Below are 57,671 nucleotides of genomic sequence, written 5' to 3'. Positions count from 1 at the left end.
CGAAACACGGCTGTCCAGAGGAAGCATTGGACGAGTATGATGAAGCCGCCGCTGATAATACTCATCAGGAAATCGGTCCGGTATTCCATCTCATTCTGAAGCGCAAGGATGTACGTCCTTTTATACTTTTGCAAGGCTTTCATGTCTGACCCCATCTTTCTGATATAGGCTTTCGATGCCTCGCTCGACAGGTATATCTTCAACTGTGAAATCAAGGATCGGGAACCGGTCCAGCATCATCTTGGAGAGTCGCTGAAGGTCATGCTTATCGATCTCCATAACGGCATTCAGGCCGTCATGTTGAGTAATAACGCCATAGTCGCTTAGCGCTTGTCTCGGTACTTCGTCCGTAAATTGCAGCTTGATAATCTTTTTGGCATGGAACAGCTCGTTCACCCGCCGGAGATCGCCGTCGTATACGATCTTCCCTTGATTGATGATGATCGTTCGTTTGCACAGATCCTCAATATCCGCCATATAGTGGCTTGTCAGAATGACCGTGGCCTTCGTCTGCTGGTTATAATACTTCAGGAACTCCCGAATGCGCTTCTGCGAAATCAGATCAAGTCCGATTGTAGGCTCATCCAGGAATATCACCTTGGGCCGGTGGATGAGCGACGCAATAAGCTCCATCTTCATCCGTTCCCCCAGCGAAAGCCTCCGCACCTGAATGTTGAGCAGGTCTTTAACGTCAAGCATCTCCGTAAGCTCATCCAGGACAAGGTTGTAGGGCTCATCCTCGACCTCATAGATGCATTTGTTCAGGTACAACGATTCATTCGCCGGTAAATCCCACCACAACTGCGATTTCTGCCCCATCACGATCGAGAACTGCATCTTGAATTCTTTTTTTCGCTCCCAAGGGACATAGCCTAATACCTTCGCCTGCCCGCTTGTCGGATACAAGATGCCGGACAGCATCTTAAGCGTCGTCGTTTTGCCGGAACCGTTCGGGCCTAAGAATCCGACCATCTCCCCTTGCTCGATTACAAGTGATATTTCGCTAACCGCTTCTTTGATCAATGATTTCCGTTTCACTAAATTTTTGAGCGATTTTTTGAGGCCCAATTCTTTTTCGTAATACTTGAAGCTTTTGGACAATCCTTCCATCTGGATAATGCTCACTCGCGCACCTCATTTATGTGATTTAGAAGAGTTATACACCGTGCAAATGCAAAACACTGCACTTGGAACATGCCGGTGTCAGTCGTTCGTCCATCATTTCCCTTATTCTTCTGTAGTTCATGCTATGCCATAATTCCTGTACAGACGCTTCATGTAATTTGCCGATCTCGAACTCCTTGAAGAATTTACACGCGATAATTGTTCCATCGGGCGTAATGTCCATCCGGTTCGAGAGCGCCAGGCACTTCTTGTTCATCGTGCCTTTGCCCTCCACCTCTTTGCCGAGCACGAAATCTTCGATTTGGTCATGATCCAGATTCGGCTGGTAGCGCAAACGCATTTTCCAGACCCGATTATTCACCCGGTCCAACTCGCTCATCAAAGCAGGGATACGCTCCGGATCGAGCTTGTAGTTAAAGGCGTGCCAGCTTCGTTCGCCCCTGTGCTCGCTCGCCGGAAGGAAGTCGAACTTCTCGTCAAAGTAATTGTCCATTCCCTGCGTGCATTCGTCCGAGATGTACCACGGGAAGCAGACCATGACCATATCTACACCGACGCCCTCCAGAAAGTCCAGTAGATCGTAAAGCTTGTCAGTCATACCATCGTTAACGACGGTATGGATCGTAATTTTGCCCTTGAACCGGTTTTCCTTGCGCAGCTCGACCAGCTTCCGGATCGCATCTATCGCCTTGCTGAATACCCCTTTGCCGCGAAGCGCATCATTCTCTTCTTCGAATCCATCAAGCGCAATGAGCAGCTCCAGGTTGTCGGAGATTCTCAGCAAGGCGTCCAGCTTTCGCTCGATCAGCACCGCGTTCGTACAGATCGTCGTCTCACGAGGATGGGCTTCAAGCAAATCGGCTAAACGGTCGAAATGGCTGTATACGAGCGGCTCGCCGCCCCAGATATAGAGTCTCGACTTGGCTGGTTCCGTCTCAAGGATTAGCTTCTCCAGCAGCCCGTAGTCGAGCTGTTCGCGCTGCTGCTCCGGTGTCATGAAGTGATGGTAGCCGGTGTCGTTCCATTGATAGCAATGCTTGCAGCGCAAGTTGCATTGGTTCGTCAGTTTAATCCCGACCGACTCTGGCAACGGTGTCGCGTAACCCGCTATTTTCTCCATGTTCCGCTTGGTTTCCACCGTATTCTTGATCGTACGTTTCAATATTTGCAGATCCTTAGCGGAATGCTTAATCTCAGATTTCGGATTCATATCAACACACCCTTCTTACACGTAATAGGTTATTCACATGAATCAGTAGATATAATACCTTGAACAAGCCGTACAAATCGGAAGCATATTTTTTTTCATATACGCGCGATACTCTTTGTAATTGTCACTGCGCCAGATATCCAGCAAGCTCTCTTCGTTCACGTTGCCGAAGGTCAAATCATAGAAGGCATGGCAGGGCGAAACGTCGCCCCTTGCCGTAATCTCCGCATACACCCATGGAAGGGAGCACTGATTTCGTTTATCCGCCATCTGATGGAATTGCCCCGAGAAATAGTTACGCAAATTCAGTTCATCTATCGTCTTCGGATAGGTGATCACATGGATGCGGTTTTTCAAGCAATACTCTTTAACCTTATTGAGCTGTCTCGTCAATTCCGGAATATCGATCTCGCTGAACGAACTGATGTCCCGCCACACCATCCCCTTGGCATAAGGAGCTTCATACACGCCGAATTCCCCACTAAGAACCTCCACATATTGGGCATACTGCTCTTCCGTGGCATAGAGCTGCACTTCCATGCTGATATGGTCCAACATCGACAAGTCGATATGCTTGAAGAAAAATTCCTCGACATACATATAGTTCAAGGGCGTAATGATAAAGGATACACCCATCTTCGGAAAATGCTTGCCTTTGCTTTGCCGGAGCTCATAGAGCTTCTCGATCCCCTTGATTACTTTCTTAAATACGCCTTTGCCCCTCTGCCTGTCGTTGATTGCCTCAGGGCCGTCGAGCGACACCCAGATCTTATTGGGCGCAGTCTCGACAAGCATCTCGGCATGCTGCTCGAGCAATGTGCCGTTCGTGGGGAAGTCCGCTACGCTTCCATAATGATTGATCATGGCGAGAATGTCGCTCAGCCAAGGGTACATCAGCGGCTCGCCGCCGAAGAAATCGTAATACGGCTTGCCGGGGCTGCACTGGGCGATGATCTTTTTGATCAGATCCGGGTCCAGCTGCGCTAATGTTTTTTTGCTTTTGTAGGGCCCTTCTAGTCCCCACTCATAGCACATCTTGCATCGCAAATTGCACTCCTCGAGCAGCTGCAAGACGATCCATCTCGGATAGCTTGTCGTATCTTGGGCGACACTCAATTTATTAACACTCATCGCATAACCCCTTCTGCCATTGAAATCTTACCTCTTCATTAACGCGACTCTCGAACAATAATGATCCACATAATCCATCCGTTCTCCGGGTCTGTTCTTGATCGCTTGATGCATCTCCTTAAGGACATCTACGGAAAAATCCATCTCCCGCCACTTCTCATAACGTATTCCGAACCCGAGCGACTCCCACAATTCCAAATTGCTAAGCTCATGACTGCCGAACGGCTCCAGCAGAATAAGAGGGGTTTCGGAGGCAATCGAATCGATCAATGTGCCCGCTCCCGGCTTGGCCACGATAGCCATCGCCTCCGAAGCAACGTCAAATAACCAATGATGATCAGCCTCGGCGGGGTATGATTTCGTGTCTTCTCCCGCTATTTCAATGTATGGCGGAAACTCGTGCAGGCCGTTCGCACTCTTCACCCATGCACACCATTCCGGATCGTTCATCCAATACCGGTGATCGGGATCAGGCTTCGCTTCGTTCCAATCATAAGCTACGATATCAAGCCCGTAGTTATGGCCGACAAGCTCTGGAACTTTACTCTGATAAGTGCCCATCCCCCAGCCGCCGCCATGAACAACAAGCCGCCGCTTCCTCGATTCGAAGGGCAGTGGCGTACCAAGAGGAACCGGGATTTCGTATCGAATCGCCATCTTATCGGTGTCATAGAGACAAGCATTGTAATAATGCTCGTCATACCGGGGATGATACTTCTTCAGGCTCTTCCAAGACGGGGCCAGATCTGAATCGACGTAGAGCAGGTCTACATGAATTGGATTCGGCAGCATCTTCTCCCTGTACAAATCCAGAATATAGCCCCAGTGTCCGGACAGTGATATGAATTCGTACCGTTCTTCCGCTTTCCACGCCTCCAGCAATAGCTCTACCTGGGCATAATCAATGCTGCCCCGGATATCCATCGGCATTCGGGCCGAAAAATTGGCAAGCGCGAAATCATTGTGGTAAGCCTTCCTGCTGTCTGCAATATGATCCCTTTTGTCTTGCTCCAAATAGCTTTCGAACACGAGCACTTCCGTCACGATATCCCTCTTCTTGAAACCGTTTGCAGCTAATAGGCCGGGAATATAGAACCCCAGACCGAAACCCGAGCATAGAATCGTTACTTTCCGCTTACCCATAAACTCCCGGACATCCTTACGTCTATCGTTCATACAGATGCCGTCTTCTGCAGCTCCGAGATATAATTGCAGAAGGCCGTAACCGACTCCAAAAAATCGAAGTCGAATTGTTCAAAATCGATTTCAATATCGAAGCGCTCTTCCACTTTTAATAAGAAAGTAATTAGCTGTAACGAGTCGAGTCCCCCGTCTTCCATGATGCTGGAATGCTCGTTCAAGCGGTTTGCCAGCTGGGCGTCGTCCTTGATTTCGCTTATCATCGCTATGATCTGTTCTTGCATAGGTACCTCCTGTTTAATGGATATATTGACCTTGGTAATAATGAATCGTTCTAGCGAGTGCATCATGCAAACCGATCGCCGGTTCCCAGTCCATAATCGTCCTTGATACGGTAATATCCGGCTTCCTTCTCCTGGGATCGTCTTCCGGCAGCGGGAGAAACTCGATCTCCGCGTTGGACTTCATGAGCTCCTTCAATACTTGGGCGACTTCAAGTATGGTGACTTCCTGCGGATTCCCCAAATTGACCGGCTGTTCATACGTGGTGCCCAGCAGTCTTATAATCCCTTCCAGCAAATCGTCGATATACTGAAAGCTTCTCGTCTGTCTGCCGTCGCCATAAATCGTAAGGTTGCGCTTGGACATGATTTGATTAATGAAATTGGTAATGACACGTCCGTCATATAAATCCATCTTCGGGCCGAATGTATTGAAGATTCGAATGACCCTTACCGGTATGCCGTATTTCCTGTTCATCCAGTAGGTGATCGCCTCTGCATACCGCTTCGCTTCGTTGTAGCAGCTTCTTGATCCAATCGAATTCACGTTGCCAAAGTAGCTCTCCGGCTGAGGGTGAACGGTTGGGTTGCCGTAGATCTCGCTTGTTGAAGCCAAGAAGAAGGCAGCCTGCTTTTCTTTGGCCAGCTGCAGCAGATGCATCGATCCTTCGCTGTTGACCCTCATCGTTTCGATCGGATAGGACAAATATTTGGGCGGGCTGGCAGGACTTGCGAAATGCATCACCCAATCGACAGGTTCTTCAACTGCGAGCGGATAAATGACGTCATGCTCGATAAACTTGAAATTGGGGGAACGTAAGAGATTCTCCATGTTGACAGTGGACCCGGTCAGCAAATTATCGACACCGATAACGGTATGGCCTTCCCGCAGCAGCCTCTCGGCAAGGTTGGAACCGATGAAGCCTGCAACTCCTGTTAATACAATGAAAATAAAGATCCCCCCATTGCCTAAGGTTGGTGAACGGTGCTTGAGGTGAGTGGATACGCGGTGGTTGTGCTTATTCAATACGCTGTCACAACGATTATGATCCCGGCATCACTCCCTCCATGAATATACCTGGCTGACATTATTTGCGCCTTCGGTGTTACTGAATGCCTACCTTACTAAGCCATCGTTCAAGGAATATTGATTCTTCATTTTCTATATTCGTTATCAGCCTATATAAGCTTTCTGAAATACTCATATCACTTGTCAAATTATATTTAATCGCTACATTCACAAGGATCTTTGCCTTAAGTTCAATGGCTGTGAATTCATCTATATGCTCTTGATTTAATTGAATTAAATGCCGATTATCGTACAAATACTTGAGTCTCAGCGTCATTAGCTTCTTATGATCATAAAGTAAATGAAAGGGTCTTATATCAAGCTTAGACTTATCTTCCGATGTTTCTTTCACATAATTAAATAGAGTGGTGTATATTTGCATGCCGAAGTCAAGATTATCCCTGTCGCCCCCGTAGTTGAACATCTCCCAATACTCCGGCGTTTTCTTAGTGAAATAATTTCTTATAGAATTCACTAGGGTATCCGCACTGAATTTATCCTGATATTGATCATTGAATCTATACAGATACACCATCTCTCTAAGATAATCATGATTGGTTGTTAGATGATTAGTGTTGAACGCAAGATTGAAATCGGCAAATGATATCTCAGCTTGACTATACACGCCGTTCTTAAAGAAATCGGAAACATACAATATCTCTCTGTCTAAATCATAGCCGTAAACAAATATGTCATGATGCAATTGGAGTCTATGATATCGGTCGCTTAGGGGCACGTAGAAATAATTCACCATGGTGTGGATATAATGATTAGCATTAATATTTTCTATAATAAAATGAATAACAGAGTCCCATTTAGCTGTTACAGTATCTCTATGTATCTTTTGAGTCGAAATCCATTTGCATGCATCCGAAGGCCGCAGCTCATAAGTCAGAGGGAAATAAAAATCTCCCCAATGATGTTTATAATCTTTGTTAATAAATAATTGAATATAATTGCTGAATATCCATGGGTGTGCGCACTCGTAATGGGTAAGTACGGACAAGAGATGAGCATGCTGCGTATAGGTTGTAATCATCGGATAACTTACCGGCAATATTCCCCTGCCCAAGGTGTGAGTTGTATTCTTCAACATTTCGTTCACCCCTACTCATTTAGCAATAAGCACTTCGTACTTGCCCTGTCCAGTTTTCCTGTTTTTGTTTTGGGAATGTCATCTACAATCCTCCATTGTCTAGGTACCTTATACGAAGACAAATGCAAGTTGCAATGTTGTGTCAGCGCATCTAGATCAATCAGACATTCTTCACAAACTTTCAGAAATGCGATGGGTACTTCGCCTAATAGATCATCGTGCACACCAACAACCATGACTTCCTCCACTTCTTTCAAACCATATAAGAACTCTTCGATTTCTTCCGGATAGATATTGATACCGCCGGATATAATGATATTTTTCTTTCTGCCTGTGATGATGAGACACCCTGATTCATTCCAAAATCCCAAATCTCCTGTCTTTAACCAGCCATCAACAATGGTATTGTTCGTTAACTCCGGGTTGTTGTAATACCCGAGCATCACATTTGGGCCCTTGACCCAAACTTCTCCGATAGCGGCTCCTTCAACCTCATTCTCTTCTTCGTCAACAAGCCGAATAGAAACGTCACTGATGGGTGATCCACAGGATAAGCAGCGTTCTCCACGGTCCATCATACTCACCCTAGGAGAAGCTTCTGTCAATCCGTAGGTTTGAATAATGTCCGCTTGGGGAAATACAGTCTGAAGATTGTCTACTAATTTCGCGGGAATCGGCGCACCGCTTATAACAATAAATTCAATGAAATCAAAGGCACTCCAGTTGGTTGTCTGATGATAATCCGAAACAAAGTGCATCAATTGCGTAGGCACCGCTGAGAATGCCGTGACCGCCTTATCCTGAAACAGTCTAAACGCTGTGCGCGGCAGCAAGGGCAAGCTGATAAGCCTAATTCGGGTTCCAAATAGCATACAAGAAATCAATTGCGTGACAATTGTAGAACTGAAATGAACGGGCATCGTTACAAGAAACGAATCTTGATCCGTATAGCCCACCTTTCTGCCATGTGCCAACGCATTCGTTAATACATTCTCATGGGATAACATAACGATTTTAGATTGTCCGGTTGTGCCCGATGTAGGAAGGAGAATAGCACATGAATTGGGATCGGACGGATTCGTGAGCGAGATTGATTCAAACGAAGGCACCGGTTCTTGCGAGAAATCCTGAGCGGTAACCCAATAAATATGGCGATTTAAACGCGCAGGCTGTGCATATTTGCTGATAACCAGCTTGGCGTCACTGGCTTGTAAAATATTTTCAATCTCAGTTAGGGATGCCGAGTAAGGAACCGGTATGAGTACATGACCGCTGAACTGAATGCCAAGCGCCGCAGTAATGAACAAGGGCTCATTATTTGTGTAGACTGCAAGATGGCTGCCGGCCTCAAGCTCAAAGTTCTTTTTGATATATAAAGCAATTAAGTATGCTTCTGTCATCACTTCCGCATAAGTCCACTGCTGCTTCAGATCTTGAAGGATAATTTGATCCTTGCGATCACAAGCCTCCATGAATAAACGCTGAATGATAGTCATCATATCGTTGTCTCGGTCAAATAATTAAGGATTAATCCAGTCGTGGAGAACTTCTCAAACAACAGATCCTCGTCAGGGATCGAGATGTTAAACTTCGATTCCATTGAAACAATAAGCTTGATGAAGCCCACCGAATCGATCCCTTGATCCAATAAAGGGGTATTGTGGTCATCCGGATACTTGATGTCAAGCTCAGCAAAAATTTCATCTCTCAAGATAAATTCTATTGATTTAGACATCATGTTTCCTCCGTTAGATAATCTTTAGAAAGGCTGATTAGAGAGGATAGCAGACATGGTGATATTCAGTAATGAGCAGGTAGGTGAAAGTGAGTGTGAAGGAGAATAATTTCAAAACGATGGACAATGTGCATACGCACTAAAAGAGTTGTTTGCAGAGATGCTGCAATGAATGCTGGAGGCGGAATATGACTCGGTGCAGGAATGAAAAGCAGAAAAAAGCATTTTCCCAAGCGATAAAGCCCTGCTGAAAATGCTCTACTTCACTACGGTGAATGACACCCGTAAATGGATATGTTTAGTATAAATTGCAAATATACCAATTGTCAACAATTTTAAATTTTAGGCAACACTAGTGAGGACGTCCTTTAGCTGAATAAAGAGGTATATCATTTGATATACCCCTTGATCCATCTTATTGCAATTACATCAAACCGTTTGCATTTTATTTGAACTGGAACCAGGTTAAATTTGCAACTGTGGTTGAATCTGACTTCACAAAAGTAACATATACCGTATGGGTTCCTACCGCTGTCCCGGCACTAATCGGGATATTCTTGAGGGACCATGACTGCCATCCGCCGGTGCTTTCTCCCGTCCAATAACCCAGCATCGTGCCTGTAGGGCTGTCCAAGTGGAATTCGATTCTACCGCCGGAGTTAGCAGATGCAACCTTCAGATCAATGCTTGTTTTAGCGGTACTGCCAAAGTCAACATTTTTAAAGGCGATATAGTCGCCATTGCTGCCCCCGCCAACATCCAGCCCGCCATCCGTGCTTGACTCATAGGAGATAACTCCTGAACTAAGGTTGTAGCCTTCCGCTTCAAATTTCAATGTGTTGAATTTGGGATCTGCAGCATAGCTGTTCGTATCTGTTATTTTCAAATCTGTCAAATTATTTACCGCAACTCCACCGACGCGGACATTGTTTAAAGTAACTCCCGAGACAGTAGCAGTGTCACTCCAGCCCTTCATGATGGAAACTTCACCCAAAGCGCGTAAATTGATATTATTATAGACCACATTTTTGATCGGGCCGGTTTTGGCCGACAGATCAAACCATCTGGAGTGAACACCGGATCTTGGCCAGAAGCCTTCTACATCGATATTGTCAAATACGATGTTTTGTGCTGCCGGAGTTCCATACAGATGACCTACCGCTAAAGCGCGCCAGCACCGGTATACAAAAGAGTTTTTAACAACAATGCCATCCTGAAGCTGTTTCACTCCATCTCCCACCTTGAATGCTCCACATCTGCTCCAGGCCAAAGCATCATCGACAACTACATTGGACTGGTTCTCAGGAGTTCCCGGCCAGTTGGCAGCGATATCCGTAGTGGCTACATCCCAGGTCTTAAAGGAGTAGGTGTCATCCTCCGATACTGCAACAGTGTGCTTGATGAGTACATTCTGGCTCTCTTGGATGTCTATTGCATCATTTTCATAATCAAGTTCATTGTTGTTGAAGTGCTTGGTATTCTGGAAAGTTACGTTATTAGATCTTGTAACGATTGTAGCCCAGCCGCCGCTGTCTCTGATGGTTATGCCGTCAACCGTGAAGTTGCTGCACTGCAAGGGTACAAGAATATTGTTCAGATAATTGTTTGTATTTCTCATATAATGGCCATTACCGTCAATCGTTCCCCTGCCGTATATCTTAATATTGTTGGCATTGGTTTCGGTATAAATAAACCATGTCCCATCCTTATTCAGGGAATTCTTATGGAAATGGGTAGTGTAATCGCTTGGATTTCCTGACCCCCTTATAACAGAACCACCCTCCAGATAAACCGAGACATTGCTTTTTAGAACAATGTTACCGCTCTTATACACTCCGGCTGGAACGTATACGATACCGCCGCCTGCTGCGTTAGCCGCATTGATGGCATTCTGTATGGCAGGTGTAGCCAAAGTAGCACCGGTACTGTCAGCACCGTACCCGGTTTTAACATTGTATATCCCTGTACCGGATGACGCCGGAACATTGGTTTCAAGAGCATCTGCCGCGATAACCAGATCCTTCAGGTTATTGATTTTAACGATAAGATAGGTTGGTGATGAAAGGGTAAAGGTAAGGGTATTTCCGCTCTTGGTTGCAGTGATTCCCAAAGCTTTGGGAGAAATATTATAGGTATTGATGGGCTCGCTTGCTGTTATTGTGATTGTAGTCGTACCTGAAAAAGAGAAATTACAATAATTATAGTTTACAAATACCTCCGAAGTGTCGATGACCGGTATATTGGTAGAGTCTGCTGTTACCGTGTATTGACTGGTCGTGGTATAGATTGACGGTAATGGATAGCTTACAATGGTACCCGCCGCACTTGCGGTCAAAGGAAAGACAGGTAACAGATTGGCCATACAAAAAATTAATAATGCACTTAATAACTTTAACTTCCTTAACATAAATAAACACCTCTTTCATATTTTTTAGAAAATACTATATATCCCTTCTGTATTCGCTTACAACCTGATTATAGTTTGATAGGCGTATCCGGATAAGGCGGGTAATCCCACATTAAGGGCAGATTTCTGCAGCAGCTTTACACAGAAAAGAGAGGCTGCTGAACAAAATCATCACAGAATAGCAAGCAAAAGCGCAAAAATAAAGACGCTGCGGGGAGTAATTCCCGAGCGCCTTCTTGCTTTTTTTTATGTCGAATTATCATCTACTTCAGCTCCAGCACCGCCACACTCTCCACATGCACCGTATGCGGGAACATGTCCACCGGCGTAACCTCCACCGTCCGGTAGCCCCCGTCCTCCAGCACCCGCAGGTCGCGGGCCAGGGTGGATGGGTTGCACGACACGTACACGACACGCTCCGGCTGCATCAGCAGGATGGTCTCCAGCAGGCGCGGGTCGCAGCCCTTGCGCGGGGGATCGACGACGATGACGTCCGGGGTGATGCCCTGCTCTTTCCAGGCCGGGATGACATCCTCCGAAGCGCCGACTTCGAACTTCACGTTGTTCATGCCGTTCAGCTTCGCGTTGGCGCGGGCGTCCTCGATGGCTTCGGGCACGATTTCTACACCATACACCTGATCCGCATGCTGGGCAAGGAATAGGGAGATGGTACCAATGCCGCAATACGCATCAATCACAGTCTCTTTGCCGGTGAGGGCAGCGTATTCCAGAGTTCTGCCATAAAGCACCTCGGTCTGCGCCGGGTTCACCTGGTAGAAGGACCGTGCCGAGATCGCGAACTGCACCTCGCCAATGTAGTCGTAAATGACCTCGCTGCCCCACAATACGCGGGTATCGTTGCCGAAGATGACATTGGTGCGCTGGGTGTTGATGTTCTGGCAGATGCTGACCACTGCCGGAAGCTGCTCGCGGATACTGCCGAGCCAGGCGTCCAGGTGCGGGATATCCCGGCCGTTCGTGACCAGCACCAGCATCATCTGGCCGGTGCGGAACGCCTTCTTCACCACCACGTGACGGAGCAGGCCGCGGCCGGTCTCTTCGTCATAGGCGGTGATGCCCAGCTCACGGCCGAGGCTCTTGACGGTGGCAACGACCTTGTCGTTGTCCTCATGCTGGATCAGACAAGTCTCCATGTCGATGATCCGGTGACTGCCGCGTGCGTAGAAGCCGCCGACCAGACCGCCGTCGGTTACCCCGATAGGCACCTGTGCCTTGTTGCGGTAGCGCCAGGGCTCGTCCATGCCGAGCGTAGGCAGCACGCGGATGCCTTCAGCCAGGTAACTTGCATCGCCCGCACTACCACCTTCAACCGCCGCAAGCTCTGCCCCTGCATTTGCAACATCCGTATCAACGCTACCGCCCACTACTCCTCTACTTGGCACACCAGCCACTTCCAGCTTTCCGATCCGCTGCAGGTTGTCCACCACCAGCTGCCGCTTCCATGCGAGCTGCGCGGTGTAGTCCATATGCTGCAGCTGGCAGCCGCCGCATTGATCATAGATAGGGCAGGGTGGCGCGATGCGGTCGGGGCTGGCCTGCACCAGCTCCAGCAGCTTGGCGTAGCCATACTGCTTCTTGGTCTTCAGCACTCTGGCCCGGACTCTCTCACCGGGAAGAGCGCCCTGCACAAATAGGGTAAAACCCTCTACGCGGCCTACCCCTTCCCCTTCATGGGTCATGCCGATGATATCGAGCAGGACCTCCTCATTCTTATTCACTGGCAATCCGGCCACAGCGGCCGGCCTTTGTTCCCGGCGGCTTGCGCTGCGTCCGCTACGGTGTTTACTCATGTGTATAGGTTCACTTCTTTCATGTTCTTCACTATTCATCTCATTAATCATTAGGGTACTGACAGAACACACTCCTCTTCCTTACGGACCGTACGGACGTTAATTACCATAAAACTTATATTTCAGCCGTGCTAACGGACCGTACAGCGCTTATCTCCTCTCCCATAGGCATTTTAGAGGCCAAAGTGGGCAACTAAAGGCGCTGGAGTCCGTTAGCATGCGTAAAGTGCAATTTTGGGCGAAATAAGAGCTGCCCAGTCCGTTAGCGCAAAAGCTTCGAACTTCTAGCGATTCTGCGCGTTCCATTCCCGCCACAGCAACCTAACTATTCTGCGCAAAAATCCGCAGATGCTGCGGCAGGATGCTGAAGTTGCCCGGCAAGGTGCCGCCCAGCTCGCCGTCCAGGTTCAGCTGTACGTAGCCGGGAGAGGTTACCTCCATGGCATCGGTGCGGAAATGGATAACCTTCTTGTCATTCAGGTGATCTCCGCGAATGGTTAGACGCACCAGCCGGATGAACTCGGCCAGGTTGCATTTCTTAACGGCAATAACATCGAGCAAGCCGTCATCGATGCGCGCACCCGGAGCCAGCTTCTCGAAGCCGCCGACCGAATTCGTATTGGCGATCAGGAAGAGCATGAACTCGTCATGGATCATCTCCTGGCCGTTCGCGCGGATGTACAGCTCTTGCGGAGCAAGGCTGGCCATCTTCTCGATCCCCTTCAGGTAATAGGCAAGCTGACCCATCATGGTCTTCAGCTTGCTGGGAACCTCATAGGTCAGCTCCGTCAGTTGTCCGCCGCCTGCTATATTAATGAAGTAACGGTCATTGGCTTTGCCGAGATCGATCAGGCGCGCTTCCTGACGCAGAATCAGGTCGCAGGCTTCCTCCCAATTCTTCGGAATGCCCATGGCCCGCGCGAAATCATTCGTCGTTCCCAGCGGCAATATGCCGAGCGGGGGAAGGTTCGGCTTCTCCGCCATCCCGTTAATCACTTCATTAAGCGTACCGTCGCCTCCGGCAGCTATGATCAGATCATAAGTGCCGCGTTCCACAGCTTGGGCTGCAGCCGCAGTAGCATCGCCCTCTCCCGTTGTTGCATGGCAGGTAGCTTCGATACCGCCCATATCCAGCCGGTCTAGAATATCGGCGAGTCGTCTTTTCATTTCTTCCCGACCAGAAGTGGGATTATAAATCAATCTCGCAGTTTTCATTACCGGAACGCCACCTGTTTATATAATGGATAACTTTACTGATTATACCCAATTCTGTACCCCACAAGCAATGTCAGGGGCCAGCTACATTACCCGCTTACGAATTAACGCTGACCCTCAAGACGCTGGAGCGCTGCTTCCACCTGCCGCTGAATCCAGCGCGGCAGCAGCGGATGCGGCAGCAGCGTCTGGCCGGAGTAGGCATACTGCAGCCCCTCCAGCCGCTGCGGAATAACTACCTTGGTGAAATACCCCTCACTCAAAAAAAGCGGAGCCACCAGCACATCATAGCCCTGCTCCTGCCAATGCTCCACCCGGCTTCTTACACTGTCCGGGTTCAACAGCCCGTAATCAGCTGCAGCCAGCCCGCTTATCTCCCGTACCCGCGCGGCAAGTGAAGAGATGCCCTGCTCCCAGCGCTGCCGGAAGCCGTCATGCCTGCTGCCGTGTCCGACCAGCAGCACCATCTCCCGCCCGGGATGCTGCGACAGTTCCCGGAGCTTATCCCACAGCATCTGTGCAATATCGGGATCGTCATCGACCGGATATCCGTAATGAACCTTCGCGGCAACCCTGAACGGCGCAAGGTCGGTCTCCCGCTCAGGAACCGGCTTAGCGCCCAGAGCATACTCTATCTCATCGACATGCGTACTGCCGGAAGACACAAACAAGGGGATCACAATAATATCTGTGACCCCTGCATGTTCCAGCTTATCAATTCCATCTTGTATCAATCGTCCTTCTACCAGCTCAAGGAAAGCCACTGCCACCGGCAGCTCCTCCCGGAGCGTGAGATGGCTCACTGCCTCATCTACCATCGACACCCAGGCCCGATCACGGGAGCCGTGACTGATTAACAATACACCCGGAACCATAAATTATCGGCCCAGACGTTCCAGCGTAAGCTTATAACCGTCATTGCCGTAGTTCAGGCAGCGCTTCACACGGGAAATTGTGGCCGTACTGGCCCCCGTCTCGGCTTCGATCTGATTATATGTAGACCCCTTGCCCAGCATCCGCGCAACCTCAAGGCGCTGTGAGAGCGATTGAATTTCGTTCACTGTGCACAGATCATCAAAGAATACATAACATTCTTCCATATTTTTCAATGTTAAAATAGCCTCAAATAATTGATCGATACTTTTATCGTTTAGCTTCTTTAGCTGCATCGCCCTATCATCCCCTAAACATTAACTTAATGTGACTATCTTGCCTCTACTATATTGTACTGGAGCACATTTTTCAAGCATTAACGGTTTCACGCTGTAAAGAGTGAAATCGATGGACAAACGTCCACCCCAGGCGCACACCATAACCAGGGTTAACCCGTCTCTACTTCCGGCTCCCAGGTTAGACCGCCTTACTCATAGTACTACAAAACCGTGCGAAATCAAGCATGGACACGGTTTCTTCACTTCCGCCTGCCGCTCTATAGGCATCTGCCCTTTTCCGCTGGTATCCCGGTTACCCGGGCATTCGTCTATACCGTCTGTTCGCCCATGACATACAGTATAGCAAACCACTAACGAAGGAATGTGATCCTATGCCTCAGCATTACTATAATCATTCCCGCCAGCAAGGCCGTTCACTGGCTGAACCTTACAATCCGTCACCTTACCCGGGACTATCTGCTTATACACCTGCCCCGCTTCCCGGAGAACCTGAGCTGCTGCCTGCTTACGGCGCTGAAGTCACCGATACGGCACTCGCACTCCCTGCTGCAGAAGCCTCTACCGCGAAGGCCGGAGGCCTGCTTGGCGGACTCGGCAATCTCGGAAGTCTGGCGAATATGGAACAGATCAAGGGCATCGTTGACCGGATGGGCGGAATTGACGGAATCGTCAATACCATGGGCAAGGTGCAGAAGGTGATGCAGGGCTTCTCACAGATGGCTCCGATGGTGAAGCTTATGATGGGCGGGTTCGGCAAAGGCAAGGGAAGCGGAGCGGGAGAGCTCGCCGCCGCAGAGGATGCAGCCCTCTATAGCCCCAAACGGCGCAAAAAAAGACGCCCCGCCGCGAAGCGCCGCAATACCACCTCCAAGAAGCGTAAATCCGGTGGGCCTTCCTCCGTTAAGCGCCGCCGTTCCTAAGCGGCGGCGTTTAACGCGCTTTTCTTCTACTTAAACCAGCCGCTCCGCCGGAACCAGCCGAACATCCCGATCCCCAGCACCAGCATAAGCAGCAGCACTGCGAAATAGCTGTATTTCCATTCCAGCTCCGGCATCACCCTGAAGTTCATTCCATAGATTCCGGCGATCAGCGTCAGCGGCATGAATACCGTGGTAATCACCGTGAGTGTCTTCATAATGGAGTTCATCCGGTTGGAGTTGAGCGAGATATAGCTGTCACGCAGGTCGGCGGTCATTTCCCGGTCAACTTCAATCATGTCGGTCAGCTTCAGCAGATGATCGTAGATATCGCCGAAGTATACCCGCTCCTCGCCGTTACTCTGCACATGCTGCGAATTGACGATCCGGTACATCAGATCACGCATCGGCACAATCGTCCGCCGCAGCTTCAACAATCTTCCGCGCACATTGAAGACCTGGCTCATCAGTTCTTCCACCGATTCGTTGCCGCCCTGGCTCTCCAGATCTGCGAGTTCATCCTCCAGCGTATACAGGGACGGGAAATACCTGTCGACCAGCTTGTCCATCACTGTGTAAGCAGCAGCCATCGGCCCGCCCGACCAGCCCTTGCGGCTATGAATCTCAGCTTTGACCATCTGCCACGCTTCCTCCATCTCCGGCTTGTCCTGATGATGGTAGGAGACGAGAAATTTCGGGCTGAGGAACAGGTCGATCTCTTCGGCCTCCAATGTCCGCTCATTCAGCGAATGCAGCACGAAGAACTGCACATCCTCGTAATAATCCAGCTTCGGCCGCTGCAAGACATGCATACAGTCTTCAATCGCCAGCGGGTGAAAATGAAAATACGTGTCCAGCCTCAAGGTTTCTTCCTCCGTCGGCATAGCGAAATCCGCCCAGATCCAGGCATAATCATCCAGGACAATATCCTGAAGCAGCAGATCGGTCAGTATCTCGCCCGCATGCGTAACGGCAAGTGTTCGTATCATAATATAAGTCCTCCGCCCTAAGTAGGCAATCCGCAGCAGAGCCGCGCTGTTCTAGTTGCTTCCTCCTATTGTACAGCATGTCTGCGCAAAAAAATAACCGCCAGCCCGCTGACCAGCGCTCCGGAGGTTTCTTGGTCTTGTCTTTATAGTTGACAGCGCCATTTACGGCAAACGGCCCGGTCCGATTTTCCAATATATATAGCTTATCGGCCCAAGCCCTCCAGCACCTCCAGATGCAGCACCTGCAGGAATTTCTTAATGTTCACCTTCACCTTGCCGCTATCTCTGCCCTGTTCAATCTCCTTCATCTTCAGGCGCACCTCTTCGAAGTCGAAATACAGCGGCGCATAATGCTCGAACTTCGGATTCCCGTAATCCGTCAGACCAATGGACGCGAGACTTGTCAGACCTGCCGCCAGTGCGCGGCGCAGACGCTGTTCGATGGCCTTGACCTCTTTGGCTGCTTCCGCAGGCACCGGTCTGTACTTGGCAGCGGTCCGCTCGTACAGCTCCTTGAGGGACGGAAGACTTCCGCTGTTCCCTTCGGCTACCGCCAGCTCCATGATCGTGATAATATCACGGCTGCCATTCTCCGAGATCATGCCCATATTCATCAGAATTGGCTGGACAATCTCCTTGACGGTACGCTTGCCAGGCGGCAGCTGCGGCAGTCCGAATTGCAGACCCTCCAGCTTACCCAGCGTCAGCTTGATCTCATCCAGATAACGGCCCATGGCGTAACGTTCATTCACTTTATATAGTACAGATTCCACTTCAATCTTGTTGATCGGCTTGCGGATGAAGAATTCAATTCCGCTCTTGTAGGCGCGGCTCACCATGTCCCCGTTCTCAATCTGCGAGATCATTACGAATTTGGAGCGGCAGCCCTGTGCCTGAAGAGAGAGGATGGTCTCAATCCCGTCCTGGTCCGGCATCAGCAGATCCATCAGCACAATGTCCGGGGTCTCGCTCAGGATCAGGGCTATCCCCTCCTGTCCGCTCTCAGCAGTACCCGTCACCTCACCAAGCCCGCTGTCCTCAATAATATGCTGCAGCATTCTTCTCGCCGACGCGTCGTCATCTACAATACAGAATGATAGCGGCATCCTCTATTCCTCCTTCCGCAGCTTAATGCTCGGCACTGTAATCTGGAACATGGCCCCACCGATATGCGATACCGGCTGAACCGTAATGCTTCCCTCGAACATATTCACAATATCCCGTACATGAGAGAGCCCGATCCCTGTGGCAGCGATGCCCTCTTCATCGAATTTCGTGGTGAAGCCCGGCTCGAACAGCAGGCCGAGGTCACGTTTCCCGATGCCTGTCCCGCTATCGTTCACTGTCAGAATCGTCATGCCGTCCTGCTCATAAGCGTTCAGATGGATGCTGCCTGTCCCTTGGATGACTTCCACCGCATTGGCGGTAAGATTGTTAAGCAGGGTCAATAGAGGAATGTAGCTGTCGGTTGTGTAATCGGAGGTGATGTGAATATGGAATTTGATCTCTTTACCTAGCATTTCTGCATATTTGGCATTGCTCTTAACCGCGAACCTCAGAATGTCCGATAACGGCATGTCCCCGTTCACCTCACGCTCCACCAGCTTCACCAGCCCTGCCAGAATCCGCTGCGAATCCTTCTTCACCTCATGGAGCTGCTGGGTGATATCCAGCACCTGCCGGCTATAACGCCCTGTGCCTTCCCCGTCCTTCAGCTTGCTGTACAGCTCGAAGCTGTTCAGCGTTACCTGCTCCAGGGTGCCTATAGACTTCTTCAGATAGAACACTTCCCCGTACAGGCCGGAGCCGAATCCGAGCATCTGCTGGGTCCGCTCCTGCTGCTCCCGCTCACGGATACGCAGCTGGCTGACAGAGATACTGCTATATACCCCGGTGGTGAAATACGTACGCAGGACGGCAATTGCCATTAGATACGTCCACTCGTTCAGCCGGAAGGTAGCCGAATCCAGTACGATCAGCCGGGTCAGCAGCTCCATTTCATTCGACAGGAGATCGATCAGCGCGGCAACCGCGCCCAGCACCAGCGGATGAAACGTATCGATCCGGCTCTTGATGACACGCATCAGTGCGCCGAACACCATGTAATAGATCATTGCCGAGAAGTGGCTGCTAAGGCTCTGCTCTACCGTCAGTCCGCTTCCCTCCACCATATCCATCGCAGCCCGGAACAGCAGCACAACCACCCCGGCAGCACAGCCTGTGCGGATATACGGCAGCTGCCTCATTAACAGCAGGAAGAGGAGAAAGGCGCTGCTGCCCATGGCAATCCGGAAGATATCTCCGTCAAACGGGTTGATCTTGAATTCTCCGGCTACCGCAGTAACGGCGGCCACCAGCAGAATCTGTACCGCCTTCATTCTCAGAATCGATTGTCCCATCGCCACTGCTCCTGCCTAGAGAGGTTGACAACTATAGTATCATAGCCGAACTGGATTGAATATGGCTTAATCCTCATTCCACTCCGGTTATACCGCTCTGTGCTCAAGCCTTCTGGACAGCAGCGATAGCAGGTAATTGACGACAAAATAAATCAGGGCAACCAGCGCCAGCGTAGGGATGGCATAGCTATAGCTGTGGCCGATGACAATATTGGCATTATGCATCAGCTCCGGCAAAGATATTACAACGGCGAGTGATGTATCCTTCAGCAGGGAGATGAACTGGCTCACCAGTGGCGGAACCATCCGCCGCAGCCCCTGAGGAAGCACGATATGCCATAAGGTCTGTACACTGCTGAGACCGGAGGAACGCGCCGCCTCAATCTGTCCCTTGTCGATCGACATTAAGCCGCCGCGGACAATCTCGGCAATCATCGCCGCTTCGAAGATGGTTAGGGCTGCAATGGCTGCAGTAATCAGTCCGAGCTTGATCCCGACCTCCGGCAAGGCGAAGCGGATGAAGAAGATGATCAGCAGCAGCGGCAGATTACGGATCAGCTCCACCAGGTAGAACATGACCGGAGACAGCACCGGCACCTCCGAGTAGCGGATGACACCAATAAAACAGCCGATGATAAAGCTCAGGAAGATCGATACAAAAGCAACGATCAGCGTCACATACAATCCGTCCAGCAGAAACTTCAGATTATCGGCAGAGTATGCCCCTATGAAATCCATAATATCCCTCCTTTAGCTTCAGATGTCCTTTTATGATGCTTCTTAATATTTGCGCTGCAGCCGGCGCTCCCAGATCCGCACGCCGTAGCTGAGCGGAAGCGTAAGCACCAGATAGAATACCGCTACGAAAATGTAGGTGTCGAAGGTACGGTAAGTCTCAGTAGAGATCCCGTCGGCGAAGTACATCAGATCAAGACCGGCCACCAGAGTCAATACTGAGGAGTTCTTAATCAGGTTAATGAACTGGTTACCGAGCGGTGGAATGACCAGCTTGATCGCCTGCGGCAGAATGATATGCAGCATGGTCTGTATGTAGCTGAGACCGGAGGAACGTGCCGCCTCCATCTGTCCCTTGGGCACGGCCATAATTCCGGCACGGATCGCTTCGGCGATGAAGGCCGAGGTATATACGGCGAGTCCAATGGTTCCTGCCTTGAAGCCGTCCAGTGTGAAGCCCAGGGCGGAAGGCCCGTAATAGAAAATATACACAACCAGCAGCAGCGGGATGTTGCGGATGAACTCCACATACACCGCGCCGAACCAGCGCAGACCCTTGACTGAAGTCATGCGGAAGACGGCAACGACCGCGCCGATCAGGAAGCTGCCGATCAGGGCCAGCACACTGGACAGCAGCGTACCGTAGAAGCCTTCCATATACAGTCCGAAGTATCTCGTTAATATTGAGAAATCCATCAATGTTCACCTGCCTTTACCTGTAGATGAGTTCGTTCCTGCCCGGCATGACCGCCGTTTCTACAAACAAGTAGAAACGGCGTTGCCGTCCTTGGACAAGGCGGTACCGTTTCTACGAGAATTTCGTGTGAAACCCGTTTATGCGTTCTTACCTTGAGGGAAGCAAGCTCTTGCTTGGAACAGGCTTATTTAGCCGGAGCTTTACCAATCCATTTCGTATAGATGGCATCATACTCCCCATTCGCCTTCAGTTCAGCCAGTGTATCATTAATCGCCTTAACTACATCCGCGTTGCCTTTCTGGACCGCAATGCCGTAAGGCTCATCGGTAAACGGCTTCCCTACCACCTCGAAGCCGGGGTCCTGAGAGGCCATTCCGTACAGAATCGCATCATCCGTAGTGAGCGCATCTCCCTGTCCCGCCTTAAGCGCACTGAAGGCATCCTGGTAGTTATCGAATTCTAGCACGGTTACGCCCGGCACCTTCTCTTTGATATTCTTGATTGAGGTTGCCCCCTTGGAGCCGAGGATCTTCGTATCCTTCGTAACGCTCTCAAGGCCTGTAATCGGGCTGCCCTTCTTCACCAGCAGAGACTGGCCGGCCTGGAAATAGACGTCAGAGAAATCGACTTCCTTCTTGCGGTCCTCCGTAATGGTCATGGTAGCCACCACCATATCGATCTCGCCGTTATTCAGCATCGGAATACGTGTCTTGGAGGTGACCTCCTTCAGCTCGATGGCATTCTCGTCACCGAGAATTTTCTTAGCGATGGCCTTGGAGATATCGATGTCGAAGCCTTCCACATTGCCGGAGGCCGGGTCCTTCAGGCCGAACAGGCGGGTATCGAACTTCACGCCGACGAGCAGCTTGCCGCGCTCCTTGATCTTGGCAATGGCCGCAGAGTCAGCGGCTGCTCCTCCGGCAGCGTTGCCGCCTGCCGCATTGTCGTTCTTGCCCTTGTTGTTGCCGCACCCGGCAATGACCAGCATGGCCGCAATCATCAGCACACTTAACACCTTGAAGCTCTTGGACATTTTCATTTGGTTTCCTCCCCGGATTCCTATATATTTAGTTTAGTGGCTTAATACACGGCTGAGAAAAGTACGCGTCCGCTCTTCCTTCGGGCTGGCGAAGAAGGCTTCCGGCTCCGCCTCTTCCACGATCTGCCCCTGATCCATGAAGATGACCCGGTCCGCCACCTCGCGGGCGAAGCCCATCTCATGGGTCACAACGACCATCGTCATGCCCTCGCGGGCCAGGGCGCGCATGACATCCAGCACCTCTCCGACCATCTCCGGGTCCAACGCCGAGGTCGGCTCGTCGAACAGCATAATCTTCGGCTTCATCGCCAGCCCCCGGGCAATCGCCACCCGCTGCTGCTGTCCGCCGGATAGCTGGGAAGGATAGGACTCTGCCTTGTCGGCAATGCCGACCTTCTCCAGATAATACATGGCGGTCTTCTCCGCTTCCGCTTTGCTTAAGCCCAGCACCTTGACCGGGGCCAGCGTGATATTATCTATGACTTTTTTGTGCGGGTACAGGTTGAAGTGCTGGAAGACCATTCCGATCTCTTTGCGCAGGGTATTGATATCTGTCTTGCGTTCGTTTACAGTTATACCGTCCACGGTTAATCCGCCGCTCGTGATCGTCTCCAGACGGTTAATGCAGCGCAGCATCGTGCTCTTGCCGGAGCCGGAAGGACCGACTACAACAACGACTTCCCCTTCCTGAACATGCAGATCAATGCCCTTCAGTACATGGAATTGTCCGTAATGTTTGTCTACCTGATGAAAGTCGATCAATAGCTAGGCCTCCTTTGTCTATTCGGGTGTTTGTCAGCAATGGTAACACTTAAAACAAACCTTACTTCAGAGACTACCAAATCCTACATAATACTACGCAAAATTCATTTCTCATATGTTATTTTCTTTTATTTATGTGATGTATTTCATTTTCTTTTTATGCCTATTAACATTTTTTATCAGTTTCGTGTAGCCTTTTGTGACATTCCTCTCTTGAAAAACAAATAACCTCCGCTTAGGCCGAGGTTTAGCGCTGAACACAAAAAAAGATGTCCTAAAGCCATCCATGGCTTCTGTGACATCTTGTCCAAGCAATCTATTCTGTTCAGTCCTAGAAGAAGAGCTTGAAGATTACTCCCGACAGCAAGGCACTGATCGGAATCGTAATGAACCAGGTAACCACGATCCGTCCGGCCACTCCCCATTTGACAGCGGAGAAGCGCTTGGCTGAACCTACACCCAGAATCGATGAGGTGATCGCGTGGGTTGTACTTACCGGCAGATGCAGCAGCGTAGCCGTGAAAATAACAGAGGCCGCCGAAATATCCGCCGCGAAGCCGTTGATCGGCTCGATTTTGAAAATCTTCGTGCCCATCGTCTTAATAATCTTCCAGCCGCCGATCGACGTTCCGAGTGCCATGGATGTAGCCGCTGCAATCTTAACCCAGAGCGGAACCTCCATCGTATCCAGCCGTCCCGAGGTGACGAGGGCAAAGGTAATGATCCCCATCGCCTTCTGCGCGTCATTCGTACCATGGGTGAAGGATTGCAGTGCGGCCGTCACGATCTGCATCGAACGGAAGCCCTTGTTGACCGTATGCGGACTCTTCTTCGCGAAGATCCACTTCAGAATCGTCATCACAATATACCCGATTACAAAAGCGATCAGCGGGGAGAAAATCAGCCCCTCTACGATCTCAATGAACCCGCTCCATTTGATATGCTCTGTACCTGCCCCGACATACACCGCACCGGCTAACGCACCGATAAGCGCATGGGAGGAGGACGAAGGAATACCCAGCCACCAGGTCACAAGATTCCAGATAATTGCCGCAATGAGCGTCGCTGTGACAATGTCTATCCCGTTGTCCAGCAGGGTCGGATCGGTAATGCTGCCCCCGATCTTCTTCGCCACGCCGGTGAACATCAAGGCGCCGATAAAGTTCATCGAAGCGGCCAGCATGATGGCTGTACGCGGCTTCAGCGCACGGGTTGAGACAGAGGTAGCAATCGCATTGGCGGTATCATGGAAGCCGTTGATGAAGTCGAACGCCAGCGCAAGAAAGATAACAAAAGCTAGTACATATATAGATGTATCCATATTTGAGGCCCCTTATGAGTTACGCATGATGATCGATTCCAGCATGTTGGCTACGTCTTCACATTTATCCGTGGTGGTCTCGAGCCGCTCATACAATTCTTTGCGCTTAATCAGCTCAATCGGGTCCTTCACAGTCTCGAACAGGGCCTTGGTGCAGATACGCAGGACTTCGTCGCCCTGGTTCTCCAGATCATTCAGACGGATGGTGTATTCGCGGATCGCCAGCAGCTTCTTCTGGGAGAGCAAATGAACCGCCTTCTGGATCTCGTATGCACTCTGGCGGAGAATCTCTGCGAACTGGACAATATACTCATCCGCATCCAGCAGGTTATACATATAGAAACGCGAGGCAGAAGCCTCCAGCCCATCAATGACATCGTCCATGCTTGTGATCAGATCCATGATGTCGTCCCGTTCCAGCGGCGTAATGAACGTCTTGTTCAATTCCTTGATGACAGTGTGTGTGTAGGTATCGCACTGGGATTCGTATTTCTTCATCTCCCCGGCGAAATTCTCCACATTGCCCTGGAGAGTCGAGATATTCTGAGCGAAATAATCCGCCGCCTGAACAATGGTGTCAGCCATGTTTTCCAGCGTCTCAAAGAATATATCCTTTTTTCTGAGCCTCATTAGCTTTATACCCCTTTACATGAAATTGCCGTAAAAAAATGCAGCCATCCAAATGTAAATGCATGAAAATGAATGACAACCCTTGTTATCTTATCATATCGACAGAAGGGATAGAAGACAAAAAACCGAACTTTTTTACACTATAATAACAATTCCCTGCAACTTACGAAAATAATCATCCGAACATTCAATCTCCAGCCGGAATTAGGGGGATGCAAGCGCCTGCGGGTATTCGAGATGACTGCTGAACGAAGGACTGTTCGGAACGATCAGAATATGGGTAATCCCCGGGAACATCAGCGCCTCCTTGCCGTCCTTCTTCACGAACCGGATGACGTCTCCGGGGCTGCGCGACCACTTGCCGTTCATCGCTACGCCGCGCTGTAACAACACCGCTTCTCCCCCCAGCTCCGTATCCACCTGCAGCCGGCCGACATCGTCCAGCACCTTATGGTCCGAACCCATCACGATGATGTTTGCCGCTTCCACCGGACGGTTATTATTCAGATCGAGATGCGGCTTGCCATTCACCCAGCGGGCGTATGTGCGCTGCTCTGCGTTATAATGGTACCCGACATTGTAGCTCTTCAGCAGGAAGTTCACACCCAGCGCAAGCGCCGGGGTGCCCTCCACAGGAATATAATCCGGATCATGGAAAAGAAAACCAGGGACCTTCACGCTCTCCGCATAGCCCAGCTTCACTGCCCCCTCCCGCAGCTTGGCGGCATTGCTGTACAGGTTATGCGGGGCCTTGCGTTCCTTGTCCCGCCAGAAGTAGGCCCCCGCGCGGCCGATTTCGTCCATATCTGCCTTCTTCTGCCGTTGCAGAATGGCATAGGCATCCGGACTGCCTCCGGCATGCACCGTTATGCCGCCATAGCTCTCGCCGATATCCAGCAGGTAAGGGCGGATACTGCGGATCGGCCCAATCTTCACCACCCCGGCATGACTCTGAAAGATACCGATCAGCCGGGTAATTCCGCCTTCGGCCAGCACCTCGTACAGAATATCCGCCTCGCTGATCCCGGACTGCGGGCGGGCCGCCGGGGCATTATTGATCATGACCGCGAGCGGCCGGAGCAGGCTCTCCTCCTCAACCGGCAGGCCTGTTAAGACGGAGACCGCTATTGCCGGGGCTGGCGTTGCTGTCGGCGAAGGCTGCGGAACTTCGGTAGGCTGCGGCTGCGCCGTAGGCGCTACCACCCGCACGGGCTCAGGCGTTGCCTGCTCTTCCCCACAGGCAGAGAGCAGCACGGCGGCAAGGACCAGAGCAGATACAGGACGGGATACATAACGGTTCATCGATATAGACACGTTGTTCCTCCTAATCGTAAGTTACAGCTTGCTTCTCTCGATTCTCTTCTATGAAACTCGCTTCCTTTATTTAATCATAGCTGGCAGAGTTTGTCTTGAGTCAAGTGGAAACGGCAGCACAAAAAGAGTACAGCCCTTATAGCAGCTGTACCCTCTATTCATTCCTATATTAATCAAACATCCAGCAGTTCAGGCTGAGCGTACCGTATTGGTAGGCCTGAATCATTAACTGTGCCGCTCTGCCTTCATCGGCTGCACCCATTACGTAGAAGAGCGGGATGAAATGTTCCTTGCCGTAGGTTGGTACGGCCTCCCTCACATGCGGAGCTTGCTTCTCATACGCATACAGGGAGGGAAGATCCCAGGCCGCAAGCCGCTCTGCAATCCACCCGTCGAAGTCAAGCGCCCATTGCTCCGGCTGATCCTTCTGCTTCAGCAGCCTGAGGTTATGCACCAGACCGCCGCTGCCGATAAGGAGGACACCTTCCTCACGCAGTGGAGCAAGCATCCGTCCGATGTTGTACTGCTCCTCAGGCGAGCGGAGTGAATCCACGGATAAGGCCACGACCGGAATATCCGCCTGCGGGAACATGGTCCTCAGGATGACCCAGGCACCATGATCCAGCCCACGGCCCAGCACGGGCTGATGGGGCAGATTACTATCCTTGAACAGTTCCGAAATACGGCGGCTGAGTGCGGGATCACCTGGAGCAGGATAACTCAGCTGATACATCTCTTCCGGGAACCCGTAGAAATCATGCTGCGTTTCATGCTGTGCGTCCACTGTGATCAGCTGCTCGGGACTATCCCAATGAGCTGAGAAGATCACAATGCCCCGGGGCTTCCCCAGATCCGAACCCAGCCGCTGCAAGAAACGCGTATAGTCGTTATCCTCAAGTACCAGCAGCGGGGAGCCATGCGCAATGAAAAAGGCCGGTAATTTCATAGGGTAAGAGCCTCCATTTCCGGTATGGTCTTCCCCTTTATTTTACAGCTAATTCCCAGCCATTGCGAGTGCCGTTACCGCTCCTATATCATCCAGTTCTGCCATTCCTCCTGCAGATGCTCCTGCTGGTTCATCCAATCCCGGGTACGCTTCAGCACCTGCTCCTGCGCCGGACCCGAAGAGAAGGTATGATCGCCCTGGAAAATAATCTCCTTGTCGCACCGTCCTTCCGGCCGGGTCCAGAACAGCTTCTGGTAGAGAAACGCATAATCTACAGGAATCACATCATCGGAGGTTCCGTGGATGACCAGCACATCGCCGCTGAACTTCCCGGCTTCCTGGAACGGCTGGAAGGCAGCCAGGGAATTGAAGTATACCGGAGTGAACGAATAGCCGGCGTAATCTGCTGAACCGCTCTTCACCGACCGGTCGAAGGCATCCCTGCCGACAATCTTGACGATATCATTGAAGGGATAACCGACAGCTGACCACAGTACAAGGTTCTTCACCCGCCGGTCACGGACGCCGGTCAGCAGCGCCACCGCACCGCCCAGACTGTGTCCGATCAGCGTTACACGCTGCGGATCCACATCGGCCGAGCTGATGCCGTAATCCAGCACCGCCCGGGTCTGCCCGATCATCGACTCCATATCCTCACTGCCGTAATCACCGCTGCTCTCCCCGCAGCCCGCATAATCGAAGCGGATTACCATATAGCCATCCTGCGCCAGCTCACGGGCTGCCTTGACGAAGATCCGGTCGACACCGATCCGGCTGCCCACGAAGCCATGGCAGATCACTGCAAGCGGCACCCGGTTCTTGCACCGTCCTGTCCCTGCCCGGTCTGCGGCCGGATAATGTATGCTCGCTGTCAGTTCCTCTCCGTTATGCCGGATGATGATATTCCGTTCCATTGCGGCGTCCTCCCCTAAATGGCTGATTTATTTTAAATTATAATAATTCCGATTAACTTAGTATGATTAATATCTCTATTATAATATCTGTGCTAATTTGTTGTCAATACGCATGAAGCCCGCCGCTTACGTCAGCCCTACCGGAGAAAAGGCCCCTTCCACTCCCGCAGGAGCAAAAGAGGCCCATACCCGCTTAGGCATCACTCAGTCATAGCTGTCGTGAAACATGTCGTGTGTCTCCTGCCGGCCTTCCCAATCCCCGAGCCCGTTCTCCTGGCCCTGCCCCGCAGCATCCCATAGGCTGAAGCCGTCAGAATTGCCCCAGTCCCCCACATCATTAGTCGGTACAGGCGCGGTGCCGTCGTTCACAGCCTTGCCGGGTTCCTGCTTGTTCTCCTGTTCCATAACGCTCCCTGCCTTCCCTCTAGCTATAGTTGGTGAAGCCACCACCTCTTCAGTGTTTACTCTTCCAAAAGGATTATTCAGACCTTCGTGAACGAACGTTGTCCTTGCACACGGCTGGTGCACAAACGTATACTCTAGGTTGAAGGTATCCTGATCACTCAATGCTGGAGGTATAGGTCCACACTATGAAAGTCAAAGCTATGATTAAGCAGAACAACCTGCTGCGGGAGCAGATGACGCCGTCTAACCGCTCTTATTACGAAGATATGATTCTGGCGATGCGCGCCAGTTCAGTAGATGCTGTACGTGCAGAGGAGCTGCTGCTGGAGGCGGCTGAGCTGCTGCTGAAGGGACAAGCCAAGGGCAAGAATGCCAAGCAGATTTTTGGCGAGAAGCCCGGTGATTATTTCAAGGATGTGATGGACAGTGTCCCGCCGCGCACACCGCGCAGCCGGCTGAAGAACTCTATGATGATCTCCTGGTCCGCTCTGACCCTGCTGTTCGGGACGATGGGCATTGCCGGCCTGATTACACAGTGGAGCGGCGGTCCGCACGAACTCTTCGGCCAGCTCAGCCTGTTCACGCTGATCGTCGTCGGCGCAGGCTCCATCCTGCTGGTTGAGCTGATTATGAAATGGATGGCCTCCCTGTCGGAGGACGACAGTCCGAAGCCCAAGACCTTCGACATTAAGGCCCTGGGCATCTACATCGGAATTGCTGTGATTGCGGTATTCGCCGGCATATTCCTCGATAATCTGTTCCCGGTGATTCCGGTCTCGCCCTGGGTCAGTCTGGCGCTGGCCGCTGCCGGAGGGCTGGGGCTGAAATTCATATTCTTCCCATCTTAGAGCCTGTAACCCACATCCATTCCAAACAGGAGGAGACTCGAATGAAAAAGCATGCCGTTCTATCCGCCGCAATCGCCCTGCTCATAGGGCTTCAGGCAGGCGCAGCCGTCCCGGCTGGTGCCGAAGGCAGTGGAAGCAGCCGGACAGGCACTTCAGGTGCAGCTGCAAGCGCTAAGACTGCCAGCCATGCAGAAGCGGTCTATAAGGGCGCGCTGCCGCTGCTGTCCAGCGGTAACCTGCCGGGTACCATTGCCTATATGAAGACGAAGCTATACGCAGTCACTCCTTATCAGGCGACTGTATTGACGCTGAAGCTGGAGAACCTGCATAAGGCGCTGCTGCCCTCCTGGGAGAAGAAATTCAGCAGCAGCGAGGTCCAGCGGAAGCTCCTCGCCGTCTACAGAGGGGGAGTCAGCATGGAGAAGCTGGCTGAGAGTACGGATAACGCCGCTTTGCGCGCCCTGCTGCAAAATGCGGGAGAGAGCGGATACAAGCTGGATACCGCCGAGGGCAGCTTTTACCCGGTGATTGATTATGCGGCTTACCGCAAATATAAGCCTTATGTAACGGAGGATATCAGCAGTTATATTTCCATTATGGCGGCTGAATCAGATCTGCCTTCTTCCAAGGATAACGGGCTGATCATTGCTTGGGGCGAGGTAGCCGACCGTGCGCTGACCCAGGAGCAATTCATCCAGACCTATCCCACTTCCAACCGGGTACAGGCCGTCAAGAAGCTGTATAACCAGTATGCTGTGAACACCTTCTACGGCCAGAATAACACCCCGCTCTTCCATTACGATAATCTGGAGATGGATCTGGAGGCGCAGAAGGCCTACACCAGCATCCTGGCCAAGAACAGCACTACCAGTGCTTTCCTGCAGAAGCTTGACGGCTTCATGAAGCTGATGAAGAGTAACGGCTACCTGCTGGACGATGCGGCGGAGCAGTATCTGAAGACTGAGGTGCCTCAGCCGTAGGCGGTTCAATTAAATACCATACAACAAGTGGAAACGGCTTTGCCGTCTGTTCAGGGACGGCACCCGTTTCAGCGAGAAATAGAAGGATAGGTTATCGTGTGAAACATATAATTTCTTATATTTGAACAAAATCACCCTGCGGGTAAATGAGATTACCTGCGTGCCAGCAAATTGTATGCTGTTTTCCGCATACATTCGAGCCATGCGCCTGCGCACCAGCAAGTGTATGCTGTTTTCCGCATACATTCGAGCCATGCGCCTGCGCGCCAGCAAATGTATGCTGTTTTCCGCATACATTCGAGCCATGCGCCTGCGCGCCAGCAAATGTATGCTGTTTTCCGCATACATTGGGGTCACACGTCTGCATGTGAGCACAATGTATGCTGTTTTTCGCATACATTCGGGCCACACGCCTGCGCGCCACTTATCCACAACTTTCCTAAACAACAAGAAAGCAGCCCCGTCCGCAATCACGCCGGACGGGGCTGCTTCTTATTGGATCAAATCAAATCAGCATACTGAACAGATTAACATCCTTGTTAATCTCCACATAATCGACGCCCTTCTGCTTCATCCGCTCAATCAGCGGGGCGTAGGCATCGGTAGACATCAGTTCAATGCCGACCAGGGCCGGGCCGTTCTCCTTCTCATTCTTCTTCGTGTACTCGAACCGGGTAATATCATCATCCGGTCCGACCACCTCGGTCAGGAACTCGCGCAGGGCACCCGCGCGCTGCGGGAAGTTGACCATGAAGTAATGCTTAAGACCCTCATAGATCAGGGAACGCTCCTTGATCTCCTGCATCCGGTCAATATCGTTGTTGCCGCCGCTGACGATGCAGACCACGCTTTTGCCGCGGATCTGATCACGGTACATGTCCAGTGCAGCAATGGGGAGGGAACCGGCAGGCTCCACCACAATGGCATTCTCATTATACAGCTCCAGAATAGTGGTACACGCCTTGCCCTCCGGCACCTTCACCACATCATCCAGAAGCTTCGAGCAGATATCGAAGGTCAGACCGCCGACACGCTTCACCGCCGCGCCGTCCACGAACTTGTTGATCTCCTTCAGGGTGATTACCTCACCGCTCTGCATGGCCTCACTCATCGAAGCCGCGCCGCTGGGCTCCACACCAATAACCTTGGTTGCCGGACTCACCGTCTTGATATAGGTGGCTACACCGGCTGCCAGCCCGCCGCCGCCGATGGTGACGAACACGAAATCCGCTGGCTTGTCCAGATTCTCCATCACCTCCATGGCAATGGTTCCGTTGCCGGCAATAATACGCGGCTCATCGAACGGGTGAATCAGGGTCATGCTATAGTCAATGCAAGCCTGCAGCGCTTCATCATAAGCATCATCGAAGGTATCCCCCTTCAGAATCACCTCAACGAATTCGCCGCCGAAGCGCCGGACCTGCTTAATCTTCTGATTAGGAGTAGTGCTCGGCATGAATATCTTGCCTTTGATGCCTAGTGCCTTGCAGGAATAAGCCACGCCCTGGGCATGATTTCCCGCGCTGGCGCAGACGATGCCCTTGGCTCTGTCTTCGTCAGACAGACTGCGGATCATATTATAGGCTCCCCGGATTTTGAAGGAGCGTACAATCTGCAGATCCTCACGTTTCAAGTATACATTACAGCCGTATTTGGCCGACAATACCGCATCCAGCTGGAGCGGCGTACGGACGATAACCTCCCGCAGCACATGGTGTGCGCGTACAATATCTTCCATTCCTACGATCCGGTTTTCGCCTTCTCTCATGTTTTCCCCGCCTCACTGTCTCTTTCTTATCGTTTCGCTTCTTGTAACATACTCTTCCAAGGACTTTTTTTCAACCCTTGTCCTCTCCACACAATATAGCATCCACTGAGAGTGGAATCACACTCTATATGATGCATGTCAGCGCCTCCATCCGCACACCCACTCTATCTCATTAACTACATCAAGCTGCACAATAGACAGATTACCTAGCCGAAGGAGTCACACTGGAGTTGAGTAAACTTGCGGTGTAAGCCTACGGCTGCACAGCCTAGTTACTGCGCATTCAATGGGATTTTTCCTTTTAATTTGCTCACACAGCCTACTTCTGGCGTATATAATGGGATTTTTCCCCTTAAGTTGCTCAAACAGCCTACTTCTGGCGTATATAATGGGATTTTTCCCCTTAAGTTGCTCACACAGCCCACTTCTGGCGCATTCAATGGGATTTTCCCCTTCCCTTCCCTTCCCTTCCACTTCTAACTCCTTCTCCTATCGTAAACAGAGAACTATTCTTATCCTCCATCCTCCATCCCCCCATTCATCCCACAAACACAAAACGGCCCTGTCATCCATCGGCAGGACCGCCTACACTACTTCTATACCTTAAACCTCGACACCGCACTCAGCAGCTGCGCCGAGCTGAGCTTGATCTCCTCCATCTCCGCTACGATGCTGCCGGACCGCCCGATGATCTGCTCCGCTCCGGCAGCAATGGCTCCCGCTCCTTCTGCCCCCTCATTCGTCGCACTACCCGTCTCGCTGATTGCAGTAAGCATGCTCTGGATGGAAGCCAGCAGCTCTTCCGAGGTGGCGCTGAAGTCCGTCACCAGCTCCTCGATATACCGGGCATCCTCACTGTACCGCTCTCCGGTCTCCTGCATGGCATCGTAGTCCTTCTTCACCTGGCTGTCCATGAAGCCAAGCATACTCTCCGCAGCCTCCACCAGATTGGACACCGCCTGGACTACCGCCCCTGTCACTCCCTGGATCTCAGTCACCGTCTCACGCGAGTTGTCGGCCAGCTTACGGATCTCCTCTGCCACTACAGCGAACCCCCGGCCCGCTTCCCCGGCCCTTGCCGCCTCAATGGAAGCATTCAGCGATAACAGGTTGGTCTGGGCGGCAATCTCCAGAATGGCGCCCGTAAGCGCGCTGATCTGCGAGATTGATCCCGACTGTTCGATGGCCGTGCGCAGCTTCTCTTCGCTAAGCCCGTACACGGTATCCGCCTGTGTGCGGGATTCCCAGGCTCTCTCCTTCAGCCGCTCCGCCCGTACGTTAATTTCTCCGGCGGCTTCCGCCCCCTCCTGAGCTTTGCGGGCAATCCCGTGGATCGCTGCCTCGATCTGGGTCGTGCTGGCATTCATCTCCTCCATCGAGGCGGCTGTCTGCTGCAAGCCTGCCGACAGCTCCTCCGTAACCCCCGAGATATCGGTAATGCTGCCATCCAGCACGAATACGTTCTGCTCTGTATTCTCCACCGCGCCCGAGATACTCTGCGAGCTGTGCAGGATCTCCTGAATCAGCGACTGCTGCGAGGCGATCATATCGTTGAAGCCCTCAGCCAGCACCCCGATCTCGCCTCCTGCGGTTACCCTTGCCCTTACCGACAGGTCCCCCGCCTTCGCCTGCCCGAACGCAGCCGTGAGGAGCGGAAACTGCTTCAGGATACTGCCCGAGACCAGATACAGCAGGACAGACAGCACCGCAATCGAAACCATAATGGAGAGGAAGAAAATCAGCTCGAAGCGCTTCAGCTCAAGCTCCGCATGCTTCTGTGGTACGATCAGCGCGACTGACCACTGGTTAGCCACAGCCGGTGAATAGGATACATAGCTGGGCTCGCCGTCTATGTCCGCCCGGATGACATTTGAGCCCCACTGCAGCATTTTATCGCCGACAGTCTTCCACGATCCGCCCAGATCAGCCATCTTCTTCAGCAGAATATGATCCGGATTGGGATGATAGATGAAGGTTCCCGTCTCATCAATCAGCACGGCATAGCCGCTGCCTTTATAATTAAAAGCGCCCAGCGCAGCTGTAATCTGCTCAATCGAAATATCTGCACTCGCCACGCCGATCAGCTTGCCTGAATCATCAAGCAGCGGGGTGCTGACACTGACGACCATTTTGCCTGACCCGGCATCAATATAAGGATTGGTAATCGTTACACGCTTGTTCGCAGCCGCAGCGGAATACCAGCTTCGCTCCTTCAGCACGTAGTCTGCCGGAGGCTCGAATTCATCCTGGGTAATCACCTTGTTCACCGCATCCATACCTATGTATACATTGAGCAAATTCTTATTGTTGTTCTTGATCAGGTTCAGCGTCTGGATCAGCTCCGTGTACCCGTCCGTAGTCTTCAGCGTCTGCGCATCCTTCACCCTCAGAATGAAGTCGCGGAGGTAGGCGTTGGCATTGAGCAGTGCCACACTGTCTACAGCAGGCTGCAGCAGGTCATTGACCTGCACCCCGATCGCCCCTTTCTCATACGTCAGCGAGCTCTTCAGCCCGTCCACGATAAGCTGCTTGGCATTGCTGTAGATCACTACAGACACCGTCATGAAAATAACCACCACAGACAGAATCACTGACAAAAACAGCTTGCCGCGAATCCCCATATTACGGAGTGAGCCGATAAGCCCCCTCTCCCTGACCTTCTTACTCTTTCCCAGTGCCATAGACCCTCCACCTTCCATGTATAAAGGCCCGGGGCTGTCCCGGACCTTCTCTGTCTTTTCGACTTATTTCTGCAAAAAATCCCTTTATCCCTGTACCGTTTTCCCATAGGCTGTGAAATAAGTGTGTCCATGTAAGGTATTTTCTCATTATTATCGAGTTAAGCCTCTTATTTACCCCTATCACCGCTTATTCATGTCAGGTTATTTACACAAAAAAATACTCCCTTGTATCTGCTGTATTCAGCAAACAAAAGGGAGCAGGATCTCTATAACCAATTTTCCAATTCATCTTATCCGGCAATCTGCCGCACTACTGTTCCAGCAGCTCCTGAAACCACATCAGGTTCAATTCATGGTGCGCTCTGACATTATTCATCATCGATTTTGCCGTATCGTAGATCTTGTCTTGCTTGGCCTCCAGCGCATGGTCAATTTCAGCAATCTTACGCCGTGTCTGCTCCATCTGTATGGCTACAGCCGCCTTGAATTCCCCTGGATCATACTGGTGGGCGAACAGCGTCGTCATATAAAAAGCTAACGTAATATCATCCGTCTGCAGCGAGTACTTGGCCATCAGCGCTTTGAAATGCTCGTCGCCCTGCGGTGTAATCTCATAGATGTATTGCTCGGGATAGTTGTTCACGCTAACGACCTCTACCAGTCGGACCAAGCCTTCGCCCGATAACTTCTGGAGGTTGTAATACAGCGATCCCTTCGTCATATGAACAAGATACCTGTAATCCCGCTCCTTGAAGACACTGAGCAATTCATAAGCGCTGGATTGTCCGCAATCCTTAAGCAGACCCAGTATAAGTAAGGGTATAATAGCGAATTCCTCTTTCTGTATTTATTGAAAATCACCCAGATGCTCCGCGATCCATTCTCGGAACGTATAAGGCTCCCGGCCAAGAATCGTCAGCACCGTGTCCGTCACGGCGAGCTTATGCTTCAGGGTATACTCCCAGTCCTGTACTCTAAGGGTAATGTATTCTTCAGCGATGTACTTGCTCATATAGGAACGGAAGTCCGCGATGGTCTGTTCTTCCAGTTTAAGCGATTGTCCCAGTTGCTTAGAGATCTCTGTCAAAATGTTCCGCTGGCTAAGGATATTCGCACCTGTGAGCGTCAATACCTGCCCGGAGAATCGGTCAAAATCCGTTACAACCACACTGATAACCCCGGCAATATCTTCTTCATGTACGCTCGCCAGCTTAGCCTCCAAGGCCGGTAACCGGATCGTCCCCTTATTGTATCTAAAAAGGTCCCTCCAGTAAATGGTATTGTGCATGAAGGCCTCGGCCCGGATAAACACATACTGAAAGCCATATGCCTGAATCTGCTCCTCAACCTTCTTATGTTTCATAGCGTTCTCGTTGTAAGCGGCATCCGAGCGGTTGATGGACGCTGAGGATAAGAACACGATGTTGCGGACACCCTTGGCCCGGGCAGCCTGCAGAATCTCCTCAGCATCATCCAGCAGAATCAGGAATAAGGTCTCCACGCCGCGCAGGCTGTCTGACCAGGCGCTGCAATCCTTAATATCCCCGGTGACGATCGTCATGTGACCGCTCTGATCGTGCATCAGCTTCTCAGGTGTGCGGGTGAGGGCTTTGAAGTTGACATCCTTAGACTTGAGGTAATGTACAACCCGGCTTCCAACGGTTCCAGTTGCTCCAGTAATAAATAACATTAGGAGGACCTCTTTTCAGATAGTTTAGTCTAATTAGACTACATCACATAATATAGTCTAATTAGACTATATTGGCAAGGGGATTTATACGTAGCCCAATTCCACCGCCATTGTAGTCGGTTTTCCGACTACATTCGCCCATCCACCTGCACCACTGCCCATTGTGGTCGGTTTTCCGACTACATTCGCCCATCCACCTGCGCCATCGCCCATTGTGGTCGGTTTTCCGACTACATTCGCCCATCCATCTGCGCCACTGCCCATTGTGGTCGGTTTTCCAACTACATTCGCCCATCCACCTGCGCCATCGCCCATTGTGGTCGGTTTTTCTATTACATTCGGCCTGTGTTGGGTGATATCAGCGAGGTCACTCCTAATCTCCATAAAAAAACACAGCCCCGAAGGACTGTGTCTGGTATTCATCTATAGCGTCTATTGCTTCAGCATCCACTTAAGCAGATCCGGCAGGCTCGCCCACAAGCGCGAGTGCATAATTACATATTCAATCGCTTCATTGGGATCACCCATACCGACATAATCCGGAAGATTATGCGGCAGCCGCTTTATACCCAGCAGGTAATCCGGCACATGCTTATTCACTCCGCGGGCTATGCGGTAGAGCATTTTGAGCTGCGAGGTAATGCCATTCTTCCTGAACTCCAGTACAATCCGGTCATAGGCAAAAGCCGCCGCCGCATCCTCTTCACCGTAGTTCTTAATGATCCGCTCTGCTTCTTCAAGCTGGTTGCTATACAGGTATACAGCAGTCAGCAGATAGCGGGCACCGGTATTATCATCCTCATTAAGCTCCAGGATATGCTCCAGCATCTCTGTTGCTTCCTCCGCCTTACCGCCGAACCAGCAGGATTCCGCGTAGCTCTGGCAGATACGGATATAAGGGCGGGTCTCATAGAGCCCCCAGAAGAATCCTTTATGCTTCGTAAAATAAGACTCGCCCAGCTCCCGTCTGCCTGCGGCGATTCCCGCCTTCAGCAGCTCACGGGCGTCCTCCTCATTCTCCGTTTCCTCGGCCAGAATAAGGTAGGCTTCCGGGCTGTCCGGATAGAGCTCCAGCGCCTTCTCCGCCAGCTGGACCCGGCGCTTCGCAGAGGTTGCCTCCATGGCTTGGGCCAGAAGGGTCTGTGCCTTTTCCTGCGGAGTTTCCGCTCCGTTCAGCGCCATCAATTCGTCCGCTTCCCCGGTCATGCCGTATTCCTCGACATAGTTATAGATCTCCTTAACCTTGCGGGAGATCGTGGCCGTAGTAACCGCGTATTTGTCCGCCAGCTCCGCCTGCGACAGCATGAAGCCGTATTCCTCGGACAGCAGGTATTCGATCGCCGCACAGAAGGAGCCTGTCTTCTTCACGGCCGGCTTGGTCTGGCGGGAGAAGCCGTTCCACAGCAGCAGTGCTTCCAGAATCAGCTCCCGGTCATACTGCTCTCTCATGTGCTCGATCAGCTCCAGCGCCAGCTGTTCATGGGCCGGATGCTCCCAGTTCAGCTCCTTCGCCACCATCTTCTTCAGCTTGGGCAGCGTAAGCTTGCCCGCAGCAGGTGCAGCACTTACCGTAGCCGGCTGTTCCTCGTGCACGATTACACCGGGTATGGTTACAGGCGCTTGCGCCGCTGCATCCCCTGCGTTAACCAGCCTCAGCATCGACTGGGCTGCCGCTCTGTCTTTCTCCATGCAGCATTTCTTATATTTGTTCCCGCTTCCACACGGGCATAAGTCGTTTCTTCCTACCTTACTCAAAACTAATTCCCCCTTAAATCAGTAACTGTACATCCGCATTAGCACCGCTGTTATGGAACTATTATAACATTTGTTCCGAATTGTTAAAAAAGGCCTTTCCCTAGAAAGGAAAGACCCTTTATCTGTATATATCCGCACATTTTCCCCCGTACGAGTTGTATTATAGCACTTCTCCTACAACTTGTCAGTCCTTTTTTTGGGACTTTCTCCTCAGACCAGTGCCTTCATTGCGATATCACTGCGGTTCTGTTTGCCCGCAAACGTAATACTCTCCGCACTGGCATAGGCCGATGTACGTGCTTCGGCAATGGTTGCCCCCAGGCCTACCACCCCAAGCACGCGGCCGCCGGTGGTCACCCAGCCTCCGTCCTCGCTACGTGCGGTTCCGGCATGGAAGACCAGCGCAGAGCTGCTGTCCTCCAGCCCGCTGATCGGCACACCCTTCGGGTAAGGCCCGGGATACCCCTCCGAGGCCAGGACCACGCAGACTGCGGCCTCTTCGCTCCACTCGATCGGAATATCGGCGAGTCTGCCTTCGGTCACAGCCAGGAAAATCTCCAGCAGATCGCTTCGCAGCCGGGGAAGAACCACCTGTGTCTCAGGGTCCCCGAAGCGGGCATTGAACTCAATCGTCTTCGGTCTGCCGTCCGGCGAGATCATCAGCCCGGCGAACAGCACGCCGCTGAAGGGACGTCCCTCGGCAACCATCGCTCTGGCTGTCGGCTCAATAATCGTCTCCACCGCTTCACGGATGATCGCTTCATCGATATGCGAGAGCGGGGAGTAGGTCCCCATGCCGCCCGTATTAGGTCCTTTATCACCGTCGAATACAGGCTTATGGTCCTGGGCCGCAGCCATCGGCCGCACCGTCTCGCCATCCACGAATGCCAGGATCGACATTTCCTGCCCGGCAAGGAACTCCTCAATAACTACCTGCGCTCCGGCTTCCCCGAAGACCTTATCGACCATGATCTCCTGAAGGGCCTGCTCCGCTTCCTCCCGCGAATACGCCACGGTTACCCCTTTGCCTGCGGCCAGGCCGTCCGCCTTGATGACAATCGGCAGCTCCTGGCTCCGCAGATAGGACAAGGCTGTCGCATAATCGCTGAATTTCTCATAAGCGGCTGTCGGAATGCTGTATTTATGCAACAGATCCTTCATGAAGGTCTTGCTGCCCTCAATCTCTGCGGCGTTCTTGCGCGGACCGAATACAGGGATATCCTGCGCTTCGAAGGCATCCACAATGCCTGCAGCCAGCGGATCATCCGGTCCGATGACCACCAGGCCGACCTTCTGTTCCTTGGCAAAAGCGGTCAGCTTATCGAACTCGAAGACGCCGATCGGCACACATTCCGCAAGCTGCGCAATCCCGGCATTGCCGGGGGCGCAGTAGATTTTACCGGCACGGGGACTGCGGGACAAGCTCCAGATGATCGCATGCTCGCGTCCGCCGCCGCCGACTACTAAAATATCCATAAGGCTCTGATCCTCCCAGCGTGCTAGTGTTTGAAGTGGCGTACGCCGGTGAAGACCATGGCAATACCGTATTCATTGGCGACCTTAATCGATTCCTCGTCCTTGATCGAGCCTCCCGGCTGGATAACTGCTGTAATGCCCGCCTTCGCAGCCATTTCCAGTGTATCGCCCATCGGGAAGAAGGCGTCTGATGCCAGCACAGCACCCTTCGCTTTCTCGCCTGCTTGTTCAATGGCAATCTTGGCCGCACCGACACGGTTCATCTGTCCTGCACCTACACCGACTGTCATATCGTCAGCCGCCAGCACGATGGCGTTGGACTTCACATGCTTCACAACCTTCCAGCCGAACAACAGTTGCTTCAGCTCTTCTTCGGTAGGCTTGCGGTCGGTTACCACTTGCAATTCCTCAGGATCCACAGAGTGTACATCGCTCTCCTGCACCACCATTCCCCCTTCAACGGAGGTGACCACAAAGCTGCTCTTGCGGGATGCAGCGGTGCTGAGGTTGCCCAGCTTAAGCAGGCGGATATTCTTTTTTTTCGTCAGGATCTCCAGCGCTTCGTCTGTGAAGCCTGGGGCCAAGATGATTTCGAGGAAAATATCCTTCAGCAGATTAGCCGTATCCGCATCAATAATCCGGTTGGCTGCCACAATTCCGCCGAAGATGGAGGTAGGGTCCGCATTGTACGCTTTTTGATACGCTTCATAGACGCTTGTGCCCACGCCCACACCGCAAGGATTCATATGCTTCACGGCTACAACCGCAGGCTCTTCGAATTCTTTGACAATCTGGAGCGCTGCGTTCGCGTCATTGATATTGTTGTAGGACAGCTCTTTGCCGTGCAGCTGCTCAGCAGCCGTCAGGGTATCCTGCGCCGCCAGCGGCTTGCGGTAGAACGCAGCCTTCTGATGCGGGTTCTCGCCGTAGCGCAGATCCTGGATTTTCTCATAAGTGACCGTGTAGCGCTCCGGCAGCGGTTCACCGGTGACATTCGCCAGATAATCGGCAATCAGGGCATCGTAAGCCGCCGTATGGCGGAAGACTTTGGCCGCAAGACGTTTGCGGGTTGCAAGGGTTGTATCTCCACCGGCGCGTACTTCTTCAAGCACATTCGCGTAGTCGGCCGCATCCACCACCACACTGACAAACGCATGGTTCTTCGCCGAAGAACGCAGCATGGTCGGTCCGCCGATATCGATGTTCTCGATAGCCTCTTCATAAGACACATCCGGCTTGGCAATCGTCTCCGCGAACGGATACAGATTCACCACGACAAGGTCGATGTAATCAAGGCCAAGCTCATTCATCTGACGCGTATGCTCTTCGTTGTCACGAACGGCCAGGAGGCCGCTGTGTACAGCTGGATGCAGGGTTTTGACGCGTCCATCCATGATCTCAGGGAAGCCGGTAACATCAGAGATGCCAATGACCGGAACGCCTTCCTTCGCCAAAAGTGTGCTGGTGCCGCCTGTGGAGATAATTTCTACGCCTAATGCAGACAACTCGCGGCAAAAATCCACGATGCCCTGTTTGTCCGATACGCTGACCAGCGCTCTCTTGATACTCACTTTGAATAGTCCTCCTCTGGATTCACGCTAGATTATTGGGGTGTAGGTTTTAGTTGGATTTTTGTCATCTAATTTCGGCAGGTAAGCACGTAGCGGGGCAGTAGTTGGAAAAAATGCACTTAAATAACGCCAGATAAGCTAAATCACTCGATTGGGGTCAGATTAGCTGTACTCTTTCCACTTATGCTCCGCTCACCGCACCTATCAGCCAGATTAGTTGGAGAAAATCCACCTGTTACTGTAGCTTAGCTTATTGGGTTGGGAATACTATAAACCTTTAAATTACAATTCCCTTGTAACTGTGGATGATTGCCGGATGATTGCAGCGGCGAATCCTGTAAAATAAGCTGGTATTTTAGGTAATCAGTTGTTTTGGTTACTTATGTCCTGCTATATATGCTTTTGTCCTTACGCCAGCAAACCTGTATTTTTGCAATTTCCGGCCATACCGCCAGATCCTCCGTCAAATACTGCCACTTGTGAAGTATTTCCCGAGAAATATCAGAATCGGCCGGGGCTTGCCTGAAATGTCGAAATCACTCCGGTTCAACAGTCAATCCAGGCAGCTATGCAGCAACTTCGCTTAATCGCCAATGGTCGTCATTCTTCCGTTCAATTCTACTTTTCCTGCGGCAAAAGCACTCACTACCTCAGGATACAGCGCGTATTCCACCTGATGGATGCTTGCAGCCAGCGATTCAGCGGTATCTCCAGACTGGACCTCCACGCTGCGCTGGGCGATCACCGGTCCGGTATCCATGCCTCCATCGACAAAATGCACGGTCACACCCGTCAGCTTCACGCCATACTCCAGCGCCTGCCCGATCGCGTCCTTCCCGGCAAACGCCGGCAGCAGCGAAGGATGAATGTTGATGATCCGTCCGGCATACGGTGCGAGCAGAACAGGGGAGATCAGCCGCATGTAGCCGGCCAGCACCACCAGTCCGATGTTCCGGCGCTGCAATTCAGCCACAATCGCGGCCTCATACTGCTCCCGGCCCGCGAAGTCCTTCGGCCGCAGCAGCAGAGCAGGTATGCCTGCCTCCTCTGCCCGCTGTGCTACAGGCGCTTCCGGCTTATCCGAGACCAGCAGCTCTATGCTGCCTCCGCCCAGCCTGCCCTCCCGCTGTGCCTGGACCAGTGCAGCGAAATTGCTGCCTGTTCCGGAGGCAAAGACAGCGATTCGGCTCCACTCCATCAGACTTCAGCTCCCGTAAAGGTAACGATGCGCTCTCCCTCAGTAACCGTGCCGATCCGGTAAGCCTCTTCCCCGCTCGCCTTAAGCAGCTCCAGCGCACGCTCTCCGTCCGCTTCCGCCACGACCAGCACCAGCCCCACGCCCATATTGAACGTTGTGAACATGTCGCGGTTGCTTACCTGCCCCTTGCTCTGCATCAGGCTGAAGACCGGCTGAATCGGCCAGGAGCCGTAGTTAATCTCTACATTCACATGCTCCGGCAATACGCGCGGAATGTTCTCGATGAACCCGCCGCCGGTAATATGGGCCATACCCTTGACCGGAAGCTGCTCCAACAGGGATAGCAGCGGCTTCACGTAGATTTTGGTCGGAGCCAGCAGAACGTCCGCCAGCGGCGCTCCCAGCTCCGGCACAACCTCATCCAGGCCGTAACCGTCTTCCTCCAGCAAAAGCTTGCGCACCAGCGAGAAGCCGTTGCTGTGAATTCCGCTCGAAGCCAGTCCGATCACTGTGTCTCCTGGAGCAATGTCTGCTCCGGTTACCAGCTTCGCCTTATCGGCCACACCGACGGTGAATCCGGCGATATCATACTCGCCTGCCGCATACATGCCCGGCATCTCGGCGGTCTCGCCGCCGATCAGCGCGCAGCCCGCCTGATGGCAGCCTTCGGCGATCCCGGAGACAATGGCTTCAATCTTCTCCGGCACGACCTTATCGCAGGCCAGATAATCGAGGAAGAACAGCGGCTCAGCGCCCTGTACCACGATGTCATTCACGCACATGGCGACCGCATCGATGCCAATCGTGTCGTGGCGGTCAGCCGCGAACGCGATCTTCAGCTTCGTGCCCACACCGTCTGTTCCCGATACGAGAACCGGCTCTTCGTACTTGTCCTTATTCAGGCCGAACAGGGCGCCGAAGCCGCCCAGCTCCGTCATCACTTCCGGACGGTATGTGCGCTTCACATGCTTCTTCATGCGTTCTACTGCTTCATTGCCAGCCGCAATATCCACACCGGCTTTCTTGTACGCTTCTGACACTTTTGGACACCTCATTTAAGTTAGTTTAGAGCGCGTGTTCGGGGCGGCAGGGATTTGGTTCGGTTGGTGGTTATATTCGTCATTCCGAGGAACATTTGGACTTCCGGTCGCTGTTATATTTGGATTTCCTTGATTTGAACCGCTGACCGCGGTAGAAATCCAAATATAAAGGCGAACGCTATCGCTCCTACAGTTCCAAATTTCCTCTCCATGACTCCCACCACCGGGTTTCAAACCCGTGCCGCAAGCCGAATTTTCGCGCCTTGCACAGCGCAAGGGGTCGGCGCTGCGGGCGAAGCCCAGCGCCTCCTTAGGCAACCGCTCCCCCGACTTTGCGATAGCAAACAGGACGGGGGCGGGAGCTCTCCCCGCACGGGCGAAGCCGTGCGTCTCTGGAGCGACAGAACCTCCGATTTTGCGACAGCAAACAGGGCTGGTTCTGGGGCACTTCCCCGCACGGGGCGAAGCCGTGCGTTCCATAGGGCGACAGAATCTCCGGATTTGCGCAGCAAACAGGACAGATTCTGGAGCCAGAGGGCCCGGCGGACCGCAGGCCGCCGGGGGTGCAGGGCCGCAGAGCGTGTCCCGGCCGTGCGCAGCACACAGGGACAAAGCGGGGACGAGCACCCACGCCTTCTTAGCAAGTTTAGAGCAAACTCCTACCCCCAAACTTTCGGGTGGCCGGAGGGCAGCGCCCTCCGGAATCCCCCTTCGCAAGGGGGACTTAGGGGGATGAGACCCACAGACTTAGGGGGATGTCCCGCCTAACACGAGCATCCGTCCTTCTCTTCCCCGCCGAAATCCACCTGCGTCGGGTAATCATTGTCGAAGCAGGACAGGCAGAGGCCGCCTTTGTAGTCGTCACTATTATAGCCGCCGATGGACTGGATCAGTCCGTCAGGGGAGAGGAACGCCAGGGAATCGGCGTTGATCTCCTCGCACATCTCGGCGATGGTCTTGTAAGAAGCGATCAGCTCGCGGCGGTCCGGGGTATCGATGCCATAGAAGCATGGATTCTTGAACGGCGGCGAGGTAATCCGCACGTGGACCTCTACGGCTCCGGCTTCGCGCAGCAGGTTGACGATCCGGCGCGAGGTCGTGCCGCGCACGATGGAATCGTCGATCATCACTACGCGCTGGCCTTCCACGACGCGGCGTACCGCGCTGAGCTTCATCTTCACGCCCTGCTCACGCAGCTCCTGGCTGGGCTGTATGAACGTGCGGCCGGTATACTTGTTCTTGATCAGCCCCAGCTCGTACGGGATGCCCGTCTGCTCGGCATAGCCGATGGCGGCGGAGATACTGGAATCCGGCACGCCGGTGACAATATCCGCATCCACGAAGGCTTCGAGCGCCATGCGGCTACCCATGCGCTTGCGCGCGGAGTGCAGGTTGGAGCCGTTCAGATCACTGTCCGGGCGGGCGAAGTAGATGTACTCCATCGCGCACAGCGCTTTGCGTTTAGGCTCGGCGAAGCGTTCTTCACGGAAGCCGTTCTGGTCCAGCACCAACAGTTCACCAGGTTCAATATCACGCACCAGTTGGGCACCGATTACTTCAAGCGCACACGACTCGGAAGCGAAGACATAGGCTTCGCCCAGACGGCCCATCACAAGCGGACGGAGTCCGTGGGTGTCTGATGCGACAATCAGCTTGTCATTGGTCATCAAGAGGAAGGCGAAGCCGCCGACCAGCTGCGACAAGGCATCCTTCGTCGCTTCGACAAAATCCTTCTGCGAACGCGCAATCAGATGCGCCAGCACCTCGGTATCACTGGTCGTCTGGAAGATCGAGCCGCCCTGCTCCAGCTGCTTGCGGATCAGCGGTTCGTTAACGATATTGCCGTTCGTGGCAATCGCCAGATCGCCGTCACGGTATTTGAAGACCAGCGGCTGCGCATTGGTCAGCCGGCTGTCTCCGCTGGTGGAGTAACGCACATGGCCGATGGACATGTCTCCCACCAGCGAAGCAATCTTGTCTTTGTCGAAGACTTCCTTCACCAGGCCCATGCCGCGGTGATAGTTGAAGTCGCGTCCATCCGCCACGCAGATGCCCGCGCTCTCTTCCCCGCGATGCTGCAAGGCATGCAGGCCATAATAGGACATAGAGGCGGCCTCCGGGTGTCCGAAGACCCCGAAGACGCCGCATTCCTCTTTTAATGTGTCAAAAATATCTCCCGAGCCCGTTCCTTCATTGTAAAAGTCGCCGGTCCACAGGATAGGGGCTTCCTGCTTGTTCCCGGTCTTTATTTCATAAGACATGGAATAGCATCCTCCCAAATGGTCTTGAGTTCAGTAACAGCTTCATCCAGTGCAGCCGCGCCGTCCAGCGCCACACGCAGGCGGTCCCCGCCAACGGTTCCAATGATCTCAACAGGTACGCCATAAGCGGCAACTGCAGCTTTCAGCTCTTCTGCACGGTCAGGTGCCGAAGTCAGGAGAATACGGGACTGGCTCTCGCTGAACAGTGCTACATCCTGGCGAAGTCCGCCGGCAGACAGCTCAATATTCGCTCCAATGCTGCCGCTGATGCAGCTCTCTGCGAGTGCACCAGCCAAGCCGCCCTCAGACAGATCATGCGCCGAGCGGACCAGACCGCTGCGGATCGCAGCGAGCACAGCATCCAGCAGCTTGCGTTCAGTTGCCAGATCAAGTGCTGGAGGACGGCCTTCGGTCAAGCCGTGAACAGCATATTGGAATTCACTGCCGCCAAGCTCTGCCTTCGTAACACCCAGCAGCAGAATCGCATCGCCTTCCTGCTTGAAGGCCTGAGTTGTAATATGATCGGTATCTTCAATGAGACCTACCATACCGACAACCGGTGTCGGGTAAATAGATCCCGAAGCATTCTCGTTGTACAGACTGACATTACCGCCGATAACCGGGGTATCCAGCACACGGCAGGCTTCAGCCATACCGTCAACTGCACGTTCCATCTGCCAAAAGATCTCCGGCTTCTCCGGACTGCCAAAATTCAGGTTGTCCGTAATTGCCAGCGGCTGGGCACCGGAGCAGACGATGTTGCGGGCAGCTTCGCTAACAGCAATGCGTCCGCCCACTTCTGGGTCGAGATAGACGTAACGGCCATTACAGTCCGTAGTCATCGCCAGCCCCTTACGTGTACCGTGGATAGTTACTACAGCCGCATCGGAACCCGGACGAACAGCCGTACTGGTGCGGACCATGTAATCGTATTGGTTGTATACCCAAGCCTTGCTGGCTACAGTAGGTGAGCCCAATACTGTACGCAGCGCGCCGCCCAGATCAGTTACTTCTTCATAGCGGAGCGTATCAATGGCTGCATTCTCCTCGTAGTAAGCAGGCACTGCAGACGGTTTGTTATAGATCGGACATTCATCTACCAGCGCCTTCACCGGCATATCGCCGACCACTTCGCCGTGATGGAACAGCTTCAGGCGGCCATCATCGGTCACCTTGCCGACCTTGCGGCAAATGACGCCCCAGCGATCGAAGATTTCCTGGGCCTGGGCCTCATCCTTAGGCTCCACCACGAACAGCATCCGCTCCTGGGATTCCGAGAGCATCATTTCATACGGGGTCATCCCGTCTTCACGCTGCGGCACCTGATCCAGATACAGCTCCAGACCATTACCTGCCTTGCTCGCCATTTCCGCGCTGGAGCAGGTCAGTCCTGCTGCGCCCATATCCTGAATGCCGAGGACGATGCCGCTGTCGATCAGCTCCAGACAGGATTCCATCACCAGCTTCTCCATGAACGGATCGCCGACCTGAACTGCTGTCTTCTTGGCTTCAGATTCTTCACTCAGCTCCACAGAGGCGAAGGTCGCACCATGAATGCCGTCACGGCCAGTAGGCGGACCTACGTAGAACACGGGGTTACCTACCCCTTTGGCGACACCGCGCTGGATTTTATCATGATCAATCAGACCGACACACATTGCATTCACCAGCGGATTGCCGTCATAGCTGTTGTCGAACATAATTTCCCCGCCGACAGTAGGGATGCCGATACAGTTGCCGTAGCCTGCGATCCCGGACACAACATGCTCGAACAGATATTTGACCCGGTCGCTCTCAAGCTTCCCGAACCGCAGGGAGTTCAGCAGCGCCACCGGTCTTGCACCCATGGAGAAAATATCGCGGATAATCCCGCCCACCCCGGTCGCCGCGCCCTGATAAGGCTCTACCGCCGACGGATGGTTGTGGCTTTCGATTTTGAAGACAACGGCCTGGTTATCACCAATGTCCACGATGCCCGCGCCTTCGCCCGGTCCCATCAGCACCTTAGGCCCGCTTGTCGGGAAGCGGCTCAGCAGCGGCTTGGAGTTCTTATATGCACAGTGCTCAGACCACATGACGCTGAACACACCGATTTCTGTATAGTTGGGTTTACGTCCCATGAAGGAGGTAATGAGCTCATATTCGCTGTCTGATACACCGAACTGACTGTAGATTTTCTGCTCCGCGATCTGCTCTGCGGTCGGCTCCTTAGCGGATACTTGCTGCGTCATAACGATCCCTCCATGTCTTGAGAATGGATGTGAACATCCGTTTGCCGTCTTCCGAGCCCAGCAGGCTATTCGCTGCACGCTCCGGGTGAGGCATCATGCCGACTACATTGCCCGCCCTATTACTGACTCCGGCAATATCGGCCACCGAACCGTTCGGGTTGTCACTGTAGGTAAAAACGATCTGATTATTCGCGTGCAGCTCTGCGAGCGTCTCTTCATCACAATAATAATTGCCTTCGCCATGCGCGATCGGAATGACGATCTCTTCATCCTTCGCATAGTCAATAGTAAACGGGGTTGTGTTATTAACGACCTTAAGCACCGTGTCATGACAACGGAACTTCATCGACATGTTGCGGCGCAGCGCGCCCGGCAGAAGACCTGCTTCGGTCAGAATCTGGAACCCGTTGCAGATACCAAGCACGAACTTGCCCTGCTCTGCCGCCTTAGCCACTTCAGCCATTACCGGAGCGAACCGGGAAATTGCGCCGCAGCGCAGATAGTCACCATAAGAGAAGCCGCCAGGCACGAGAATGCAGTCATACGCCGACAGGTCTGTCGCTGTATGCCATACATAATCTACTGGTTCGCCGAGGCTGTCTTCTACTGCCTTGTAGCAGTCAATGTCACAATTGGAGCCTGGAAAGACAAGTACCGCAAATTTCATGACGTTTAGTCCTCCAATTCGTAGCGGTAATCCTCGATCACCGTGTTGGCCAGCAGCTTCTCGCACATTTCCTTCAGGCGTCCTTCCGCTTCTGCGCGGTTATCGGTATCGAGGGTCAGCTCCATATATTTGCCGATACGCAGACTTTCAACTTCCTGAAAACCTACGGAATGCAGCGCCCCTTGCACGGCTACACCTTGGGGATCGAGCACGCTTTTCTTGATGGTGACGTAGACTGTCGCTTTTAACATACGCTTGTAGTTCCTCCTAGAGTTTAATGAACTGAATTAGGCTTAATGGCAGCTTGCTTAACTGCATAATGTACAACTATATTCTCAATATTCCCGGCAAAATTAGCTTTAGTTGCATTTCATACAGCTATTTCTACGGACATCTGCGTTTCAGGTCATCCCGCTAATTTTTAGTTGTACCGGATACAATTAAACAGCAAATGGCCTCTTTTTCGGGCAAAATAACTGTAGAGAATGCAATTAAAGTTGGCTGCAGCTGTTCAGAATAGGATAATACGATAATCTATAATGCCTTCCCGGTCAGGCGGTGATAGATATCCAGGTACCGGCGCGACGTCTCTTCAACCACCTCAGGCGGCAACGGGTCCGGCTTACTGTTTTTGTCCCAGGAGGAGGCTGACAGGTACGTGCGAACCGGCTCCTTATCCATGCTGTCGATCTCAATATCCAGTGCGTACTTGTCCTTGGCCCAGAAGCGGGAAGCATCCGGTGTAAAAATCTCGTCGATCAGAATCACCTTGCCGTCCAGCAGCCCGAACTCGAACTTGCAATCTGCCAGGATGATGCCGCGATCGTTACAATATTCTCTGGCAAAAGCGAACAGCTTCAGGCTCTTCTCCTTCAGCTCAAGTGCAAGCTCTGCACCAATCAGCTCCTGCATCTGTTCAAAAGGGATATCCTCATCATGGCCGACATCATTCTTGGCTGCCGGTGTGAAAATCGGTTCGGCCAGCACTGCATTCTTGTGCAGTCCCTTAGGAAGCTCGATTCCGTTCACCTTGCCGGTCTCCTGATACTGCCGCCAGCCGCCGCCTGTAATGCAGCCGCGCACGACACATTCGATATCAATCCGCTGGGCTTTACGGACGACCATGATGCGGTTCTTCAACGCTTCACGGTCCTTTACAATATCCCCTAGCTTGTCCACCTCGATATGCACCACATGGTTCTCGATCAGCTCCTTGGTCTCTCCGAACCAGAAGGCGCTGAGCCGGTTGAGCACGTTGCCTTTGTCCGGCACCGCCGGGTCCAGCACGTAATCGAATGCGGAGATCCGGTCTGTCACAACGATCAGCACCTCATCCCCCAAATCGTACAGCTCACGAACCTTGCCTTTGTAGAGCAGTGGCGCATTTATTAGTTCCACGGCAGTGGATACGGCCGATGATGTCATGACCTTTCCTCCCTTGAACAAATGATCTTGCTTATATTTGGGCTAAAAGCGCCTGGGGCGCTGTCATTCTCCGCTACGCAGGAGAATTGAACTGAACGGCTAGTTAATCGGTAACACTACAAAAAATTTTGGACTTCCGATCGCTGTTATCCTCAGATTTCCTGATTAGAACCGCTGAACGCGGTAGAAATCCGAGGATAAAGGCGAACGCTGTCGCTTCTTCCAGTTCCAAAATTCCTCTCCGTTCCTTATTAACAAGCCTATTAAGCTCAGTTCTGCCGCTTAACGCTCCAGAACAACAACTCCCCTAACGCTCCGCCCATATCTTCTCCAGCTCATCAGTTCACCACTGACTTACCTTTTTTAAAAAATTAAATGAGTTCCAGCTTGCGGAAGATGGTGTCCACATGCTTCAGATGCCAGGAAGGATTGAACGCATCCTCGATCTCTTCTGCGCTAAGCACGGCCGTGATCTCCGGGGTTGCTTCCACGATGTCACGGAACTGGGTCTGCTCCTCCCAGGCCTGCATCGCACGCGGCTGCACAGTGTCGTACGCCTGCTCGCGGCTGAAGCCCTTGTCGATCAGCTTCGTCAGAATACGGCCGGAGAACGGAACGCCGAAGGTACGGTTCATGTTGCGCTTCATATTCTCAGGGAATACGGTCAGGTTCTTCACGATATTGCCGAAGCGGTTCAGCATATAGTTGAGCAGCATGGTCGCATCCGGCAGGATAATCCGTTCCACGGAGGAATGTGAGATATCGCGTTCGTGCCACAGCGGCACGTTCTCGTAAGCTGTCATCATATGGCCGCGGATGACGCGCGACAGGCCGGAGATATTCTCGCAGCCGATCGGATTACGCTTATGCGGCATGGCGGACGAGCCCTTTTGACCCTTGGCAAAAGCCTCCTCTACCTCGCGAATCTCACTCTTCTGCAAAGCGCGGATCTCGGTAGCGAACTTGTCGAGGGAAGTGGCAACCAGTGCCAGCGCCGCCATATACTCTGCATGACGGTCACGCTGTAGGGTCTGGGTGGAGATTGGTGCCGGGCTGGTGCCCAGCTTGCGGCAGACGAATTCTTCCACGAACGGGTCGATATTGGCGTAGGTGCCGACCGCCCCGGAGATTTTGCCGAATTGTACGCCGCTAGCGGCATGACGGAAGCGCTCCAGGTTCCGCTTCATTTCCTCATACCACAGCGCCATCTTCAGGCCGAATGTTGTTGGCTCTGCATGTACGCCATGGGTACGGCCCATCATTGGGGTATCCTTGTAGGCGATGGCTTTGTCTTTTAGAATCTCAATGAACCGGATAATATCCTGCTCCAGAATCTCGTTGGCCTGACGCAGCAGGTAACCCAGCGCCGTATCGACCACATCTGTCGAGGTTAGTCCGTAATGCACCCATTTGCGCTCTGCGCCAAGACTCTCGGATACTGCACGGGTAAAAGCAATCACATCATGGCGCGTCTCCAGTTCAATCTCATCAATCCGCGCGATGTCGAATTTGGCATCCTTGCGCAGCTTCGCGGCATCCTCATGCGGGATCACTCCCAGCTCGGCCCACGCCTCACAGGCGCAAATCTCAACCTCCAGCCACGCGTTGAATTTATTCTCTTCGGTCCAAATGGCCCGCATCTCAGGTCTGCTGTAACGTTCAATCATAGCTTGTCAGTTCCTCCAAAGGTTAGTTTGCTCTACCCAGGACAATCCGTCGCCGGTATCCTTGCAGAGCAGGTTGATATGGCCCATTTTACGGCCGGTTTTGCTCTCGGTCTTACCATATATATGAAGCTTGGGTGATACTCCAAGCCTGTTAGCTTCTTCATTCGCACGGCAGGCTGCCTGAACGGCTCCGTCCAGATGTTGGCCGAGTACATTCACCATCACCACAGGAGTCAGCAGCTTCGTATCGCCCAGGGGCAGATTGCAGATCGCCCGCACATGCTGCTCGAACTGCGAGGTCACGCAGGCATCCATCGTATAATGGCCGGAGTTATGCGGACGCGGTGCCAGCTCATTGACGAACAGCTCTCCATCCTCCGTCACGAACATCTCAACCGCCAGCAGCCCGACCGCCTTCATGCCGGAGACAATCCGCTCGGCCAGCTCGCAGGCCCGCCGCTGAATCTCCTCCGGCACCCGCGCAGGGACAATCGAGAGATGCAGGATATTATCCACATGAATGTTCTCGGCAGGCGGGAAGCTCTTAACCTCCCCCGAGGCACTCCGGGCGGCGATGACCGAAATCTCACATTTGAAGGTGATGAATTTCTCCAGCACCAGCTCCGGTACATCTGCTTGCGCACCCGGCGCGACTTGCCGGAACGCTGCGGCCAGCTCTTCCGGTCTGCGGATCACGGCTTGTCCCTTGCCGTCATATCCTCCTGTGGCTGTCTTCAGCACACAGGGCAGGCCCAGGTCGGCAGCCGCCGCTTCCAGCTCCGCTAGGCTGCCGACCTTGCGGTACGGCGCAACGGGCACGCCGGCCGCCTCGATCGCCGCCTTCTCGCGCAGCCGGTGCTGCGTCGTATACAGCAGCGCGCTGCCCTGCGGCACGTACGATTCCTCCGTCAGCAGCGCGGCTACGCCCGCGTCCACGTTCTCGAACTCGTACGTGATGACGTCGGAGCGCCGCGCCAGCTCGCGCGCAGCGTCCCGGTCGTTATACGCCGCCGTGATCTGCGGCGTAACCTGCCCGCACGGCGCATCCTTTGCCGGGTCCAGCGCCACGAAGCGGTAGCCCATGGCGCTGCCGGACAACGCCATCATGCGCCCGAGCTGCCCGCCGCCGAGCACGCCGATCGTTGCGCCGGGCAGCAGCGTCCGTGGCGGCTGCGCCCCGGTCTCTTCCCGCTCTGCCTCAGCCCCGGCAGCTATCGCTTCGCCTTCAGCCTTTACCATTCGCCCAGCCCCGGCACCGCCCGCTTCGCCCTCAGCCTTCATGGCGCGCTCTGCGCAGCTCTCCAATCCCCCGGCCTTCAGCTCCTCCAGGCTCATAGACTCTCGCTGCTTTCCAGCACCTCTTGCTGAGTCGCCTCGCGCCGCAGCTGCACCCGCTGCGCTACCTCCGGCTCGAAAGCGCCGATGATCTGTGCCGCCAGCAGTCCCGCATTGATAGCTCCGGCGCGTCCGATCGCTACCGTCGCTACCGGGATGCCCGCAGGCATCTGCACAATAGACAGCAGCGAATCCATGCCGTTCAAAGCTTTCGACTGTACGGGAACCCCGATAACAGGCAGCATGGTCTTAGCAGCCACCATACCTGGCAGATGCGCCGCGCCACCCGCTCCAGCGATAATGACCCGCAGGCCGCGCTCCGCCGCCTCCTCGGCATAACGGAACATCAGATCCGGTGTGCGGTGTGCGGAGACAACCTTTTTCTCATAAGCTATGCCTAGCTCCTCCAACACCGCACAGGTATGCTCCATCGTTTCATAGTCCGATTTGCTGCCCATAATGACACCTACTTGCACAGACATCGTTCACCCAGCCTTCCATTTCCGTTATAGAGATTTCTCTGATTTCAGTGTGTCCCGTTTCCTGCCAATTCCCGCATGAACCGTGAAAAATAGCCCGGACTCCAGACGCATTCTGCTGCGGGTGGACCCGGACTACTAAGGAATCAGGTGATAACCGCCCGGCAGCTGCATACTCCCCGTCTCTACAGGCAGGAGAATGCAGGAACACCGCCCCGGGCTGCGGGGAGGCTATCTGCTGTCGTTCCAGTTATCCTATTTCCTCGTAGTCCGGCAATTTACGGTTACCGGGTAGAAACTTCCGGGCCTTATCCCCGGTTTTATACGAGCTCTTCATAGATTCAGTTTAACAACGCCCTACACATCATGTCAACTTAAACACGAACATTGTCATATCATGTCTGTAAAATGTTCGCTTTTGGGCAATAATGAAAATCTTTTCCCCATTAATCTGTCCAACTACGCATTAAAAAAAGGGGAACGCCGCAGCGTTCCTCTACTAAAGTTACTATTATTTAACAACCAGCACCGGAATGCGCGCACTTTGCACCACATTATGGCTGACGCTGCCCAGAACGAATTCCCGGATACCGCCCAGCCCCCGGCTGCCGATGACGATTACATCTGCACCCTGCTCCTTGGCATAATTCAGAATAATTTCCGCAGGCGATCCCTGCAGCAATTCTACCGTAGCATTCAGACCTTCGGCTTCCAGCCGGCTTTTCACTTCATCCGTAGTCTGGACCGCGAGGTCATAATAATCCTTGTTCACCGATGCCGGCAGAGGCGCGAGCGCTTCCCCGATGAAGAACCGCGGGAATTCAAATGCGTGTACGACGTACAGGGAGGACCCCGGAGTTACCTTAGCCAGCTCAATCGCCCGTTCCAGAGCCTGATTCGAAGCCTTTGAACCGTCATAGGCAAGCAGAATTTTAGAGAATAACATATACGCCACCTCTTTCTATTATTTACATCATTACCAAGCCTGCAAAGGTCTTACCTCAAAAAATATCCATACAGCACCATATTCAGCAGCAGCAGCAGCGGAATTCCGAGTCTGAAGGAAGTATGCCTTGTCTTGTGGCGTTTGCGGTACATGGCAATCAGCACACCCAGCGCACCGCCCATGAACGCCAGCAGAAACAATGTTTTCTCCGGCACCCGATCCCGTCTTTTCCGGGCCTTGTTCTTGTCTTCCGACATCACTACATACCCGATAATGTTGATCAGCGCGAACCACAGCAATACAACCTTGACCATCCTTCCGGCCCCTCCTCCTAGCATCCTATCTGCTCTCTATTATATTACCCAATCCGGCAAAACACCAATAACCTCACATCACCGGCCCTGCAACCGCCGCTCTTTCTTGCTCTGCTTGCCTGCGAATCCGGCCTCCCTGATCCAGAACCAGGACAGCACCGCCGCAAGCACCGCCGCAATAGCGCCCAGCCAGAAGCCTCCGCGCAGACCGTACGCCGCACTCATCCATCCCGCTACAAAAGGACCGCCGGACATGCCGATCGCATACACCGCCTGATAGAACCCCATCGCTGTCGCCCGCTTGAACGGAGCTACCCCGGAGACGGATTTACCCAGCAGCAGCGGGAAGATCAGGCCTTGCATGAAGCCGTTTCCGATCTGTGTGGCACATAAGGCGGCAAGCGTTGGCATTGAGGGAATCAGTAGCGTGAACACCGCACTTCCGGCAAAACCGAGCATCAGCGTCCCCCGGTCCCCCAGCCACCGGCCGAACAGCCGCGCACCATAGAGGGTCGCTACCGCATGAGGCAGCATAAAAGCCAGCGTCAGCCAGCCGAGACTCCCCTTGCTCGCGCCAATATAGAGCGCCTGATTCGGCGTGTAGCCGAACATTGTTATGAACAGCACACAATGGGCCAGCACCGATAACAGTGATACTTTTACCAGCAGCGGCTCCTTCACGACACCGGCCAGATCCTTGAGCTTAATCGCCGTGCGCTTCTCCAGCTGTTGCTCCGGAAGACGGACGACCAGCAGCATCGCGGCCACCGCCACAATCCCACCGATAATGAATGGGGTATTCCAGCCGAAGTGGTCTACGATATAGCCGCTGATCATCATGCTGGTCAACTGGGCAATCACCGTGGTGAACTGGAGCATACCCATAGCCCTGCCCGCCTCTTCTTTCGGAAAATACCCCGCGAACATCACCGAGTACACGACCCACGCCGATGCTGCTATCCCCGAAACCGCCCGCGCCGCCAGCGCCCAGCCCGGATGTGCCCCTGCCAGGAACAGCAGACAGCTCGCTCCGCTTGCGATCAGCCCCAGATAAATGAACGGCCGCCGCCGGTTAAGCACATCTGAACCCATCCCTATCGGCAGCCGGAACAGAATCTGCATCAGGCCGTAGATCCCCAGTACCGCTCCCACCATGACATAAGAAGCTCCCAGATGCTCCACATACGGCGAGAGCACTGGAACATAGATATAAGAAGAGAACCAGAACATAAAGACGATCACCAGAAAATACAACCGGCTGCTCCCCTTCGTACCCGGAGCCTCTGCCGCTTTCGCCACACCCGCTAAACCTTCAGCCGCCGCCACTTCTCCACCTGCCCCACTCTATTTACCGGAGCCCTAACGTCTGACCCCGTATCAATCTTCTACAGTAAAGCATATCTGCCGTCCCTTGGACAGCCTTACTTTGGCTTCTTGCGGCTACTTGCCCTTCTGTTTCGCTTCCATCGCAGCCTTCAGCAGGTCACCAAGATTGTTGCCGGCACTTTCCGTCTTGCTGTACTGCTGCACCAGCTTCTGCTGCTCGCGTTTGTTGATATGCTTGTGGTCCTTATCCATCGTCTCTGTAATTCCGCAGCCGAGGCACTGCACATACTTCCCGGCCTTGCCTTCCTTCATCTCCATCTTCTTATGGCACTGTGGGCAACGGCGGTTCGACAGCTGCTTCTCGCCCGCCCGGGTGTAGCCGCAGTCCTCCTTCGGACAGACCAGCAGCTTGCCGCGTTTGGTCTTCTTTTCTAACATCCTTGTTCCACACTCCGGACAATGGCTGTTAGAGACATTATGCGGCTTGTATTCCGCTCCGCTGTTCTTCACCCCGGACACCAGCTCCTGGGCCATACTCCGGATACCCTGTAAAAAAGGCTCCGGGCGCCCCTGCCCGCGCGCAATTCTCTCCAGCTCCGCTTCCCAGCGTGCCGTCAGCTCCGGTGTACGCAGCTGTCCCGAGACCAGCTCAATCAACTGCTTGCCCTTGCCGGTCGGATGCAGCAGATTGCCCTGCCGTTCAATCGTATCCGAGCTGACCAGCTTCTCAATAATATCCGCACGGGTGGCCGGTGTCCCCAGCCCATGCTTCTCCATCTGCGTCAGCAGCGTGGCTTCATTATAACGCTTCGGCGGCTGTGTCCGTCCCGGCTTGATGATGCAGCGCGCAAGCTTCACAGGGTCACCTTCCCGCAGCTCCGGCAGCTTCACACTGCCTGCTGCGGGTTCATCCCCCGCATCCTCCTCGTCGTCATCCGAGCTCATATCTCCGCCGTATACCTCACGCCAGCCTGCATCCTTGATGGTAGTTCCCTTCACATAGAAGCTTTCACCATCTACGGTTACCGTCACAGCTACGGCATCATAACGGGCCGGAGAATAGAACAGGCTGATAAACCGCCGTACGATCAGATCGTAGAGCTTCCGCTCTTCCGCACTCAGCAGATTGAGCAGCACCGTCTGCTCTGTCGGAATAATCGCGTGGTGATCGCTGACCTTGCTGTCATCGACAATCCGCTTCGTAATCGGCAGCGGCTTCCGCAGCAGCGGTCTGGCGAGGGCTGCATAAGGACCGACAGCCACGCTGTCGAGCCTTTCTTTTAGCGTGCCCGTCATATCAGCGGTCAGATAACGGCTGTCTGTACGCGGATAGGTGACCAGCTTATGCTGTTCATACAGCTTTTGGAGCACACTTGAGGTCTGTTTCGCTGAGAAGCCGTATTTACGGTTGGCATCCCGCTGCAGCTCAGTCAGATCGTAAGCCAGCGGATGCGGCTCGCTTTTCTCGCTTTTTTGCACCTTTGTGATCCGTCCGCTGCGGCCCGTGAGCTTCTCCTTGAGGACCCCCGTCTTCTCCCTGTCAAAAATCCGGC

At 53.1% G+C, this 57,671-nt stretch carries 54 protein-coding genes and 1 riboswitch (2 of these 55 running past the window's edge); of the genes, 3 read left to right on the top strand and 51 right to left on the bottom strand.

The genetic code is table 11. The features are described from left to right. The 15 genes from MKY12_RS01980 to MKY12_RS01910 all read right to left on the bottom strand — a co-directional run. Positions 1 to 143, bottom strand: the 5' portion of a protein-coding gene (locus tag MKY12_RS01980; protein WP_339312699.1) for an ABC-2 family transporter protein. The gene continues 667 nt to the left of window position 1, outside the view; only the first 143 of its 810 coding nucleotides appear in the window; the start codon lies at positions 141 to 143; the stop codon falls past the left edge of the window. Further along, positions 121 to 1,125 (bottom strand): ATP-binding cassette domain-containing protein, encoded by a 1,005-nt coding sequence (locus tag MKY12_RS01975; RefSeq protein ID WP_339253484.1) that lies wholly within the window; start codon positions 1,123 to 1,125, stop codon positions 121 to 123. The genes MKY12_RS01980 and MKY12_RS01975 overlap by 23 nt, the downstream gene beginning before the upstream one ends. A 31-nt stretch (positions 1,126 to 1,156) precedes the next feature. Beyond that, positions 1,157 to 2,335, bottom strand: coding sequence for a radical SAM protein (locus tag MKY12_RS01970; protein ID WP_339253482.1), 1,179 nt, complete (start codon positions 2,333 to 2,335; stop codon positions 1,157 to 1,159). Between the two features lie 42 nt (positions 2,336 to 2,377). After that, positions 2,378 to 3,466 (bottom strand): radical SAM protein, encoded by a 1,089-nt coding sequence (locus tag MKY12_RS01965; RefSeq protein ID WP_339253481.1) that lies wholly within the window; start codon positions 3,464 to 3,466, stop codon positions 2,378 to 2,380. A gap of 27 nt (positions 3,467 to 3,493) precedes the next feature. Then, positions 3,494 to 4,642 carry a UDP-glucuronosyltransferase gene (locus MKY12_RS01960; protein WP_339312697.1) on the bottom strand — a complete coding sequence of 383 codons (1,149 nt, stop codon included), beginning with the start codon at positions 4,640 to 4,642 and terminating at the stop codon, positions 3,494 to 3,496. Beyond that, the gene (locus MKY12_RS01955; protein WP_209875463.1) at positions 4,639 to 4,890 is read right to left on the bottom strand and encodes an acyl carrier protein; all 252 of its coding nucleotides are present in this window, start codon (positions 4,888 to 4,890) and stop codon (positions 4,639 to 4,641) included. Before MKY12_RS01955 ends, MKY12_RS01960 begins: the two co-directional genes overlap by 4 nt. 13 nt (positions 4,891 to 4,903) lie before the next feature. Then, a complete protein-coding gene (locus MKY12_RS01950) occupies positions 4,904 to 5,914 on the bottom strand; it encodes an NAD-dependent epimerase/dehydratase family protein (protein WP_339312695.1) in 1,011 nt (336 codons plus the stop codon). 79 nt (positions 5,915 to 5,993) lie between these two features. Next, the gene (locus MKY12_RS01945; RefSeq protein WP_339312693.1) at positions 5,994 to 7,052 is read right to left on the bottom strand and encodes a hypothetical protein; all 1,059 of its coding nucleotides are present in this window, start codon (positions 7,050 to 7,052) and stop codon (positions 5,994 to 5,996) included. An 11-nt stretch (positions 7,053 to 7,063) separates the two neighbouring features. After that, positions 7,064 to 8,551, bottom strand: a complete 1,488-nt coding sequence (locus MKY12_RS01940; RefSeq protein ID WP_339312691.1) for a class I adenylate-forming enzyme family protein — start codon at positions 8,549 to 8,551, stop codon at positions 7,064 to 7,066. Next, entirely contained in the window at positions 8,548 to 8,763 is a 216-nt protein-coding gene (locus MKY12_RS01935) for a phosphopantetheine-binding protein (RefSeq protein WP_339312690.1), read from the bottom strand. Before MKY12_RS01935 ends, MKY12_RS01940 begins: the two co-directional genes overlap by 4 nt. 469 nt (positions 8,764 to 9,232) lie before the next feature. Continuing rightward, positions 9,233 to 11,194 carry a carbohydrate-binding protein gene (locus MKY12_RS01930; RefSeq protein ID WP_339312688.1) on the bottom strand — a complete coding sequence of 654 codons (1,962 nt, stop codon included), beginning with the start codon at positions 11,192 to 11,194 and terminating at the stop codon, positions 9,233 to 9,235. 263 nt (positions 11,195 to 11,457) lie between these two features. Continuing rightward, entirely contained in the window at positions 11,458 to 13,005 is a 1,548-nt protein-coding gene (rlmD, locus tag MKY12_RS01925) for a 23S rRNA (uracil(1939)-C(5))-methyltransferase RlmD (RefSeq protein WP_339312687.1), read from the bottom strand. Between the two features lie 321 nt (positions 13,006 to 13,326). After that, positions 13,327 to 14,220 carry a diacylglycerol kinase gene (locus MKY12_RS01920; RefSeq protein ID WP_036730895.1) on the bottom strand — a complete coding sequence of 298 codons (894 nt, stop codon included), beginning with the start codon at positions 14,218 to 14,220 and terminating at the stop codon, positions 13,327 to 13,329. A 104-nt stretch (positions 14,221 to 14,324) separates the two neighbouring features. Further along, entirely contained in the window at positions 14,325 to 15,095 is a 771-nt protein-coding gene (locus MKY12_RS01915) for a CbiX/SirB N-terminal domain-containing protein (RefSeq protein WP_339312685.1), read from the bottom strand. 3 nt (positions 15,096 to 15,098) lie between these two features. Further along, positions 15,099 to 15,389, bottom strand: a complete 291-nt coding sequence (locus tag MKY12_RS01910) for a YerC/YecD family TrpR-related protein (protein ID WP_019913624.1) — start codon at positions 15,387 to 15,389, stop codon at positions 15,099 to 15,101. A gap of 374 nt (positions 15,390 to 15,763) precedes the next feature. Here MKY12_RS01910 and MKY12_RS01905 point away from each other — a divergent pair, with 374 nt between their 5' ends. Continuing rightward, on the top strand, positions 15,764 to 16,312 hold the full coding sequence (locus MKY12_RS01905; protein WP_036730899.1) for a hypothetical protein: 549 nt from the start codon (positions 15,764 to 15,766) through the stop codon (positions 16,310 to 16,312). Positions 16,313 to 16,338: 26 nt separating this feature from the next. Here MKY12_RS01905 and corA read toward each other — a convergent pair whose 3' ends face one another. The 13 genes from corA to MKY12_RS01840 all read right to left on the bottom strand — a co-directional run bounded on the left by corA (position 16,339) and on the right by MKY12_RS01840 (position 28,460). Beyond that, positions 16,339 to 17,298 carry a magnesium/cobalt transporter CorA gene (corA, locus tag MKY12_RS01900; protein ID WP_036730901.1) on the bottom strand — a complete coding sequence of 320 codons (960 nt, stop codon included), beginning with the start codon at positions 17,296 to 17,298 and terminating at the stop codon, positions 16,339 to 16,341. 203 nt (positions 17,299 to 17,501) lie between these two features. Continuing rightward, entirely contained in the window at positions 17,502 to 18,404 is a 903-nt protein-coding gene (locus MKY12_RS01895; protein WP_036730902.1) for a response regulator, read from the bottom strand. Between the two features lie 3 nt (positions 18,405 to 18,407). After that, positions 18,408 to 19,697, bottom strand: coding sequence for an ATP-binding protein (locus MKY12_RS01890; RefSeq protein WP_339312684.1), 1,290 nt, complete (start codon positions 19,695 to 19,697; stop codon positions 18,408 to 18,410). A gap of 87 nt (positions 19,698 to 19,784) precedes the next feature. Then, positions 19,785 to 20,435 (bottom strand): amino acid ABC transporter permease, encoded by a 651-nt coding sequence (locus MKY12_RS01885; RefSeq protein WP_339312683.1) that lies wholly within the window; start codon positions 20,433 to 20,435, stop codon positions 19,785 to 19,787. A gap of 42 nt (positions 20,436 to 20,477) precedes the next feature. Beyond that, entirely contained in the window at positions 20,478 to 21,128 is a 651-nt protein-coding gene (locus MKY12_RS01880; protein WP_143803770.1) for an amino acid ABC transporter permease, read from the bottom strand. Between the two features lie 185 nt (positions 21,129 to 21,313). Then, positions 21,314 to 22,168 carry a glutamate ABC transporter substrate-binding protein gene (locus MKY12_RS01875; RefSeq protein ID WP_339312681.1) on the bottom strand — a complete coding sequence of 285 codons (855 nt, stop codon included), beginning with the start codon at positions 22,166 to 22,168 and terminating at the stop codon, positions 21,314 to 21,316. 33 nt (positions 22,169 to 22,201) lie between these two features. Beyond that, positions 22,202 to 22,930, bottom strand: coding sequence for an amino acid ABC transporter ATP-binding protein (locus MKY12_RS01870; RefSeq protein ID WP_036693252.1), 729 nt, complete (start codon positions 22,928 to 22,930; stop codon positions 22,202 to 22,204). A gap of 331 nt (positions 22,931 to 23,261) precedes the next feature. Further along, positions 23,262 to 24,251 carry an inorganic phosphate transporter gene (locus tag MKY12_RS01865; RefSeq protein WP_209875489.1) on the bottom strand — a complete coding sequence of 330 codons (990 nt, stop codon included), beginning with the start codon at positions 24,249 to 24,251 and terminating at the stop codon, positions 23,262 to 23,264. Positions 24,252 to 24,263: 12 nt separating this feature from the next. Continuing rightward, the gene (locus tag MKY12_RS01860) at positions 24,264 to 24,881 is read right to left on the bottom strand and encodes a DUF47 family protein (RefSeq protein ID WP_036730910.1); all 618 of its coding nucleotides are present in this window, start codon (positions 24,879 to 24,881) and stop codon (positions 24,264 to 24,266) included. 204 nt (positions 24,882 to 25,085) lie between these two features. Next, complete coding sequence (locus MKY12_RS01855; RefSeq protein WP_339312679.1) at positions 25,086 to 26,195, bottom strand: DUF3048 domain-containing protein; 1,110 nt, start codon at positions 26,193 to 26,195, stop codon at positions 25,086 to 25,088. A 169-nt stretch (positions 26,196 to 26,364) separates the two neighbouring features. Then, a complete protein-coding gene (locus MKY12_RS01850; protein WP_036730914.1) occupies positions 26,365 to 27,141 on the bottom strand; it encodes a class III extradiol ring-cleavage dioxygenase in 777 nt (258 codons plus the stop codon). 83 nt (positions 27,142 to 27,224) lie between these two features. After that, positions 27,225 to 28,055 (bottom strand): alpha/beta fold hydrolase, encoded by an 831-nt coding sequence (locus tag MKY12_RS01845; RefSeq protein WP_036730916.1) that lies wholly within the window; start codon positions 28,053 to 28,055, stop codon positions 27,225 to 27,227. Between the two features lie 204 nt (positions 28,056 to 28,259). Continuing rightward, positions 28,260 to 28,460 carry a hypothetical protein gene (locus MKY12_RS01840; protein WP_036730918.1) on the bottom strand — a complete coding sequence of 67 codons (201 nt, stop codon included), beginning with the start codon at positions 28,458 to 28,460 and terminating at the stop codon, positions 28,260 to 28,262. Positions 28,461 to 28,645: 185 nt separating this feature from the next. On the opposite strand from MKY12_RS01840, the gene MKY12_RS01835 reads away from it, so the two are divergent. Both MKY12_RS01835 and MKY12_RS01830 read left to right on the top strand, forming a co-directional pair. Continuing rightward, entirely contained in the window at positions 28,646 to 29,308 is a 663-nt protein-coding gene (locus MKY12_RS01835) for a DUF1129 family protein (protein WP_339312678.1), read from the top strand. 41 nt (positions 29,309 to 29,349) lie between these two features. After that, the gene (locus tag MKY12_RS01830; RefSeq protein WP_339312677.1) at positions 29,350 to 30,288 is read left to right on the top strand and encodes a hypothetical protein; all 939 of its coding nucleotides are present in this window, start codon (positions 29,350 to 29,352) and stop codon (positions 30,286 to 30,288) included. 9 nt (positions 30,289 to 30,297) lie between these two features. Here the strand turns inward: MKY12_RS01830 and MKY12_RS01825 are convergent, their stop codons facing one another. From MKY12_RS01825 to MKY12_RS01715, 23 genes are all read right to left on the bottom strand, one after another. Continuing rightward, positions 30,298 to 30,720, bottom strand: a complete 423-nt coding sequence (locus tag MKY12_RS01825) for a hypothetical protein (RefSeq protein ID WP_339253456.1) — start codon at positions 30,718 to 30,720, stop codon at positions 30,298 to 30,300. 73 nt (positions 30,721 to 30,793) lie between these two features. Next, the gene (gene ilvA / locus MKY12_RS01820; RefSeq protein WP_036693275.1) at positions 30,794 to 32,056 is read right to left on the bottom strand and encodes a threonine ammonia-lyase IlvA; all 1,263 of its coding nucleotides are present in this window, start codon (positions 32,054 to 32,056) and stop codon (positions 30,794 to 30,796) included. A gap of 596 nt (positions 32,057 to 32,652) precedes the next feature. Beyond that, a complete protein-coding gene (locus MKY12_RS01815) occupies positions 32,653 to 34,737 on the bottom strand; it encodes a methyl-accepting chemotaxis protein (RefSeq protein WP_339312675.1) in 2,085 nt (694 codons plus the stop codon). Between the two features lie 310 nt (positions 34,738 to 35,047). Continuing rightward, entirely contained in the window at positions 35,048 to 35,539 is a 492-nt protein-coding gene (locus MKY12_RS01810) for a PadR family transcriptional regulator (protein ID WP_339314744.1), read from the bottom strand. Positions 35,540 to 35,584: 45 nt separating this feature from the next. Further along, on the bottom strand, positions 35,585 to 36,427 hold the full coding sequence (locus MKY12_RS01805; protein ID WP_339312673.1) for an NmrA family NAD(P)-binding protein: 843 nt from the start codon (positions 36,425 to 36,427) through the stop codon (positions 35,585 to 35,587). 84 nt (positions 36,428 to 36,511) lie between these two features. Continuing rightward, the gene (locus tag MKY12_RS01800) at positions 36,512 to 36,850 is read right to left on the bottom strand and encodes a hypothetical protein (RefSeq protein WP_339312672.1); all 339 of its coding nucleotides are present in this window, start codon (positions 36,848 to 36,850) and stop codon (positions 36,512 to 36,514) included. Between the two features lie 9 nt (positions 36,851 to 36,859). After that, entirely contained in the window at positions 36,860 to 38,182 is a 1,323-nt protein-coding gene (locus MKY12_RS01795; RefSeq protein ID WP_339312670.1) for an SEC-C metal-binding domain-containing protein, read from the bottom strand. Positions 38,183 to 38,392: 210 nt separating this feature from the next. Then, entirely contained in the window at positions 38,393 to 39,658 is a 1,266-nt protein-coding gene (gene purD, locus MKY12_RS01790) for a phosphoribosylamine--glycine ligase (protein ID WP_339312669.1), read from the bottom strand. A 23-nt stretch (positions 39,659 to 39,681) separates the two neighbouring features. Next, the gene (gene purH, locus MKY12_RS01785) at positions 39,682 to 41,229 is read right to left on the bottom strand and encodes a bifunctional phosphoribosylaminoimidazolecarboxamide formyltransferase/IMP cyclohydrolase (RefSeq protein WP_339312667.1); all 1,548 of its coding nucleotides are present in this window, start codon (positions 41,227 to 41,229) and stop codon (positions 39,682 to 39,684) included. Positions 41,230 to 41,812: 583 nt separating this feature from the next. Then, positions 41,813 to 42,427, bottom strand: a complete 615-nt coding sequence (gene purN / locus MKY12_RS01780; protein WP_339312665.1) for a phosphoribosylglycinamide formyltransferase — start codon at positions 42,425 to 42,427, stop codon at positions 41,813 to 41,815. Further along, entirely contained in the window at positions 42,427 to 43,467 is a 1,041-nt protein-coding gene (gene purM / locus MKY12_RS01775) for a phosphoribosylformylglycinamidine cyclo-ligase (RefSeq protein WP_339312663.1), read from the bottom strand. The genes purN and purM overlap by 1 nt, the downstream gene beginning before the upstream one ends. Positions 43,468 to 44,231: 764 nt before the next feature. Beyond that, complete coding sequence (gene purF / locus MKY12_RS01770) at positions 44,232 to 45,728, bottom strand: amidophosphoribosyltransferase (RefSeq protein WP_209875520.1); 1,497 nt, start codon at positions 45,726 to 45,728, stop codon at positions 44,232 to 44,234. Further along, positions 45,713 to 47,959 carry a phosphoribosylformylglycinamidine synthase subunit PurL gene (gene purL, locus MKY12_RS01765; protein WP_339312662.1) on the bottom strand — a complete coding sequence of 749 codons (2,247 nt, stop codon included), beginning with the start codon at positions 47,957 to 47,959 and terminating at the stop codon, positions 45,713 to 45,715. Before purL ends, purF begins: the two co-directional genes overlap by 16 nt. Continuing rightward, on the bottom strand, positions 47,937 to 48,626 hold the full coding sequence (purQ, locus tag MKY12_RS01760; protein ID WP_036730944.1) for a phosphoribosylformylglycinamidine synthase subunit PurQ: 690 nt from the start codon (positions 48,624 to 48,626) through the stop codon (positions 47,937 to 47,939). The genes purL and purQ overlap by 23 nt, the downstream gene beginning before the upstream one ends. 5 nt (positions 48,627 to 48,631) lie before the next feature. After that, the gene (purS, locus tag MKY12_RS01755; RefSeq protein ID WP_019913657.1) at positions 48,632 to 48,877 is read right to left on the bottom strand and encodes a phosphoribosylformylglycinamidine synthase subunit PurS; all 246 of its coding nucleotides are present in this window, start codon (positions 48,875 to 48,877) and stop codon (positions 48,632 to 48,634) included. Between the two features lie 283 nt (positions 48,878 to 49,160). Beyond that, the gene (locus MKY12_RS01750; protein ID WP_339312661.1) at positions 49,161 to 50,051 is read right to left on the bottom strand and encodes a phosphoribosylaminoimidazolesuccinocarboxamide synthase; all 891 of its coding nucleotides are present in this window, start codon (positions 50,049 to 50,051) and stop codon (positions 49,161 to 49,163) included. 371 nt (positions 50,052 to 50,422) lie between these two features. Continuing rightward, positions 50,423 to 51,718 carry an adenylosuccinate lyase gene (gene purB, locus MKY12_RS01745; RefSeq protein WP_339253437.1) on the bottom strand — a complete coding sequence of 432 codons (1,296 nt, stop codon included), beginning with the start codon at positions 51,716 to 51,718 and terminating at the stop codon, positions 50,423 to 50,425. A gap of 6 nt (positions 51,719 to 51,724) precedes the next feature. Beyond that, positions 51,725 to 53,053, bottom strand: a complete 1,329-nt coding sequence (gene purK / locus MKY12_RS01740; protein WP_339312659.1) for a 5-(carboxyamino)imidazole ribonucleotide synthase — start codon at positions 53,051 to 53,053, stop codon at positions 51,725 to 51,727. Further along, positions 53,050 to 53,535, bottom strand: coding sequence for a 5-(carboxyamino)imidazole ribonucleotide mutase (gene purE / locus MKY12_RS01735; RefSeq protein WP_339312657.1), 486 nt, complete (start codon positions 53,533 to 53,535; stop codon positions 53,050 to 53,052). The genes purK and purE overlap by 4 nt, the downstream gene beginning before the upstream one ends. Before the next feature lie 243 nt (positions 53,536 to 53,778). After that, a riboswitch (purine riboswitch) is annotated at positions 53,779 to 53,880 on the bottom strand. A gap of 163 nt (positions 53,881 to 54,043) precedes the next feature. Continuing rightward, positions 54,044 to 54,478, bottom strand: coding sequence for a universal stress protein (locus tag MKY12_RS01730; RefSeq protein WP_036730952.1), 435 nt, complete (start codon positions 54,476 to 54,478; stop codon positions 54,044 to 54,046). Between the two features lie 50 nt (positions 54,479 to 54,528). Then, positions 54,529 to 54,792: a DUF1294 domain-containing protein gene (locus MKY12_RS01725; RefSeq protein ID WP_036693313.1), complete on the bottom strand. Its 264-nt coding sequence runs from the start codon at positions 54,790 to 54,792 to the stop codon at positions 54,529 to 54,531. A 78-nt stretch (positions 54,793 to 54,870) separates the two neighbouring features. After that, positions 54,871 to 56,091 (bottom strand): MFS transporter, encoded by a 1,221-nt coding sequence (locus MKY12_RS01720; RefSeq protein ID WP_339312656.1) that lies wholly within the window; start codon positions 56,089 to 56,091, stop codon positions 54,871 to 54,873. 141 nt (positions 56,092 to 56,232) lie between these two features. Beyond that, positions 56,233 to 57,671 carry the 3' portion of a DNA topoisomerase 3 gene (locus MKY12_RS01715; protein WP_339312655.1) on the bottom strand. The gene runs 700 nt beyond the window's last position, so only the last 1,439 of its 2,139 coding nucleotides appear in the window; its start codon lies beyond the right edge, outside the window; the stop codon is at positions 56,233 to 56,235.

The sequence above is a fragment of the Paenibacillus sp. FSL M7-0896 genome (assembly GCF_037975415.1).
GTDB classification, from domain to species: Bacteria; Bacillota; Bacilli; order Paenibacillales; family Paenibacillaceae; genus Paenibacillus_AQ; species Paenibacillus_AQ silagei.
This window is presented reverse-complemented; position numbering and strand designations above follow the sequence as displayed.

Bases quoted from the DNA above. Each gene is read 5' to 3' on its own strand.
- MKY12_RS01970 (WP_339253482.1), bottom strand. From the start codon at position 2,335: ATGAATCCGAAATCTGAGATTAAGCATTCCGCTAAGGATCTGCAAATA.
- MKY12_RS01965 (WP_339253481.1), bottom strand. From the start codon at position 3,466: ATGAGTGTTAATAAATTGAGTGTCGCCCAAGATACGACAAGCTATCCG.
- MKY12_RS01960 (WP_339312697.1), bottom strand. From the start codon at position 4,642: ATGAACGATAGACGTAAGGATGTCCGGGAGTTTATGGGTAAGCGGAAA.
- MKY12_RS01955 (WP_209875463.1), bottom strand. From the start codon at position 4,890: ATGCAAGAACAGATCATAGCGATGATAAGCGAAATCAAGGACGACGCC.
- MKY12_RS01945 (WP_339312693.1), bottom strand. From the start codon at position 7,052: ATGTTGAAGAATACAACTCACACCTTGGGCAGGGGAATATTGCCGGTA.
- MKY12_RS01940 (WP_339312691.1), bottom strand. From the start codon at position 8,551: ATGATGACTATCATTCAGCGTTTATTCATGGAGGCTTGTGATCGCAAG.
- MKY12_RS01930 (WP_339312688.1), bottom strand. From the start codon at position 11,194: ATGTTAAGGAAGTTAAAGTTATTAAGTGCATTATTAATTTTTTGTATG.
- rlmD (WP_339312687.1), bottom strand. From the start codon at position 13,005: ATGAGTAAACACCGTAGCGGACGCAGCGCAAGCCGCCGGGAACAAAGG.
- MKY12_RS01920 (WP_036730895.1), bottom strand. From the start codon at position 14,220: ATGAAAACTGCGAGATTGATTTATAATCCCACTTCTGGTCGGGAAGAA.
- MKY12_RS01915 (WP_339312685.1), bottom strand. From the start codon at position 15,095: ATGGTTCCGGGTGTATTGTTAATCAGTCACGGCTCCCGTGATCGGGCC.
- MKY12_RS01910 (WP_019913624.1), bottom strand. From the start codon at position 15,389: ATGCAGCTAAAGAAGCTAAACGATAAAAGTATCGATCAATTATTTGAG.
- MKY12_RS01905 (WP_036730899.1), top strand. From the start codon at position 15,764: ATGCCTCAGCATTACTATAATCATTCCCGCCAGCAAGGCCGTTCACTG.
- corA (WP_036730901.1), bottom strand. From the start codon at position 17,298: ATGATACGAACACTTGCCGTTACGCATGCGGGCGAGATACTGACCGAT.
- MKY12_RS01895 (WP_036730902.1), bottom strand. From the start codon at position 18,404: ATGCCGCTATCATTCTGTATTGTAGATGACGACGCGTCGGCGAGAAGA.
- MKY12_RS01890 (WP_339312684.1), bottom strand. From the start codon at position 19,697: ATGGGACAATCGATTCTGAGAATGAAGGCGGTACAGATTCTGCTGGTG.
- MKY12_RS01885 (WP_339312683.1), bottom strand. From the start codon at position 20,435: ATGGATTTCATAGGGGCATACTCTGCCGATAATCTGAAGTTTCTGCTG.
- MKY12_RS01880 (WP_143803770.1), bottom strand. From the start codon at position 21,128: ATGGATTTCTCAATATTAACGAGATACTTCGGACTGTATATGGAAGGC.
- MKY12_RS01875 (WP_339312681.1), bottom strand. From the start codon at position 22,168: ATGAAAATGTCCAAGAGCTTCAAGGTGTTAAGTGTGCTGATGATTGCG.
- MKY12_RS01865 (WP_209875489.1), bottom strand. From the start codon at position 24,251: ATGGATACATCTATATATGTACTAGCTTTTGTTATCTTTCTTGCGCTG.
- MKY12_RS01860 (WP_036730910.1), bottom strand. From the start codon at position 24,881: ATGAGGCTCAGAAAAAAGGATATATTCTTTGAGACGCTGGAAAACATG.
- MKY12_RS01850 (WP_036730914.1), bottom strand. From the start codon at position 27,141: ATGAAATTACCGGCCTTTTTCATTGCGCATGGCTCCCCGCTGCTGGTA.
- MKY12_RS01845 (WP_036730916.1), bottom strand. From the start codon at position 28,055: ATGGAACGGAATATCATCATCCGGCATAACGGAGAGGAACTGACAGCG.
- MKY12_RS01840 (WP_036730918.1), bottom strand. From the start codon at position 28,460: ATGGAACAGGAGAACAAGCAGGAACCCGGCAAGGCTGTGAACGACGGC.
- MKY12_RS01835 (WP_339312678.1), top strand. From the start codon at position 28,646: ATGAAAGTCAAAGCTATGATTAAGCAGAACAACCTGCTGCGGGAGCAG.
- MKY12_RS01830 (WP_339312677.1), top strand. From the start codon at position 29,350: ATGAAAAAGCATGCCGTTCTATCCGCCGCAATCGCCCTGCTCATAGGG.
- ilvA (WP_036693275.1), bottom strand. From the start codon at position 32,056: ATGAGAGAAGGCGAAAACCGGATCGTAGGAATGGAAGATATTGTACGC.
- MKY12_RS01815 (WP_339312675.1), bottom strand. From the start codon at position 34,737: ATGGCACTGGGAAAGAGTAAGAAGGTCAGGGAGAGGGGGCTTATCGGC.
- MKY12_RS01805 (WP_339312673.1), bottom strand. From the start codon at position 36,427: ATGTTATTTATTACTGGAGCAACTGGAACCGTTGGAAGCCGGGTTGTA.
- MKY12_RS01800 (WP_339312672.1), bottom strand. From the start codon at position 36,850: ATGAATACCAGACACAGTCCTTCGGGGCTGTGTTTTTTTATGGAGATT.
- purD (WP_339312669.1), bottom strand. From the start codon at position 39,658: ATGGATATTTTAGTAGTCGGCGGCGGCGGACGCGAGCATGCGATCATC.
- purN (WP_339312665.1), bottom strand. From the start codon at position 42,427: ATGGAGTGGAGCCGAATCGCTGTCTTTGCCTCCGGAACAGGCAGCAAT.
- purF (WP_209875520.1), bottom strand. From the start codon at position 45,728: ATGTCTTATGAAATAAAGACCGGGAACAAGCAGGAAGCCCCTATCCTG.
- purL (WP_339312662.1), bottom strand. From the start codon at position 47,959: ATGACGCAGCAAGTATCCGCTAAGGAGCCGACCGCAGAGCAGATCGCG.
- purQ (WP_036730944.1), bottom strand. From the start codon at position 48,626: ATGAAATTTGCGGTACTTGTCTTTCCAGGCTCCAATTGTGACATTGAC.
- purS (WP_019913657.1), bottom strand. From the start codon at position 48,877: ATGTTAAAAGCGACAGTCTACGTCACCATCAAGAAAAGCGTGCTCGAT.
- MKY12_RS01750 (WP_339312661.1), bottom strand. From the start codon at position 50,051: ATGACATCATCGGCCGTATCCACTGCCGTGGAACTAATAAATGCGCCA.
- purB (WP_339253437.1), bottom strand. From the start codon at position 51,718: ATGATTGAACGTTACAGCAGACCTGAGATGCGGGCCATTTGGACCGAA.
- purK (WP_339312659.1), bottom strand. From the start codon at position 53,053: ATGAGCCTGGAGGAGCTGAAGGCCGGGGGATTGGAGAGCTGCGCAGAG.
- purE (WP_339312657.1), bottom strand. From the start codon at position 53,535: ATGTCTGTGCAAGTAGGTGTCATTATGGGCAGCAAATCGGACTATGAA.
- MKY12_RS01730 (WP_036730952.1), bottom strand. From the start codon at position 54,478: ATGTTATTCTCTAAAATTCTGCTTGCCTATGACGGTTCAAAGGCTTCG.
- MKY12_RS01725 (WP_036693313.1), bottom strand. From the start codon at position 54,792: ATGGTCAAGGTTGTATTGCTGTGGTTCGCGCTGATCAACATTATCGGG.